This window comes from Vibrio sp. TRT 1302 (assembly GCF_050113875.1).
In the GTDB taxonomy this organism is placed as follows: Bacteria; Pseudomonadota; Gammaproteobacteria; order Enterobacterales; family Vibrionaceae; genus Vibrio.
Genome location: NZ_JBNJOF010000017.1, coordinates 1 through 57,671 on the forward strand (window position 1 = coordinate 1; position 57,671 = coordinate 57,671).

The 57,671-nt window shown below is 45.9% G+C and carries 52 protein-coding genes (1 of these 52 running past the window's edge); 42 read left to right on the forward strand and 10 right to left on the reverse strand.

All coding sequences use genetic code 11. The annotated features are described in order from the left end of the window. The 7 genes from ACQEXP_RS16415 to purF form a co-directional block, all read left to right on the forward strand. The coding region (locus tag ACQEXP_RS16415) for a FimV/HubP family polar landmark protein (RefSeq protein ID WP_426970969.1) at positions 1–2,336 on the forward strand (2,336 nt) is incomplete at its 5' end. Positions 2,337–2,433: 97 nt separating this feature from the next. Beyond that, positions 2,434–3,228 carry a tRNA pseudouridine(38-40) synthase TruA gene (gene truA / locus ACQEXP_RS16420; protein WP_426970970.1) on the forward strand — a complete coding sequence of 265 codons (795 nt, stop codon included), beginning with the start codon at positions 2,434–2,436 and terminating at the stop codon, positions 3,226–3,228. Positions 3,229–3,403: 175 nt separating this feature from the next. After that, positions 3,404–4,330, forward strand: a complete 927-nt coding sequence (accD, locus tag ACQEXP_RS16425) for an acetyl-CoA carboxylase, carboxyltransferase subunit beta (RefSeq protein WP_138973769.1) — start codon at positions 3,404–3,406, stop codon at positions 4,328–4,330. A 44-nt stretch (positions 4,331–4,374) separates the two neighbouring features. Beyond that, positions 4,375–5,640 (forward strand): bifunctional tetrahydrofolate synthase/dihydrofolate synthase, encoded by a 1,266-nt coding sequence (folC, locus tag ACQEXP_RS16430; protein ID WP_426970971.1) that lies wholly within the window; start codon positions 4,375–4,377, stop codon positions 5,638–5,640. Beyond that, the gene (locus tag ACQEXP_RS16435) at positions 5,641–6,180 is read left to right on the forward strand and encodes an SPOR domain-containing protein (protein WP_138973771.1); all 540 of its coding nucleotides are present in this window, start codon (positions 5,641–5,643) and stop codon (positions 6,178–6,180) included. Between the two features lie 63 nt (positions 6,181–6,243). Next, positions 6,244–6,735, forward strand: a complete 492-nt coding sequence (locus tag ACQEXP_RS16440) for a CvpA family protein (RefSeq protein WP_269377841.1) — start codon at positions 6,244–6,246, stop codon at positions 6,733–6,735. Between the two features lie 35 nt (positions 6,736–6,770). Next, a complete protein-coding gene (purF, locus tag ACQEXP_RS16445; RefSeq protein ID WP_269377840.1) occupies positions 6,771–8,285 on the forward strand; it encodes an amidophosphoribosyltransferase in 1,515 nt (504 codons plus the stop codon). A 129-nt stretch (positions 8,286–8,414) separates the two neighbouring features. Here purF and znuB read toward each other — a convergent pair whose 3' ends face one another. Together znuB and znuC are read right to left on the reverse strand one after the other, a co-directional pair. Continuing rightward, a complete protein-coding gene (znuB, locus tag ACQEXP_RS16450) occupies positions 8,415–9,200 on the reverse strand; it encodes a zinc ABC transporter permease subunit ZnuB (RefSeq protein ID WP_138973774.1) in 786 nt (261 codons plus the stop codon). Beyond that, positions 9,193–9,978 (reverse strand): zinc ABC transporter ATP-binding protein ZnuC, encoded by a 786-nt coding sequence (znuC, locus tag ACQEXP_RS16455; protein WP_426970972.1) that lies wholly within the window; start codon positions 9,976–9,978, stop codon positions 9,193–9,195. The genes znuB and znuC overlap by 8 nt, the downstream gene beginning before the upstream one ends. 81 nt (positions 9,979–10,059) lie before the next feature. Here znuC and znuA point away from each other — a divergent pair, with 81 nt between their 5' ends. The 5 genes from znuA (at position 10,060) to ACQEXP_RS16480 (ending at position 17,702) form a co-directional block, all read left to right on the forward strand. Continuing rightward, a complete protein-coding gene (gene znuA / locus ACQEXP_RS16460) occupies positions 10,060–10,938 on the forward strand; it encodes a zinc ABC transporter substrate-binding protein ZnuA (protein ID WP_426970973.1) in 879 nt (292 codons plus the stop codon). Positions 10,939–11,143: 205 nt separating this feature from the next. Continuing rightward, positions 11,144–14,458 (forward strand): helix-turn-helix domain-containing protein, encoded by a 3,315-nt coding sequence (locus tag ACQEXP_RS16465; protein ID WP_426970974.1) that lies wholly within the window; start codon positions 11,144–11,146, stop codon positions 14,456–14,458. Between the two features lie 513 nt (positions 14,459–14,971). After that, the gene (locus tag ACQEXP_RS16470) at positions 14,972–15,199 is read left to right on the forward strand and encodes a FeoA family protein (RefSeq protein ID WP_269377836.1); all 228 of its coding nucleotides are present in this window, start codon (positions 14,972–14,974) and stop codon (positions 15,197–15,199) included. Further along, positions 15,199–17,475: a Fe(2+) transporter permease subunit FeoB gene (feoB, locus tag ACQEXP_RS16475; protein ID WP_426971002.1), complete on the forward strand. Its 2,277-nt coding sequence runs from the start codon at positions 15,199–15,201 to the stop codon at positions 17,473–17,475. The genes ACQEXP_RS16470 and feoB overlap by 1 nt, the downstream gene beginning before the upstream one ends. Further along, complete coding sequence (locus ACQEXP_RS16480; protein ID WP_426970975.1) at positions 17,472–17,702, forward strand: FeoC-like transcriptional regulator; 231 nt, start codon at positions 17,472–17,474, stop codon at positions 17,700–17,702. Before feoB ends, ACQEXP_RS16480 begins: the two co-directional genes overlap by 4 nt. A 69-nt stretch (positions 17,703–17,771) precedes the next feature. Here the strand turns inward: ACQEXP_RS16480 and ACQEXP_RS16485 are convergent, their stop codons facing one another. Together ACQEXP_RS16485 and argS are read right to left on the reverse strand one after the other, a co-directional pair. Beyond that, positions 17,772–18,200, reverse strand: a complete 429-nt coding sequence (locus ACQEXP_RS16485) for an HIT family protein (RefSeq protein ID WP_426970976.1) — start codon at positions 18,198–18,200, stop codon at positions 17,772–17,774. Between the two features lie 104 nt (positions 18,201–18,304). Continuing rightward, on the reverse strand, positions 18,305–20,038 hold the full coding sequence (gene argS / locus ACQEXP_RS16490) for an arginine--tRNA ligase (RefSeq protein WP_269377833.1): 1,734 nt from the start codon (positions 20,036–20,038) through the stop codon (positions 18,305–18,307). 245 nt (positions 20,039–20,283) lie between these two features. On the opposite strand from argS, the gene ACQEXP_RS16495 reads away from it, so the two are divergent. Continuing rightward, the gene (locus ACQEXP_RS16495) at positions 20,284–20,883 is read left to right on the forward strand and encodes a VOC family protein (RefSeq protein ID WP_269377832.1); all 600 of its coding nucleotides are present in this window, start codon (positions 20,284–20,286) and stop codon (positions 20,881–20,883) included. On the opposite strand, the gene ACQEXP_RS16500 is transcribed toward ACQEXP_RS16495, so the two are convergent. Beyond that, positions 20,875–23,649, reverse strand: a complete 2,775-nt coding sequence (locus tag ACQEXP_RS16500) for an insulinase family protein (RefSeq protein WP_426970977.1) — start codon at positions 23,647–23,649, stop codon at positions 20,875–20,877. The two genes, ACQEXP_RS16495 and ACQEXP_RS16500, sit on opposite strands and share 9 nt — an antisense overlap. A 312-nt stretch (positions 23,650–23,961) precedes the next feature. Here ACQEXP_RS16500 and sixA point away from each other — a divergent pair, with 312 nt between their 5' ends. From sixA to ACQEXP_RS16615, 23 genes are all read left to right on the forward strand, one after another. Then, positions 23,962–24,426: a phosphohistidine phosphatase SixA gene (gene sixA / locus ACQEXP_RS16505; RefSeq protein WP_426970978.1), complete on the forward strand. Its 465-nt coding sequence runs from the start codon at positions 23,962–23,964 to the stop codon at positions 24,424–24,426. A gap of 191 nt (positions 24,427–24,617) precedes the next feature. Then, a complete protein-coding gene (gene flhA, locus ACQEXP_RS16510; protein WP_269377829.1) occupies positions 24,618–26,711 on the forward strand; it encodes a flagellar biosynthesis protein FlhA in 2,094 nt (697 codons plus the stop codon). A 29-nt stretch (positions 26,712–26,740) separates the two neighbouring features. Next, positions 26,741–28,216 (forward strand): flagellar biosynthesis protein FlhF, encoded by a 1,476-nt coding sequence (gene flhF / locus ACQEXP_RS16515; protein WP_269377828.1) that lies wholly within the window; start codon positions 26,741–26,743, stop codon positions 28,214–28,216. A 13-nt stretch (positions 28,217–28,229) separates the two neighbouring features. Next, on the forward strand, positions 28,230–29,117 hold the full coding sequence (locus tag ACQEXP_RS16520) for a MinD/ParA family protein (protein WP_269377827.1): 888 nt from the start codon (positions 28,230–28,232) through the stop codon (positions 29,115–29,117). Next, on the forward strand, positions 29,110–29,844 hold the full coding sequence (locus ACQEXP_RS16525; protein ID WP_269377826.1) for an RNA polymerase sigma factor FliA: 735 nt from the start codon (positions 29,110–29,112) through the stop codon (positions 29,842–29,844). The genes ACQEXP_RS16520 and ACQEXP_RS16525 overlap by 8 nt, the downstream gene beginning before the upstream one ends. A 45-nt stretch (positions 29,845–29,889) precedes the next feature. Beyond that, positions 29,890–30,258: a chemotaxis response regulator CheY gene (gene cheY / locus ACQEXP_RS16530; protein ID WP_006879571.1), complete on the forward strand. Its 369-nt coding sequence runs from the start codon at positions 29,890–29,892 to the stop codon at positions 30,256–30,258. Positions 30,259–30,297: 39 nt separating this feature from the next. Then, positions 30,298–31,017 carry a protein phosphatase CheZ gene (locus ACQEXP_RS16535; protein ID WP_269377825.1) on the forward strand — a complete coding sequence of 240 codons (720 nt, stop codon included), beginning with the start codon at positions 30,298–30,300 and terminating at the stop codon, positions 31,015–31,017. Between the two features lie 9 nt (positions 31,018–31,026). Next, positions 31,027–33,228, forward strand: coding sequence for a chemotaxis protein CheA (locus ACQEXP_RS16540; RefSeq protein WP_269377824.1), 2,202 nt, complete (start codon positions 31,027–31,029; stop codon positions 33,226–33,228). Positions 33,229–33,252: 24 nt separating this feature from the next. Then, positions 33,253–34,371, forward strand: coding sequence for a protein-glutamate methylesterase/protein-glutamine glutaminase (locus ACQEXP_RS16545; RefSeq protein ID WP_269377823.1), 1,119 nt, complete (start codon positions 33,253–33,255; stop codon positions 34,369–34,371). Between the two features lie 9 nt (positions 34,372–34,380). Further along, positions 34,381–35,157: a ParA family protein gene (locus ACQEXP_RS16550; RefSeq protein ID WP_269377822.1), complete on the forward strand. Its 777-nt coding sequence runs from the start codon at positions 34,381–34,383 to the stop codon at positions 35,155–35,157. Continuing rightward, positions 35,150–36,157, forward strand: coding sequence for a chemotaxis protein CheW (locus ACQEXP_RS16555; RefSeq protein ID WP_426970979.1), 1,008 nt, complete (start codon positions 35,150–35,152; stop codon positions 36,155–36,157). The genes ACQEXP_RS16550 and ACQEXP_RS16555 overlap by 8 nt, the downstream gene beginning before the upstream one ends. A 37-nt stretch (positions 36,158–36,194) precedes the next feature. After that, entirely contained in the window at positions 36,195–36,689 is a 495-nt protein-coding gene (locus ACQEXP_RS16560; protein WP_004413313.1) for a chemotaxis protein CheW, read from the forward strand. After that, positions 36,689–37,183, forward strand: a complete 495-nt coding sequence (locus tag ACQEXP_RS16565) for a DUF2802 domain-containing protein (protein ID WP_426970980.1) — start codon at positions 36,689–36,691, stop codon at positions 37,181–37,183. The genes ACQEXP_RS16560 and ACQEXP_RS16565 overlap by 1 nt, the downstream gene beginning before the upstream one ends. Positions 37,184–37,376: 193 nt before the next feature. Beyond that, the gene (gene ccmA, locus ACQEXP_RS16570; protein WP_269377817.1) at positions 37,377–37,997 is read left to right on the forward strand and encodes a cytochrome c biogenesis heme-transporting ATPase CcmA; all 621 of its coding nucleotides are present in this window, start codon (positions 37,377–37,379) and stop codon (positions 37,995–37,997) included. Between the two features lie 2 nt (positions 37,998–37,999). Then, the gene (gene ccmB, locus ACQEXP_RS16575; RefSeq protein ID WP_269377815.1) at positions 38,000–38,668 is read left to right on the forward strand and encodes a heme exporter protein CcmB; all 669 of its coding nucleotides are present in this window, start codon (positions 38,000–38,002) and stop codon (positions 38,666–38,668) included. Between the two features lie 102 nt (positions 38,669–38,770). After that, complete coding sequence (locus ACQEXP_RS16580) at positions 38,771–39,523, forward strand: heme ABC transporter permease (protein ID WP_426970981.1); 753 nt, start codon at positions 38,771–38,773, stop codon at positions 39,521–39,523. 2 nt (positions 39,524–39,525) lie between these two features. Next, complete coding sequence (ccmD, locus tag ACQEXP_RS16585) at positions 39,526–39,732, forward strand: heme exporter protein CcmD (protein WP_269377813.1); 207 nt, start codon at positions 39,526–39,528, stop codon at positions 39,730–39,732. After that, positions 39,729–40,214 carry a cytochrome c maturation protein CcmE gene (gene ccmE / locus ACQEXP_RS16590; protein ID WP_269377811.1) on the forward strand — a complete coding sequence of 162 codons (486 nt, stop codon included), beginning with the start codon at positions 39,729–39,731 and terminating at the stop codon, positions 40,212–40,214. The genes ccmD and ccmE overlap by 4 nt, the downstream gene beginning before the upstream one ends. Beyond that, entirely contained in the window at positions 40,211–42,169 is a 1,959-nt protein-coding gene (locus ACQEXP_RS16595) for a heme lyase CcmF/NrfE family subunit (RefSeq protein WP_269377809.1), read from the forward strand. The genes ccmE and ACQEXP_RS16595 overlap by 4 nt, the downstream gene beginning before the upstream one ends. Then, the gene (locus ACQEXP_RS16600; protein ID WP_269377807.1) at positions 42,169–42,720 is read left to right on the forward strand and encodes a DsbE family thiol:disulfide interchange protein; all 552 of its coding nucleotides are present in this window, start codon (positions 42,169–42,171) and stop codon (positions 42,718–42,720) included. Before ACQEXP_RS16595 ends, ACQEXP_RS16600 begins: the two co-directional genes overlap by 1 nt. Next, positions 42,720–43,202 (forward strand): cytochrome c-type biogenesis protein, encoded by a 483-nt coding sequence (locus ACQEXP_RS16605; protein ID WP_269377806.1) that lies wholly within the window; start codon positions 42,720–42,722, stop codon positions 43,200–43,202. The genes ACQEXP_RS16600 and ACQEXP_RS16605 overlap by 1 nt, the downstream gene beginning before the upstream one ends. Beyond that, positions 43,202–44,419, forward strand: coding sequence for a c-type cytochrome biogenesis protein CcmI (ccmI, locus tag ACQEXP_RS16610; RefSeq protein ID WP_426970982.1), 1,218 nt, complete (start codon positions 43,202–43,204; stop codon positions 44,417–44,419). Before ACQEXP_RS16605 ends, ccmI begins: the two co-directional genes overlap by 1 nt. 66 nt (positions 44,420–44,485) lie before the next feature. Further along, complete coding sequence (locus ACQEXP_RS16615; protein ID WP_426970983.1) at positions 44,486–45,247, forward strand: MlaA family lipoprotein; 762 nt, start codon at positions 44,486–44,488, stop codon at positions 45,245–45,247. 71 nt (positions 45,248–45,318) lie between these two features. Here the strand turns inward: ACQEXP_RS16615 and ACQEXP_RS16620 are convergent, their stop codons facing one another. The 4 genes from ACQEXP_RS16620 to ACQEXP_RS16635 form a co-directional block, all read right to left on the reverse strand. Then, complete coding sequence (locus tag ACQEXP_RS16620) at positions 45,319–46,566, reverse strand: outer membrane protein transport protein (RefSeq protein ID WP_426970984.1); 1,248 nt, start codon at positions 46,564–46,566, stop codon at positions 45,319–45,321. A gap of 318 nt (positions 46,567–46,884) precedes the next feature. Beyond that, entirely contained in the window at positions 46,885–48,165 is a 1,281-nt protein-coding gene (locus tag ACQEXP_RS16625; protein WP_426970985.1) for an outer membrane protein transport protein, read from the reverse strand. 265 nt (positions 48,166–48,430) lie between these two features. Continuing rightward, positions 48,431–49,159 carry a DUF3379 domain-containing protein gene (locus ACQEXP_RS16630; protein ID WP_269377796.1) on the reverse strand — a complete coding sequence of 243 codons (729 nt, stop codon included), beginning with the start codon at positions 49,157–49,159 and terminating at the stop codon, positions 48,431–48,433. Beyond that, positions 49,152–49,727: a sigma-70 family RNA polymerase sigma factor gene (locus ACQEXP_RS16635; protein WP_269377902.1), complete on the reverse strand. Its 576-nt coding sequence runs from the start codon at positions 49,725–49,727 to the stop codon at positions 49,152–49,154. Before ACQEXP_RS16635 ends, ACQEXP_RS16630 begins: the two co-directional genes overlap by 8 nt. A gap of 597 nt (positions 49,728–50,324) precedes the next feature. On the opposite strand from ACQEXP_RS16635, the gene fadI reads away from it, so the two are divergent. The 3 genes from fadI to ACQEXP_RS16650 all read left to right on the forward strand — a co-directional run bounded on the left by fadI (position 50,325) and on the right by ACQEXP_RS16650 (position 54,402). After that, positions 50,325–51,632: an acetyl-CoA C-acyltransferase FadI gene (gene fadI, locus ACQEXP_RS16640; RefSeq protein ID WP_269377794.1), complete on the forward strand. Its 1,308-nt coding sequence runs from the start codon at positions 50,325–50,327 to the stop codon at positions 51,630–51,632. Beyond that, a complete protein-coding gene (gene fadJ, locus ACQEXP_RS16645) occupies positions 51,632–53,752 on the forward strand; it encodes a fatty acid oxidation complex subunit alpha FadJ (protein WP_269377792.1) in 2,121 nt (706 codons plus the stop codon). The genes fadI and fadJ overlap by 1 nt, the downstream gene beginning before the upstream one ends. A gap of 101 nt (positions 53,753–53,853) precedes the next feature. Continuing rightward, a complete protein-coding gene (locus ACQEXP_RS16650; RefSeq protein ID WP_269377790.1) occupies positions 53,854–54,402 on the forward strand; it encodes an NAD(P)H nitroreductase in 549 nt (182 codons plus the stop codon). A gap of 42 nt (positions 54,403–54,444) precedes the next feature. Here ACQEXP_RS16650 and ACQEXP_RS16655 read toward each other — a convergent pair whose 3' ends face one another. Then, positions 54,445–55,320, reverse strand: a complete 876-nt coding sequence (locus ACQEXP_RS16655) for a LysR family transcriptional regulator (protein WP_426970986.1) — start codon at positions 55,318–55,320, stop codon at positions 54,445–54,447. Between the two features lie 245 nt (positions 55,321–55,565). Here ACQEXP_RS16655 and ACQEXP_RS16660 point away from each other — a divergent pair, with 245 nt between their 5' ends. The 3 genes from ACQEXP_RS16660 to apt form a co-directional block, all read left to right on the forward strand. After that, on the forward strand, positions 55,566–56,666 hold the full coding sequence (locus ACQEXP_RS16660) for a response regulator (RefSeq protein ID WP_426970987.1): 1,101 nt from the start codon (positions 55,566–55,568) through the stop codon (positions 56,664–56,666). Between the two features lie 346 nt (positions 56,667–57,012). Continuing rightward, positions 57,013–57,369, forward strand: coding sequence for a YbaN family protein (locus tag ACQEXP_RS16665; protein WP_269377785.1), 357 nt, complete (start codon positions 57,013–57,015; stop codon positions 57,367–57,369). A gap of 175 nt (positions 57,370–57,544) precedes the next feature. Next, positions 57,545–57,671, forward strand: the 5' portion of a protein-coding gene (apt, locus tag ACQEXP_RS16670; protein WP_138971004.1) for an adenine phosphoribosyltransferase. The gene runs 419 nt beyond the window's last position; 127 of the gene's 546 nt are visible here — the first part of the coding sequence; it begins with the start codon at positions 57,545–57,547; the stop codon falls past the right edge of the window.

The following is a 57,671-nucleotide window of genomic DNA, read 5'->3' on the forward strand; positions in this document are numbered from 1 at the left end:
CTCCAGAGACTCCAGAGACTCCAGAGACTCCAGAGACTCCAGAGACTCCAGAGACTCCAGAGACTCCAGAGACTCCAGAGACTCCAAAAGAGTCCAGCGTACCAATGCCAGAAGCTATCGAGAATGAATTTGGCATTCCACAAGATGACGACTGGTTAATTGATGATGAGCAGCCAGAAACTATCCAGTCGGAAGATGTGCTGGCTTCACTTTCTGCGGATGAAAATATCAAGCGGGAAGAGTTAGAGCTACCCGATATTGCGCAGCATGATGAGCTGGAAACAGAACAAAATGCACTAGCCGATGCAGAACCTGTGCAAGAGTTCGCAGAGCCACAAGCAGAAGATGAAGCGTTCGAGTTGGATGACCTAGATTTACCAGAGTTTGGTGAGGAAGAGGCATTAGCTGATGAGGCAGAAGTCCCAGCGCTTGAACCTGAAGCGGTTGTTCCTGAGTCTGTTGAAGAGCCAGCCATGGCGTTCGATGAGCTTGAGCTGCCGGAATACAGTGAAGAAGACGCACTAGCGGATGCAGAGCTTGAACCTGTGCAAGAGCTCGCAGAGCCACAAGCAGAAGACGAAGCATTCGAGTTGGATGACCTAGACTTTCCAGAATTTGGTGAGGAAGAGGCGTTAGCTGATGTGGCAGAGGCCCCAGCGCTTGAAGCTGAAGCGGTTGTTCCTGAGACTGTTGAAGAGCAGTCTGTGGAAGAACCAGCCATGGCGTTCGATGAGCTTGAGCTGCCGGAATACGGTGAAGAAGACGCACTAGCCGATGCAGAGCTTGAACCTGTGCAAGAGCTCGCAGAGCCGCAAGCAGAAGATGAAGCATTCGAGTTGGATGACCTAGACTTGCCAGAATTTGGTGAGGAAGAGGCGTTAGCTGATGTGGCAGAAGCCTCAGCGCTCGAACCTGAAGCGGTTGTTCCTGAGTCAGTTGAAGAGCAGTCAGTGGAAGAGCCTGCCATGGCGTTCGATGAGCTTGAGCTGCCGGAATACAGTGAAGAAGACGCACTAGCGGATGCGGAGCTTGAACCTGTGCAAGAGCTCGCAGAGCCGCAAGCAGAAGACGAAGCATTCGAGTTGGATGACCTAGATTTACCAGAGTTTGGTGAGGAAGAGGCATTAGCGGACTCAGAACTGGCATCAGAGAAACTTTATCAATCACCACAAGTGGATGATGAAAACATCGAACTGGACGACTTCGAATTGCCAGAATTTGGCGAGGAAGAAGCGTTAGCTGAGATGAGTGAATCGGACGACCTGGCAAGCGAAGAACGGCTTCAACAATCTGCCCAAGAGCAAGAGATTGAGTTTGATTCCCTTGAGCGACCAGAACTCGGTGAAGAAGAAGTCACTGCTGATGTTGAACTAGAATCGGAAAGTGTTCATCAAGCTCCGCAAGTGGATGATGAAAACATTGAGCTGGATGATTTCGATTTACCTCAGTTTGGCGAGGAAGAAGCGCTTGCTGAGCTGAATGTATCGGAAACATCAGTGAGTGAGCCGCCACTTGAAGAGCCTGTTGGCGAGCAGGCCATTGAGTTTGATGAACTTGATTTGCCTGAGTATGGTGAAGAAGAGGCGTTAGCGGATCTAGATTCATCGGCTGAAGATCTCTCTGAGCAGCAGGATGACTTTGCACTTGAACCCGTTGAGCTGCCAGATCTCGAAGAAATACCAGCAGAAAGCGCTGCACGTCTCGATGCACTGGATATGGCACATCAGGAGTTTGATGAAAAAGCCTTTGATGAGCTGTTGGCGGAAGATGACCAGCCACATAGTGGATTCTCATTTGACAAGCCGATTGATGCGGTGACTTCTGACAGTGCAGGCATGGATATCGACGCGATGCTTGAAATTGGTGAAGACTGGAATGGTTTTAGTCTTTCTCCAGAGCAGCAGGCTACGATTTCGGACGAAATCCCTGATGATGAAAAAGATATCTGGTCTGTCGACAATACCCTTGAGCAGGCACTGGACGAGGATTGGGAAGATCAACCGGACCTTGACGAGTTTAACCCTCAGGAGCATAAATTCCGTACCATCGACGAGTTGATGGCGGAAGTCGAGTCAGAAGAGCAGCAAGAGATTGATGACGAACTCAAACTTGACGTTGGTCTACATGATTTTCCTGATGTTATTGGTGATATCGGCGATCACACTGATGTTGATGCAAACTCCGAGGCTGCGGGTAAACTAGATTTAGCCAAAATCTACATCGAAATGAGTGATTCACAAGGCGCGATTAAATTGCTTGAAGAAGCAATAGTTGACGGAAGTGATGAAATTCGACGTGAAGCGAAGAATTTGATTGATGCGATAAACAATCGCTAATTGGTGAAATGACTAAGGGGGCAGTTTAGCCCCCTTATTTTTTGGTATATACTTCCCGCCCCATTCTTAGGTCAATCAATCCTGTGAGAACATCCCGATGAGAATTGCTTTAGGCATCGAATACAATGGTACTCAATACTATGGCTGGCAACGCCAAAGAGAAGTGAATAGTGTTCAAGAGAAGTTAGAACACGCATTAAGCATTGTTGCCAACCATCCAATTGAAGTCCAGTGTGCAGGACGGACCGATGCGGGTGTTCATGGGACAGGTCAAGTTGTCCATTTTGATACAACTGCAACACGTAAAATGGTGGCTTGGACAATGGGAGCCAACGCTAACTTACCCGATGATATCGCAGTACGTTGGGCTAAAGAGGTGCCGGACGAATTTCATGCCCGTTTTTCTGCTACAGCACGCCGCTACCGCTATATCATTTTCAACAGTGCACTTCGTCCGGGTATCTTGTCTTCGGGTGTGAGTCACTATCACGGTGAGCTTGATGAACAGAAAATGCATCAAGCCGCACAGTATCTGTTAGGCGAAAACGACTTTACCTCCTTTAGAGCGACACATTGCCAATCTCGCAGCCCATGGCGCAATATGATGCACATTAATGTATCGCGTCATGGTCAGTATGTTGTTATCGACATCAAAGCGAACGCATTTGTTCATCATATGGTGCGCAATATCACTGGTAGTTTGATTTGTGTTGGTCGAGGAGAGCAGGAGCCGCAGTGGATCGAATGGTTGCTTGCAGCCAAAGATCGCAAGTTGGCGGGCGCGACGGCGAAGGCAGAAGGTCTGTACCTCGTTGACGTTGATTACCCTGATGAGTTTGAATTACCAAGAGTGCCGATTGGGCCACTATTTTTGCCTGATAATCTGAACTAATTCGTGATAAATTGTCGAATGAATCAGGTCTTTAGTGTGTGAGAAATTGAGTCAGGAAATAGGTACAACCAGTTTTTTGTCTACACTTGGCATTTAATATGCTTTAATCCTCACGCGTAAATTCAGAATTTGTATCCTTCGCATTGAGCGCAGGAGTAGAGAGAAAAGGTCTTCCATGAGTTGGCTTGAAAAGATTTTAGAAAAAAGCAACATTGTTAGTTCACGTAAAGCGTCTATTCCTGAAGGGGTTTGGACCAAATGTACTTCATGTGAGCAGGTGCTTTACCACGCTGAACTAGAGCGTAACCTAGAAGTATGTCCGAAATGTGATCATCACATGCGTATGAGAGCACGTCGTCGCCTTGAAACATTCCTAGACGAAAACAATCGTGTAGAGATTGCTGACGAGCTTGAGCCGCAAGATAAACTGAAGTTCAAAGACTCGAAAAAGTATAAAGACCGCATCTCAGCAGCTCAGAAGAGCAGCGGTGAGAAAGACGCGCTGGTTGTAATGAAAGGCGAACTACTAGGTCAGCCTATCGTAGCTTGTGCATTTGACTTCTCATTCATGGGCGGTTCAATGGGCTCAGTAGTTGGTGCTCGTTTTGTTCGTGCAGCTGAAGCAGCAATGGAGAACAACTGTGGTTTAGTTTGTTTTTCTGCCAGTGGCGGCGCGCGCATGCAAGAGGCATTGATGTCTCTAATGCAAATGGCGAAAACCAGTGCTGCGCTAGAGCGTCTGTCTGCGAAAGGTCTTCCATTCGTTTCGGTAATGACTGACCCAACTATGGGTGGTGTTTCGGCAAGTTTAGCAATGCTTGGTGATATCAATATTGGTGAGCCAAAAGCATTGATCGGTTTTGCTGGCCGTCGAGTTATTGAGCAAACGGTACGTGAAGACCTACCAGAAGGTTTCCAGCGTAGTGAGTTCCTGCTTGATCACGGTGCAATTGATATGATCGTTGATCGCCGCGAAATGCGTCAGCGTATCGGTGGCTTAATGGCGAAGATGAACAATAAACCATCACCATTGGTGGTTTCTGTTAACGATTCACCAAATGAAGCTGCTTATTCTGTACCAGAAGCGGACGAAAAAGGGTAAAGTAACTCACTAACAAGCAACCACAATTTATTGGTTAAAGTTAGATGAGTCAAAGCCAAATTCCTCAAGCCACATCTCCACTATCGATGTGGCTTGATTATTTATCAAACATTCATACCTCTGCTATCGACCTCGGTCTGGACCGTGTCCAAACTGTTGCTAAAGCAGCAAATCTTACCAAACCTGCACCGACCGTGATTACGGTTGCCGGAACTAACGGCAAGGGATCAACCTGCGCGTTGATGGAAGCCATTCTACTAGATGCGGGTTATTCTGTTGGCGTGTATAGCTCTCCACATCTAATTCGTTACAACGAACGCGTTCGTATCAATGGTCAGGATCTATCCGATGAAAAACATGCTCAAGCATTTGATTTCATCGAGAAGCAGCGTGGCGAAGTCAGCTTAAGCCTATTTGAGTATGGGACGCTTGCAGCTTTGCGTCTGTTTCAAACTGAGAAAGTCGATATTGTGCTACTTGAAGTAGGGCTAGGCGGGCGCTTAGACGCTACCAACGTAGTTGATCATGATGTATCGATTATCACCAGTTTGGCGATTGACCATGTAGATTGGCTGGGTGATGACATCAATGTTATCGGTTACGAAAAAGCAGGTATCTATCGTAGCGGAAAACCCGCTATCTGTGGGCAACCAAAAGCACCTTCAACCGTCGCTGCGCATGCAGATGATATCGGCGCTGAGCTGTATCAGGTTGGAATTCAGTATGATTACCAGTTGACGGATCTCAACACATGGCGCTGGGTACATGGCTCTTATCAGCTAGATGATCTACCAGTACCGGGTTTGCCACTGCAAAACGCTGCTACAGCACTAATGGCACTTGCAACAGCAAATCTTGAGCTAAGTGATGTAAACATCGTCAATGGTCTGCAAAACGCCCAATTGCCTGGGCGAATGCAAATTCTAAGTGATGAACCAACCATACTGCTTGATGTGGCGCATAACCCTCATTCGGCAGAATATCTCGTTTCTCGTGTTGCAGAGCAATATCCGAATAAGACGATTCACACTGTGGTAGCGATGCTGCATGATAAGGATATTAAAGCGACTCTAGAAGCGTTGATGCCGGTTGCCTCTCATTGGTACCCTGCGTCACTGACGGGGCCTCGCGCTGCATCGGCGCAGGAGCTATGCCAGTACCTACCAAAGGGGATCGCCTATTTTGATGCGCCAGTTGCAGCATTTGAATCTGCACTGACAAAGGCAAAGGCGCAAGATGTCATCCTAGTCGTTGGCTCTTTCCATACGGTCGGAGAAGTCCTCGAGCATTGGCAGAACAAAGGAGAATAAATGGCAAGCAAGTTTCAAAATCGTCTAGTCGGTACCATCATCTTAGTGGCTGTTGGTGTCATCGTTTTGCCGGATGTACTAGACGGAAAGAAAACCCATTACAAGGAAGAGATCGCGAGTATTCCTCTCAAGCCCGAGTTGGACAGTGAGCTAGAAAGCTTCGAAATCCTTGATCCTGTTGATGATTCGCAAAGCCTTCCTCAAACCCCCGTCGAGGTCGTCGAAACGGGCTCTGATGGTGTCGCTGAAGATAAGCCATTACCCGTTGTCGTGAAAGAAATACCTGAGCGCAATGAGTATCAAGATACTGCATGGATTGTTCAGCTTATGGCACTCAAAAATGCCGACAATGCGAACAACTTGGTTAAGGACCTACAGAAGCGAGGCTACCAAGCGCATACCAAGCCGGAAAATGGTTTTACACGAATTATTATCGGCCCAGATGTGTCTAAGAGTAAATTGGAGCGTCAGATCCTAGAACTGGAAAAAATTACCGGTTCAAAAGGTCAATTGCTCAAATTTAAACCGCTAAACCCATAAGAAAACGTTTGCGTCAGCGTTTTTTCTGTTAAAATGCGCGCGAACTTAAGATGTAAGTACAAAATGAATCCGTTAGATATTGTCATTTTAGGTGTGATCGGCCTGTCGGCTTTGATCAGTTTAGTGCGTGGTTTCGCTAAAGAAGCACTCTCATTGGTTATTTGGTTTGGCGCTTTTTTTATCGCCAGTCAGTATTACGCCAAGTTGGCGGTGTACTTCACCAATATTCAAGATGAGATGATTCGAAATGGAGCCGCAATTGCAGCCTTGTTTATTGCTACGCTTGTGGTTGGTGCAATCGTTAACTATGTGATTGCTCAGCTAGTACAGAAAACAGGCTTGTCGGGTACAGACAGAGTGTTAGGTGTCGTTTTTGGCGGTCTACGTGGCGTTCTGATTGTGTCAGCAGCACTATTTTTTATGGATGCGTTTACATCGTTTCCAGACTCTGAGTGGTGGAAAGGATCGCAATTGGTGCCGGAATTTAGCCGCGTCATTGCCCCTTTCTTTGAACACTTGCAAGCAACGTCTAGTTTCTTATCTGGCGCGGTATAACGCGCCAGCCATTGTCGAAAATCGAGGGTTAAGACATGTGTGGTATTGTTGGAATCGTGGGCACTACGCCTGTAAACCAGTCTATCTATGATGCATTGACGGTATTGCAGCACCGTGGCCAAGATGCCGCGGGCATTTGTACCATAGAAAGCAATCGTTTTCGTCTGCGTAAGGCGAACGGTTTAGTTAAGGATGTGTTTGAAGCCAAACATATGCAAAGACTGCAAGGTAGCGTGGGTATTGGCCATGTTCGTTATCCAACTGCGGGTAGTTCGAGCGCGTCAGAAGCACAGCCTTTCTACGTGAACTCGCCATTTGGTATTACTCTGGCACACAATGGTAACTTGACCAATGCAGCAGAAGTGCGTGAGAAATTGTTTGAGAAAGATCGTCGTCATGTGAACACGACTTCCGACTCAGAAGTGTTGCTCAACGTGCTTGCACACGAGATTGATACCGTAAAAGGAAATGTTGCAGCGGAAGATGTGTTCCGTGCAGTGACCAATGTGCACCGTACTATTCGTGGTGCGTACGCGGTAACAGCAATGATTATCGGTCATGGCATGGTGGCATTTCGTGATCCAAACGGCATTCGCCCTCTATGCCTTGGAAAACGTGAAATCGGTGGTAGTACAGAATACATGGTTGCCTCTGAGTCAGTGGCGTTGGATGCGGTTGGGTTTGACTTCATTCGCGATATCGCACCGGGTGAAGCAATCTATGTGACTTTCGATGGTCAACTTCATACTAAGCAATGTGCTGACAACCCAGTCCTTAACCCATGTATTTTTGAATTTGTTTACTTTGCTCGACCAGATTCGTTTATCGATAAAATCTCGGTATATAGCGCGCGCGTTGAAATGGGTAAGAAATTGGGCGAGCGTATTCGCGATGAATACAGCCATCTGGATATTGATGTGGTTATCCCTATTCCAGAAACTTCTTGTGATATCGCGCTGCAAATCGCACAAGCGATCGACATTCCTTACCGCCAAGGCTTTGTGAAGAACCGTTACGTCGGCCGTACCTTTATCATGCCTGGTCAACAGCAGCGTAAGAAATCTGTGCGTCGTAAGCTCAACGCAATCCGCTCAGAGTTTAAAGATAAGAACGTATTGCTGGTTGATGACTCTATCGTACGTGGTACCACATCAGAGCAGATCATCGAGATGGCGCGTGATTCCGGTGCGAAGAAAGTCTTTATGGTTTCAGCGGCACCAGAAATCCGTTTCCCGAATGTTTACGGCATCGATATGCCGAGTGCAAGCGAACTCATCGCACATGGTCGTGACAACGATTCAATCTGTAAACAGATTGGTGCTGATGAACTGATTTTCCAAACACTGGAGGATCTTGTTGCGGCAGTTGGTATGGGCAACAGCGACATCGCTAAGTTTGAAACGTCAGTATTCAATGGTGAATACGTGACGGGTGATATCGATCAGAACTACCTAGATTTCCTTGAATCACTACGTGGTGATGATGCAAAGACTCAGCGTGAGATTCAGCTAGATTTAGCGAACCTAGAACTGCATAACGAAGGCGCTTAAGAGGGCGCTACGCCCTATGGGAGCGCTTGAATGCTGCGAGAGCAATTCAAGTTCTCTCATCCTTTACTCTAAATAAAAAGGGTTGGCGCCAAGCGCCAACCCTTTTTAGTTCTTGAATTCTTCAAGCGTTCAACTTCTCACACGCATTAGTTGGCTTAACATAAACATTGCGGTAGCGCTGATTACTACAGAAGGGCCTGCTGGAGTGTCGTAGTGCCATGATAGAGTCAGACCAAGTAAAACAGCAATAGAGCCAATCAGTGATGCGAACAACGCCATCTGTTCCGGTGCTTTCGCAAATCGACGAGCCGTTGCCGCTGGGATGATCAACAGTGAAGTCATGATCAGGGCGCCAACAAACTTCATACCAATTGCGATCACTAAACCGACCATTAACATCAGAATCAAACGCATTAGATCAACGTTGTGTCCCTCGACGGCGGCGAGGTCCTCATTGACGGTGGTTGAGAGTAACGAGCGCCAGAAAAAGCCCAATACGGTGGCTACGACAATAACGCCGAGATAAATATATGCGAGGTCTTGCGCTGTTACCGCTAACAGATCACCAAAGAGATAGCTCATTAAATCAATTCGGACATTATCCAAGAAGCTTACAGCAACCAGACCAAGTGATAACGAACTGTGGGCGAGTATGCCCAACAAAGTGTCAGTAGCGACTTGCTGCTGACGCTGAAGTGTCACCAACAGGATTGCCAAGGCAAGGCAGCAAACCGTTAAGGCTAAGTAGAGATTTACGTCCAGTAAAAAGCCCAAAGCAAGCCCCATCAAGGAGGCGTGAGCGAGCGTGTCACCGAAATAAGCCATGCGACGCCAAACAACAAATGAACCTAGCGGGCCTGCGATCGCTGCGATCCCTAAGCCTGCAAGTATGGAAGGTAGCAAAAACTCAATCATGATGATGACCGTGTGTATGATGGGAACATTGAGCGCCTTCACCGGCTACGGGTTGACCTGCCAAGTCATGATGATGGTGGTCATGCTGATGGTGATAGAACGCAAGAGATTGTTGCTGGGTATGTCCGAACAGCGCAATATAGCTTGGATGCTGAGCGATGTCTGCGGGTGCGCCAGAACAGCAAATATGATGATGTAAACAGATAACATCATCGGTTTTTGCCATGACCAGGTGCAGGTCATGGGAGACCATAAACACGGCACAGTTAAAGCGGTGGCGAATAGTATCGATCAAATCATACAAATCGATCTGGCCCTGAACATCAACACCTTGAGCTGGTTCGTCGAGAACCAACAAATCAGGTCTCTGTAGTAACGCTCGCGCAAGCAAGACGCGTTGATTCTCGCCGCCAGACAACGAATGCATATTACTCTTGGCCAAATGCTCAGCGCCGACCAACTTAAGGGCATCATTGAGCTCTTGTTGGCTGTACTTGCCGGCCAAACGCAGAAAGCGTTCTACAGTAAGTGGCAGGGTGTCATTGAGTTTAAGTTTTTGTGGTACGTAGCCAATTTTGATGCCCTTGGCTTTAGACAAAGTACCGCTATATCGGCGCTGTAGTCCGAGTAAGACTTTTACCAGTGTCGACTTTCCCGCGCCATTAGGTCCGATAAGTGTAGTGATTTCGCCCCTGTTGAGGCGTAGACTTACCTTGTCGAGGACGGTTCGGTCGTCGAATTGAACGCAGATATCAGTAAGTTCGACCAATGTCGGCATGAATGGAACTCATTTGCAATTGTTTATTGTTATAATGTAACATTTGTCATTCCTTTAAACCAGTCTGTAATCTCGCTAGCTATGAAACGTTTTCTAATCGCCTGTACACTTTGGTTTGCAAGCCACTCTGTGGCTAACGCAACACAAGTGTTAACTAGTATTAAACCCATTCAACTGATTGCCATTGAAATCATGCAAAATACCTCATCTCCAGAGGTTATCTTGGCGTCTAATACTTCACCACACGACTATGCTCTGCGTCCGTCAGACGTGAAGCGCATTCGCAATGCTGATGTGATTATTTGGTTCGGAAAGGATCTAGAACCCTTTCTAAGCAAGGTGGTAGAAGGGCAGAGCAATGTCCTCACACTAAGCAAAATTGAAGGTCTAGAACTGAGAGAATACCAAGGTGATCATCATGATCATGATGGCCACGACCACGGCAGTCATGACCCACATTTTTGGCTGGGTTATAAACCCACTATTCAAGTGGCAAAGGCTATTGCGGACAAGTTAGCAAGCGTGGATGCTGCTAACGCCCAAGTCTACGCTGATAATCTAAACGTATTTGAAGACAAACTGGCTTCTCAGCAGCAAGCGATCGAAAAGCAACTTACTCCAATTAAACAGGATGGGTATTTTGTTTTCCACGATGCCTATGGTTACTTTGAACAAGATTTTGGCCTCAATCAGCTGGGTTTTTTCACGGTCAGTCCTGATCGCAAACCGGGTGCCAAAACGTTGATCTCAATTCGTAAAGCATTAGCCAGTGAGCAGGCGAAATGTGTATTTTCTGAACCTCAGTTTACACCCGCAGTGGTGGAGTCTGTGACCAGAGGCAGCAACGCAAAAGTTGGTGTCCTTGATCCCATTGGCAGCGATGTTCAAGCCGTTTCTGGTGGCTACTTTGTCTTAAAACAGAACTTGGCGGATAGCTTCAGCCACTGCTTGCAGCGTTAACTTTACCGAAAGCCAAAGAGAGCGATTCTCTTTGGCTTTGTTGGCATCTGTGAACTGATTGGAAAAGTCACGAGTTTTTTGCCATACGCGCTTGTTAATCTTGATAAATTTCCGATAATTATTGGCACAAAATAAATCAAAGTTCGTGCCTTGCACTGAACGTCCAATGTTAGCCTATTGATTCTTGCTGCTAGGGATAAGCCAATTGAATAAACTCTCGTCGATACTGTTGCTACTACTACTGTTTTCGGGAGTTTCGCTAGCATCCAATCTCTCTCCCACGGTTTTCTATCCGTTGCCTACGCAAACTCAGGGAAAAGTGTTTGCAGCGAAACAGCTATTCACTGCTCAAGGCGGTGGGATATGGCTGCAAGATGTGCGCAATCAAATCTTATTTTTTGATGGTCAGGCGATTACCCCTGAGATGGGCTCGGCACTTGACGAGGATGCAGAGCAGGTCGCTTTCGTTGACAATGCCTTCTGGACCTTTTTTCAAAATGAAATCTATCGCACCGTACCCAATCGAGAAAAAGAGCTGGTTTTCAGCTTAACCCCAGGAACCGAAATACTTCGAATTGGTGCCACAAAACGCTACATCTGGTTAGCTGATGAGAGCCACTTTTACACCTACCATGTTGATAGCGGTGAGTTTCAAACCTTTTCGTTGATGCAGCTGTACCAATACAACCAGTCAGCGAAGATCACGATTAATGATGCGGCGTTTATTAAGTCTCGTTGGGTGATCGCAACCAATGCGGGGGTTTACTTGTCGAATGGAGACGTTTACGAACACGTATCAAGCTCTGCTAGCTATTACGTAGAGAAGCTGCACTATTCAGAAGTACGCGATGAGCTGGTGATCGGCTCGCTAGACGGTATTTTGATTTTTGATACTGATCAGCCCCAGCAGCCGATCCAGCGGATTGCAGGGAATCACGTATTAAGTATCACAGAGACGGCACAAGAGTACTGGATAGGTACCGAAAAAGGGCTGTTCGTTTATGATTTTGTCACGGGTGAGATTCGTCGTTTCGAGCAGGGAGTGTGGGCAGGAAATGGGTTAGCAGGGGAAAAAATTTATTCTCTTCTTAATGACAATGCTGGTGGTATTTGGATTGCTACCGATAGGGGAGTCCGTTATTTCTCCCAATTTTCGGACAATTTTGAGCGTTACTCAAACCAATATCTATCGTTCAGTAACAGCAAAGAAAAGGTAACCAAGCTCCTACGTAGTAAGAGCCGTGATGGTTACTGGATGTTAACCAATAAGAACGTCTATCGTGTTGAGCTTTCTAGCGCAGGAACACGCGAATTACTCTATCAAGGCGTCGTCTATGATCTCGAAGAGAGAAATGGCGTCTTATGGCTGGCGACGGAGAAAGGCATTGTTTGTATCGATGCAGGAAGTGGTGAGGTCATTGTTGACAACTTACCTCTGTTCCTAAAACAAACGAGTGTTCGCTTCATTGAAATGGGTCGAGACAATACCGTTTGGGGAGCAAGCAGTAACCAGTTGTGGAGCTATAACACCGCTAGTGGGCAATTGATCCAGTTTGGTTCTGAGTGGATGATCGAAAAATTCCTTCCTGCTCAGCTCACACACATCTATGTGACTTCTCAAGGTTATCTGAGCTTAGGTACTGAGCATGGCATCTACCTTCTAAAAGATGGTCAGGTTCGCTTTGTTGGGGAAAGTATTCCCTATGGCGAGGTCATTGATGTAGAGCAAGTCGAGGAGAATCAATTATGGGTAGCGGGCCGATATGGCCTGTATCGCTTGAACTTATATAAAGAGCAAGTTCAGCCAATTACAATGGTTGATGGCCATATAACTCCCAAGTGTTTGTTAAAAACCGAGCAAGGTATTTGGCTCACTTCATCGGGCGGATTATCAAGATACGCGAACAATGGCAGCTTATTGCAGCATTACGGTGAGCCGTTTGGCTTAATCAGCAATGAGTTTCTTCCTGGATTTTGTAGCTACAGCACGGATAGTGAGCGTGTACTTCTGCTTGGCTCACGAACCAGTCTGGTCAAAGTGGACACCAACCAGCTTATCGCCAGCAAGCTGCCGGACATTCAGGTGGTATTTAGCCAAATTAAGCGCAATCAAAAACTCTATTCGTTGGCGAATACGGAGAGTGTTCCGCTCCAGTTGGGTTACAGTGAGTCGGTGTTTTTCCAATTTGGTGTGATGCCGAGAGCCAATGACGTAACGCTTGAATATCGTCTCAATGATGATTCAGATTGGCAGATGCTTGATGGTAGTACCTTAACCATGGAACATATGATGCCGGGAAGCTACCAGTTGGAGGTCAGGGCATTACATAACGGCACATTACAAAGCCGCGGCGCCCGCTACCAGTTTACCGTTGAACCTCCATGGTTTTTGAGCGTGTATGCCATCGTAGGCTATATAATGCTCGGCATTCTATTGTTGGCATCAACCGCATATTGGCGTTCAAGAGTGATGTCAAAAGCAAACCGAGCACTAAAAGCTCAGGTCGCTCTCAAAACCAATCAAATGCGCCATCAAAGTCGTATCTTGCTCAGTAACAACCAACAGCTACGTAAGCAGTTGCAGGTAAGAAAACTGATTTTTACTCAATCAGTGAGTACGTTAAAAGATAGACTCGAAGCTCAGGCAAAAAACGAGAACAGCGATCCTCGATTGCTTGCTTATTTGAATAGAGAATTAGAACTGCTGGTCAATGTGCGCTCGACTAATGGCCAAGCGCTTCCAGTTTATAACCTTACACTCATCGTTGAGTCGGTACTGCGCGGCTGGCAAGACGAGTTGCTCAAGGCGGGAGTTACCGTTCAGATTGAGGCGGATAAAGATCTGTACGTTAGCGTCGATACTTTTAATCTTGATGAAATCTTTAACTTGTTGTTCGACGGTATTGTTCAGCGTTGCTACCGAAACCAAACCGTGATGATTCAGTTAATGTTGAGGAAAGGTCAGGTGGCATTCTCTATGCTAGACCAAGGTAAAGCGATAGAGGGCAGTAATACCACTTCGACAATGATGCAGAATATTCACTCTCTGGTCGAAAAGAGCGGCGGTCAGTTGGTTATCCACTCTTCTGAGGAGCGCAATTTGCTTGAAATGACGTGGAACTCCAGTGAAGCCTTTGCAGAAAACTCAATCGTTACTGATGATGACAGTGATGATGATATCGAATTTCAGGATAACGATCCTTGGTTTGAAAAGGTCATTCTCCTGGTGAGTACCCACTATGCTGATCCTGATTTCAGCACTTCATCAGCAGCTAAAATGCTGTTCGTATCCGAGCGTAGCCTACAGAGACGCTTTAAATCCACTTTAGAAAAAACGTTTACAGAATATCTGACCGAAGTTCGATTGGACAATGCATGCCGTCGTTTACTTGCTGGTGAAAAGGTATCTGACGTCGCTTTTGAATGTGGTTTTAATGACCCTTCTTACTTTAGCCAAAGATTTAAGCATCGATTTGGCATGTCTCCAACTCAGTTTATTGAAGAGCAAGAAAGCTTTTAAACCATCAGATTAAGATCGGTGAAAGTGCGGGTAGCTGGTATTGGTGAAATGCGGGCTAGAAGAAGCCGTAGAAAAAAATATCGTGGCATAGCCGGGGGACTATACCACGGGTGTCAATGACACCTTCGCTTGCTGCCGGAGTGACGCTTGATGCGCCACCTCTGGAATTCAATGTTGTCTTTGGGATGGCCCCTCGACATGAGTAACTATATCCACTCCGACTTATTTTACTTATAAAATTAACGCCATCTTCCATGATAAAAACGACAGGTTTGTTAAGTGTTTGTTTGTAAAGATTTTATATGCCATTCGGTATATGTGAGAGGAATGGTTTAAGTCGTGGCGGTGTAGGAAATGGTGAGTTTTTGACGAAATTAACGTTAGGCTTTTTGACGTTTTGAACATCGCTATACCTGAAAACATTGATTTCAGACAAGATCTGTTACATGTATGAGAGATAGTATTGAGATCGGTAATAAAAATATTTCTCATTTATATATAGACGGCCTGTTTATGAAACTCTCACAATTACAACAAGGGCAAAAAGCAACCATCAAAGGTTTTTCTGAGCTTTCCAACGACGTAAGAAAAAAGCTGATGGTTATGGGGTTACTTCCTAATACAGAGATTACCTTAATACGTAAGGCGCCAATGGGTGACCCACTTCAAGTGGAAGTCCGTGGTGTCTCTCTCGCAGTACGCACCAAGATTGCAGACGCAATCGCAGTGGAGGTGGAATGATGGAGTATAAAATCCTAACGGTCGGTAACCCAAATAGCGGAAAAACCACCCTGTTTAATGGATTGACTGGTGCCAAGCAGCAAGTCGGTAACTGGGCGGGTGTGACTGTCGAGAAAAAAACAGGTAAGTATTCCCACTCTAGCGACGATTTTCTTCTCACGGACTTGCCAGGTATATATGCGCTTGATAGTGGTAATGATGGCAACAGTATTGATGAGTCAATTGCGTCTCGCGCGGTTCTAACTCACCCAGCCGACCTGATTATTAACGTCGTTGATGCGACTAGCCTCGAACGTAGTCTTTATATGACTTTGCAGCTGCGTGAATTGGGTCGCCCGATGATTGTTGTGCTAAATAAAATGGATGCGTTAAAGCGTGAACGACAAACGATAGACTTGAAAGCGCTAGAAAAAGTGCTCGGTTGTCCGGTGTTTGCGATTTCTGCCAACAATAAATCACAAGTTCAGTCTCTCAAAGAACGTCTTCACAAAGCGCTTATTCAGGGCGTCGCGCTTGACGAACTTCGTCTTAACTACGGCGAAGCATTCGAAGCGTCCATTGCGAGTCTAGAGCCAATGTTTGCAGACCAAACAGAAGTCTCTCCTCGAGCGTTGGCTATTCGAGCGCTTGAAAACGATCTGTTGGTGCTCAACTCATTACCACAACTTAGCCGCGAAACCATCGTTGCAGAGCAGCGCAAAGCTGAACTGGATATCGACTTGTTGGTGGCGGACGTAAAATATACGTTTCTTCATCAGCAATGTCAGAAGGTGCGCCGCAGTGAAGGTAAATTAAGTCATAGCTTCACTGAGCGAGTCGACAAGGTTATTTTGAATAAATGGATCGGCGTTCCTTTCTTCTTTGTTGTTATGTACTTAATGTTCATGTTCTCTATCAACATTGGTAGTGCTTTCATTGATTTCTTTGATATTGGCGTCGGCGCACTACTGGTTGATGGTGGGCATTACTTGCTTGATGATCACTTGCCGGTTTGGTTAGTGACGTTGATTGCTGACGGCGTGGGTGGCGGTGTGCAAACTGTAGCGACCTTTATCCCAGTGATCGCTTGTCTCTATTTGTTCCTCGCTGTGCTAGAGAGCTCGGGCTATATGTCTCGAGCAGCATTCGTACTTGATAAAGTGATGCAAAAAATAGGGTTGCCGGGTAAGGCATTTGTGCCTTTGGTGCTCGGCTTCGGCTGTAATGTACCGTCTATTATGGCAACCCGTACCCTTGATCAGGAACGTGAGCGTAAGCTAGCGGCATCAATGGCTCCGTTTATGTCATGTGGTGCTCGTCTACCCGTATATGCACTTTTTGCCGCTGCATTCTTCCCTGAAAGCGGTCAAAACGTGGTGTTTTCACTATATCTATTAGGTATTGTCGCGGCAGTTATCACTGGGCTTGTGCTTAAAAACACCCTCTATCCAGGTTCGAGTGACAGCTTAGTGATGGAAATGCCTGACTACGAATTGCCAACAATGCGTAATGTGGTGATTAAAACGTGGCAGAAGTTGAAGCGTTTCGTTATGGGAGCGGGGAAAACGATAGTGGTTGTTGTCACCATTCTAAGCTTCCTAAACTCAGTTGGTACGGACGGCAGCTTCGGCAACCAAGACAGTGAGAATTCGGTGCTATCTACCGTATCAAAAGTCGTCACGCCAGTCTTTGCGCCAATTGGTATCGAACAAGACAACTGGCCAGCAACTGTTGGTATCATTACTGGCATTTTTGCAAAAGAGGCCGTGGTCGGTACGCTGAACAGCCTATATGCGCCAAGCGATGAAGAAGCGGGTGAATACGATTTAATGGCTAGCCTTGAGGAAGCCGTGATGTCGATTCCCGAAAATCTTGCTGGCCTGAGCTTCTCAGACCCATTAGGTATTGAAGTTGGCGATTTGTCTGACAGCAATGCAGTTGCAGAAGAACAAGAGGTCGATGCGTCTATCTTTGGTAACTTAAAAGGGCATTTTGTGTCCGGTAATGCAGCGTTTGCTTATCTTATCTTTATCCTGCTTTACACTCCATGTGTTGCTGCCATGGGCGCATACGTTCGTGAGTTTGGCGTGAAGTATGCTCGTTTTATCGCTGTTTGGACCATGGGACTGGCTTATGGTAGTGCTGCTGTTTATTACCAAGCGACACACTTTGGCGATCATCCGGTCATGAGCGCAGCATGGATCTCAGCGATTATTTTGGCTGGCTTTGTTACCTACCGAGCGTTAAAAGTGGTGGGTAAGAAGCAAGTACAACAGTTAGAGGTGCAAATTGCATGATACTGGCAGAGTTAAAGCAGTTTATTGATCAGCAGGGCAGTGTCTCCCAACGCGAACTTGCCAAAAAGTTCGGATTAAGTGAAGACGGTGTTGACGCCATGCTATCCGTTTGGATTCGTAAAGGGGTGATTTCTCGCCTTGTTGATACCAACGCCGCGAACCATGTTATGAGGGTTAGGTATACGAAAGTGGATCCTAATGCGCTCGCTTTGACTGTGACAATGTAGACGATACTGAGTGACAATAAAAAACCGTTCTAGCGAACGGTTTTTTTGTATTCGAAACGATTTGAATGTTTAGTCGCGCTGGAACAAGCTACTTAGTGATAATACATTGCCGATGCGTGTTTGCAGATCCGCTTGCTCTTCTTCGCTTCGGAACTGACCAGAAGTGTTGCCCCAAAGCGGGCCAGGCCAAGCAACATCCTCTTTAAAACGGGCGATATGATGGATATGCAACTGAGGTACCATATTTCCCAATGCACCCAAGTTGAGTTTATCCGGCTGAAACGTTGCCTCCAAAGCTTGGCTAACGGCTTGAGATTCTAATAGAAACTGCTGTTGTTCTTGCATAGGGAGGTGATGCAGTTCTTTGAGATTGGCGCGTTTAGGCACCAAAATGACCCAAGGTACGGCATTGTCGCGATGTAAAAGTGCCACACACAGAGGAAAGTGACCAATGACTGTGGTGTCCTTTGCCAGTTGAGGATGAAGTTCGAAGCTCATTGTTGTTGTCCGATATTGTGTTAACGACATCAGTATACGTCAGATAAAACAAAAGGTTGACGCTTTCACGTCAACCTTTCAAATTTATTGGTTTCTCGATTCTCTTACATACGTTCTAGAGTTTCGATACCTAGTAGCGACAGACCTTGCTTAATTGTCTTAGCTGTTAATGCAGCTAGCTTCAGACGGCTCTGTTTAACAGATTCGTCTTCAGTGTTAAGAATTGGACATGCCTCGTAGAAACTAGAGAACTGACCCGCTAGTTCGAACAGGTAGCTACACATGATATGTGGTTGACCTTCACGAGCAACTGACTGCACCGCTTCATCAAACTGAAGAAGTTTCGCGATCAGGGCTTTCTCTTTCTCGTCGGTCACTTTGATTTCGCCGCCTAGGTCATCCATAGAGATGCCTGCCTTAGCGAAGATCGAAGATACACGAGTGTAAGCGTACTGCATGTAAGGCGCAGTGTTGCCTTCAAACGCGAGCATGTTATCCCAGTCAAACACGTAGTCTGTAGTACGGTGCTTAGAAAGGTCTGCATACTTAACAGCCGCCATCGCAACAGTGGTAGAGATTTTTTGCTTCTCTTCTGCTGCCAGATCAGGGTTTTTCGATTCAATCAGTTTCGCTGCACGCTCTTCTGCTTCATCAAGGAGGTCAGCAAGGCGAACAGTACCACCTGCACGAGTCTTAAATGGCTTACCATCTTTACCTAGCATCATGCCAAACGCGTGGTGCTCTAGAGTGACCTCTTCAGGTACGTAGCCGGCTTTGCGAACGATCGTCCAAGCTTGCATTAGGTGCTGATGCTGACGAGAGTCGATGAAGTAAAGCACGCGGTCTGCACCAAGCTCTTCGTAACGGTATTTAGCACATGCAATGTCGGTAGTGGTGTATAGGAAGCCGCCATCGCGTTTTTGGATGATAACGCCCATTGGATCGCCATCTTTGTTCTTGTACTCTTCTAGGAATACAACTTGTGCGCCGTCATCTTCGACAGCCAAACCTTTTTCTTTTAGGTCTGCAACGATGCCAGGAAGCATGTCGTTGTACATACTTTCACCCATTACGTCATCACGAGTCAGTGATACGTTTAGGCGGTCGTAGTTACGCTGGTTCTGAATCATTGTGATATCAACCAGTTTCTTCCACATTTCACCGCAGAACTCATCACCACTTTGTAGTTTAACTACGTAGTTACGAGCCTTAACAGCGAACTCTTCGTCTTCATCGTACAGTTTCTTAGATTCACGGTAGAACGCTTCTAGGTCAGCAAGTTCCATTGACACTTCGCCCGCGTCTTTCTGAACACGCTCAAGGTTAGCGATAAGCATACCGAACTGAGTACCCCAGTCACCGATATGGTTAGCACGAATAACTTTGTGACCTAGGAATTCTAGTGTACGAACAACAGCATCACCGATGATGGTTGAACGTAGGTGGCCAACGTGCATCTCTTTAGCAACGTTAGGAGCTGAGTAGTCAGCAACAATAGTCTGTTGCGCTTCAGCAGCAACACCAAGACGGCTATCCGCTAGTGCAGCGTCAGCTTGCTTAGCCAGAAAATCTTCGCTTAGGAAAATGTTAATAAAACCAGGACCAGCGATTTCAGTCTTGCTCGCGATACCTTCAAGATCCAGAACATCCAATACTTTCTGTGCAAACTCGCGTGGGTTAGTACCAAGTTTTTTTGCAACGCCCATTACGCCGTTTGCTTGGTAATCACCAAACTGAGGTTTTGCAGATTGGCGAACAGCCGCAGGACTTCCTGCAGGTGCGCCAGCGGCTTCAAGAGCCTGAGATACTTTGTCATTAATAAGTGCTTGGATATTCACACGCGCTTCCTTCAATTCTGGGAATTGGTTGGCTATGCATTCTTAGTTATCCGGATGCTTAACGCACGATCACTGGATAATATCCACTGAGTGGAATGAATGCATATCTCGATCTAGTTCATAAATTTGGCGCACATAATACCAACTTTATTGCTGCGCTTATAGGGAGTGAACTGGGAAATTTTCTACTTTTCCTGACGATCTTGTTAGTATTGGGGGAAAATCAACGCATTGGATACCAAAAAATGTCACAGCAGCTGAAAAACGCGCAATTAATGCCTTCGCAGATGAAACTGAACCTCGAACAATTTATGCATAAAATTCAGAGTTTAAGCGATATCTTGCATATAAATCTTGCGCCTTTCCAAGCGGATCATATCGCATTACGTATTAACGACCGCGAGTTGGCCGAATTAGCACATCAAGAGTGGCAAAAAGAGGGAAAAGTTATCTCTGAAGCTGAGATTAATGGTCGTCCGATCATCGTGATTCAGTTTGATACACCTGTGAAAGGTTTAGATTGGACGATTGAGTGCTTGGAACTGCCATATCCTGCTGAGGGTAAGACGTATCCTGAGCAGAGCTGGGAACATGTAGAGTTTGTGATCCCGTCACAAGCAACGACAGCGGAAGAGTACTTAGCTGATATTCAGCAACAATTTCCTCAGCTAGGTCATGCTTGGGACAGTCTTGCAGACAAGGGTGTGAAAGTGAAACTCTCAAGCCCGAAAGGTGAGGGGGAGCGCTTAAATAACCCAACAGTCGCATTCAAATATAAAGGGGTGTGCATCAAGCTACACCCGCATTCATTAAAGAACATTGTTGAGTCTGAACAATCAGCCTAACTCGACATCTTTAGGTCTGAGTTGAAACTCTTCGATCGAACCAATCTCTAGGCCTAAGTCTAGTTTCTCGGACTCATGATGCGCATTACCTTGTGTGTGCATTATGAGTCGATTTGCGGTTCGTGGTTTGAGTTCATTGACCACGAATCGAATCATGTCTGTTCTGGTTAGTCTCTTCAACTCATCAAGGACTAAATCTCTTTGATTGAATTCAATATCCTTGTTGCCAATCGCTACCCACAGTCGCTGAGCTCGACCGCGCAGTGTTGTGTCAGGTGTGGCTATTTGGTTCCAAAGACCTCGTTTACTGCTATGCCATTGATATTCATTGAGTTCTAACAACACCATGTAAAATGCATTGAGGAACTCATCAATGGAACGAATCAGTTCCGCCGGTGCTGCATTGGGTGATTGCACATACAGCGCGATACCGGGATGGCGATTCAGTGGCAGGTTGCCCGTCCCAACCATATATCCTAACTGTTGCTTGGTGCGAATTTCATGGAAGAAGGTCGCAGACATCAAGTGATTCGCAAGCGAGTAAAGCGCAATGCTGCGAGGACTGGTGTCATCGCATTGGTAGTAAAGAACGGTGGCTGAATCCTCTTGGTCACAAAACACTTCTCGTTGGAATGATCCATTCTTGCCTAACATGACCAATGGTCTCAGCGCTTCTTCATACTGCTGGTTCTGCACTCTCAAAGCATCTTTTAGCGTCGTACCGAGAGACAAAGCGTCTGCCTTGGTCCAATCCCCATAGACAAACATTTCAACATGCAGCTCCGCCAGAATCGAATCTACGAAACTAGAGAGCTCATCGACCTTGATGGTTTCCAACGCTTCTACCAGCACAGCATAGGGAGGATTGTTTGGCTGCAAGATGCCAGTTAATGCGTTGAATAGTTGCGATATAGGGCGATCTTGAGCCGAATTTAACCAGTTTCTTAAAAGCTGTTGCTTTATGTTATCAAAGCGAGTTTCGCTAAAGTCCCGTTGAGCAAAGCGACTGAGGATCAATCTCATTAATTCAGGCTGCTTTTGACTAAAGCCAGAAATGGTGAGGGTTACGCCACCTTGATGGGCATACATGTTGTACCCCATACCCGCGATCTCAGCTTGGTATGTGTTGGTTGCTAGGCTATCGAGGAACATCTCGACACAAAGACGAGTTTTAACAATGTTGCGTGGATTGGCGACCGCATGAGGGCTGTCAATCGCAATGTAGATAACCCCTTTAGGCACACGAAACTCAGTGTCTTGCAGATGCCACAGTTTAAATCCGGGTAGCTCTTCTAGCACCTGCGGTGTTTCGTGCGGAGTTTCTAACGGCTTCGGATCTAAATCAAAGCAGATAAATGGGTTTTTATCCGGTAGAGCAAAGGTAAGGTTACTGCTTTCTGTGAAAAACGCTTTTTGTTCGGCTGAGAGTGGCGTAACACCGTAGGGCGTAAAATACCATTTAGCTTTATTTGGGTAGTCATAACCCTTTGCGACGAGAGTTGCTCGGAGATTCTCAGGAGTAAAGTAGTCAAACAGTGAGGTAAGAAGCTCGGGATCATAGTGGTTCATCATGAAGTCACCATAGATCACATCCTGCTCACGATAGTGCTGCATGTTTATCACTAAATGGCTGACTAAATCGAGCGGTCGAGTCGGTTCTTGGAAACGGAAGGCGGACTCAAGAACGGCCTGTTTCTCAAGGTAGCGCCACTCTGCCATCCCATGTTCCTTGATCAGTGCTAGGTAACTGAATACCGCTTGGATGATGTCGTCGGTATGATCGAGTCCATTTGGCGTTAACGCACAGCTCACTGAAAACTCGCGATAGTTACTACCACTGGTACCGCCTCCGGCAGATAAAGAGGTAATCCAGCCTTGCTCTTTGAGAGCCATCATTAGGCTACCACTGCCTTCGTAACCCAATAAATGGGCGAAATAGGAGAGGGGTTTAGATTGGTAATACTGATCCATGCTTGGCATTGGGAACGTCAGTATGAGTTTGCGTATCTCTTTTATCGGTTCAATGTTAACCAAGATGCCCGTCGAATCCTCTTGGCAATAAGGAGCGGTAATCTCTTTGTTGACGAGTTTATGATTCGGAATGGCAGTGAACTTCTCAATACACCAAGATTCGAGTTGGTCGAGATCTTGAGGCCCGGTGATTGCTAGCGTCATCAAATCGGCTGAATACTGCTCGAAATGAAAAGCGACGATCTCATCACGAATCGATTTGCCTTCTCTATCCCCCAATGTTTCTAGGTTGCCCACCGAAAATTTACTAAAGGGATGCTCGGGATTGACCAGCTCCTTGTGCACTTGATAAAGACGGCGAGAATCGTCATTTAACTTGAGTTTGTACTCTGACTCAACGGCTTGGCGCTCTTTGTCCAGCGCTTCAGGGTTAAATAGCGGGGCGGTAAAAAATTGACTGAATCTATCGAGACCGGCTTCAAAGGCATTGGGTGAAACGTCAAAAAAGAAACACGTATGTTCCGTTCCCGTCCAAGCATTGTTGCTGCCGCCATGCTGGTTAATATAACTTTGGAATTCGCCAACTTTCGGGTATTTTTCTGTGCCGAGAAATAGCATGTGTTCGAGATAATGCGCCAACCCTTCTCGTTCGACGGGGTCGTCGAAGTGACCAACATTGACTGCTAATGCCGCTGCGGATTTCTGCGCACTGTTATCGTGGATCAATAATACTCGAATGCCGTTAGTCAGAGTTAAGTAACGGTATTGATTGGTATCATTTGGACTAATGTGCACGATACATTCTCCGAAAGTTAAGCGAGGCTACCATGAGCGATAGGGTAATTATGACTCGGATACCGCTGACTGCAAACTATCTGTTTGAGAAATATGAGCAAAATGAGTGATAGAAATAGAATGATCTGACTTTAAAGAGTGTTAAGAAAGTCAGAGTCTTTCATCTTGGAGTTGATATAATTATTCATAGCTCAACAAACTATCGTGGCTAAGAAACATCGTCACACAATAATAAATCAAGCTGCCATACAAGCAGCCACATAACAATAACCGCATCGATGTGTAATGCGGGGATAGCATTAGGAATAAGCCATGAAAATTTTCATTATGCGTCATGGAGAAGCGGAACATTTTGCTGACAGTGATGAGCAACGAGAGCTGACGGATCGCGGCAGAAGTGCATCTCTAGCGGTAGCCCGAGTCTGTGCGGATAAAGGTTTTGCTCACTTTGATCGAGTACTTGTAAGCCCTTACATTAGAGCGCAGCAAACTTGGCAAGAAATCTCAGCTTGCTTCACCACTGATCATGTAGAAACGTGCCCAGATATCACCCCTTACGGTGATTCAGAACAGGTAGCCGATTACGTTGCTGCATTGGTCGACCTACACAAATTGGAGAGCGTTCTGATTGTTTCGCACCTTCCTCTCGTTGGTTATCTAACCGCTGAGTTTGTTACGGATATGATTCCGCCAATGTTTCCAACATCGGGTCTCGTGTCGATTGACTACTCGCCGCAAAAGTTAACTGGCGAGTTGATGTTTAATATCCACCCATAGTTCGTTTGTGGCGTACTACAGCCCAGTTTTTTTTGAGTTTGGTCGCTGTGTATGCCTAACGTCTCTTCGCGTGAACCTTGTAGGTGTTTCGTTGCCCATTCCTCAGCCATAAATTTGACAGGATTAATGGACTGGATATTGCATAGCCAAACCAAGTTGTTCTTTTTATCCAATATTGTAGCTACCTAACTATGAAGTTTTCCCTGCCGTTTGCTGACAAGCTGCCTTCGATTCCACAACGTGCTATGCCAGCGATTGGCGCACCAGTCATGGTTTTGGCTACGTTGGCGATGGTTATATTGCCAATTCCTGCCTTCCTACTCGACTTGTTTTTCACCTTCAACATCGCGTTGGCCATGGTGGTATTACTGGTAACGGTTTACACCCGCAGACCGCTTGATTTTGCTGCCTTTCCTACCGTGCTGCTGATCGCAACCCTATTGAGGCTAGCTCTTAACGTTGCTTCAACCCGTGTTGTTTTACTCTATGGTCACGAAGGCGCTGGCGCCGCAGGTAGCGTTATTGAAGCGTTTGGTAGTGTCGTTATTGGTGGTAACTATGCGGTTGGTTTAGTGGTGTTCCTCATTTTGATGATCATTAACTTTATGGTTGTTACTAAAGGTGCGGGACGTATTTCAGAAGTTAGTGCTCGCTTTACCTTGGACGCGTTACCGGGTAAACAAATGGCAATCGATGCCGATCTTAATGCCGGCCTGATTGACCAAGACCAAGCAAGAACAAGACGTCAGGAAGTCACCAAAGAAGCAGACTTCTATGGTTCGATGGACGGTGCGTCAAAATTTGTTAAAGGTGATGCGATAGCGGGTATCTTGATCTTATTCATCAACATCATCGGCGGTTTGTCGATCGGTATGGTGCAATACGACCTTGGTTTTGGTGAAGCGATAGAAATCTATACGCTATTGACGATCGGTGATGGTTTGGTTGCTCAAATTCCGTCGTTATTGCTCTCTATCGGAGCGGCGATTATGGTGACGCGCCAAAATACCGATGAAGACATGGGCCAACAGGTCGTGTTCCAGATGTTCGACAACCCTAAAGCACTGATGATCACCGCTGGTATTCTTGGTGTGATGGGGATCGTACCGGGCATGCCGCACTTTGCTTTCCTGTTATTGGCATCGTTGGCTGCGGGCGGCGCATACTGGATTAATCGCAAGCAGAAACGCGCTGCGGAAAAAACATCACTTCCAGCGACGACCGAACAAGACTCGCCAACGCCTAAGGAACTGTCATGGGATGACGTTCAACCCGTCGATATTGTTGGGCTTGAAGTTGGCTATCGTTTGATCCCGCTTGTTGACAGAGACCAAGGTGGTGAGCTGTTAGAACGAGTTAAAGGGGTAAGAAAAAAACTCTCTCAGGATTTTGGTTTCTTAATCCCAGCGGTCCATATTCGTGACAACCTAGAACTCACACCGAACAGCTATCGAATTACTCTTATGGGGGTCGCGGTAGGTGAAGCAGAAATCAGACCGGATATGGAATTGGCAATCAACCCTGGCCAAGTCTATGGAATGATTGACGGTGAGCCGACGATTGACCCAGCGTTCGGCCTTGAAGCGGTTTGGATTCGTGAAGAGCAACGAGAGCATGCACAGGCGCTCGGATATACCGTTGTTGATTCGTCAACCGTACTGGCGACTCACTTGAGTCAATTACTTACCAATAATGCATCTCAGCTCATTGGTCATGAAGAAGTGCAGAATCTTCTCGAAATGCTCGGACGCAGCACGCCTAAGCTGGTGGAGAGTTTTGTACCAGACCAGCTTCAATTGGGTGTTGTCGTAAAAGTGCTGCAAAATCTACTCAACGAGGCGGTCCCGATCAGGGACATTCGAACCATAGTTCAAACCTTGTCCGAATACTCCAGTAAGAGTCAAGAACCTGACATTCTGACCGCGGCTGTTCGCATTGCGCTTAAACGACTAATTGTTCAGGAAATCAATGGTATAGAGCCAGAATTGCCCGTTATTACCCTTATTCCTGAGCTGGAACAAATCTTGCATCAGACCATGCAGGCGTCTGGAGGAGAATCCGCAGGAATTGAGCCAGGTCTCGCAGAACGACTACAATCTTCTTTAAGCCATGCAACACAAGAGCAAGAACTTAAAGGCGAGCCAGCAGTCCTTCTGACATCAGGTGTACTACGCTCTACATTAGCCAAATTTGTCAAAAATACGATTCCTTCGTTAAGAGTACTCTCTTATCAAGAAATCCCTGACGAGAAACAAATTCGCATTGTTCAAGCTGTCGGCAACTAGTTCTAATGCGTTGATATACGGAACATAATTTGAAAATTAAACGATTTTTTGCCAAAGACATGCGCACAGCCTTGCTCCAAGTCAAAGGAGAACTTGGTGATGATGCGGTAATCATGTCGAACAAAAAAGTCGCGGGTGGAGTAGAAATCGTCGCCGCGGTTGATGGCGATGGAGCGAATCGTTCTAGTAACAGCTACAACTCGAATCCACGACATGCACCCGTTCGTCAGGCTCCGGCGAGTTTGCCTGCATCGAATCGAACTTTGGATGAAGACCGAGTCAGCCTCCAATCGCAAGCAGATTCTGGGCGATCCATGACCAAGCGTTTTGCCAGCATGCTCAAACAATACAGCAATGGTAAATCGGCAACGGATGGTCGTGATGAAGAGAGCAATCCAGATTCCCTATCGGCGCTGTTACAACGTCAAAATGCAGCGCGTTATGGTGACCGCGAAAATGTTCAAATTCAGCAAGATTCACCTTTAGCAAGATTGATTGCTGAAGACCGAAGAATTCAAAAGCCGGCGGCAAAGCTCGATCCAACTCGTTACGAGCGTTCCCGACAGCCTGAAAGTGTCGTCGCCAACGAAGATCTAGAAGAGATGAAAGAAGAGATGACCTCTATCCGTCGTCTTTTGGAACATCAGGTTTCGGGACTTATGTGGCAAGAGGTCGAACGCAGAGAACCTTTGCGTGCTATGTTGATCAAACGTCTTGAGCGCATGGGCGTGTCCTCTGATCTTGCAGACCAGTTAGCTTGCTACATCCCAGAAGATACGCCACCAACCAAGGCATGGAAGGCGTTACTGGGGCTAGTGTCCGATCAAATTCCTATTGCTAAGCAAGATATCCTTAAACGAGGAGGCGTTGTTGCTCTGTTAGGTCCAACGGGTGTGGGCAAAACAACCACAGTGGCCAAGCTAGCAGCGCGAGCCGCGATGGAATACGGCGCAGATAACGTTGCGTTGGTTTCAACCGATACTTACCGTATTGGTGCCCATGAGCAACTTGCGATTTATGGACGAATTATGGGATGTCCTGTAAAAGTCGCTAAAGATTCCAAAGAGTTAGCCGATGTAATATATCAGTTAAGAAATCGTCGCCTAATTCTTGTTGATACGGCGGGTATGGGTCAGCGTGATGTAAGACTGTCGGAACAATTAGACACGTTGATGCATGAGAGTGGAGAGATGATCCACAGCTACCTAGTTTTACCTGCTACTGCACAGCGAAAAGTACTGCAGGAAACGATTGATCACTTTAAACGTATCCCGTTGTCTGGATGCATTATGACTAAGCTAGATGAGTCACTGAGTTTAGGTGAGTTTGTCAGTGTCACAGTGCAAAACGCGCTGCCAGTGGCTTATATCGCGAATGGACAACGAGTTCCTGAAGACATTGTTATAGCGCAGCCAAAATATATGGTCGCTAAAGCAAATGAATTACTTGAGAAGTCGACAGATGATGAACCTCACTACTGGAATAGTGAAGCGGAGAGGTTCTAGGCGGCGGACGATTATGACGAAGAATATGATACAAGACCAAGCTAGCGGATTGCGCCGCTTAACGCAGCCTTCTTTAACAAAGGTCATTTCAGTGACGGGTGGTAAAGGCGGTGTTGGTAAATCAAATGTAACGTTGGGAATGGCTATTTCGATGGCTCGCCAAGGTAAGAAAGTCATGGTACTCGATGCGGACCTTGGTCTGGCTAATGTCGACGTAATGCTTGGCATTCGACCTAAGAAAAACCTTGGCCACGTTCTTGCTGGTGAATGCGAACTCAAAGATGCGATTGTAGAAGGACCGCATGGAATTAAAATTATTCCAGCAACCTCCGGTACACAATCGATGACAGAGTTGTCGCACGCACAACATATTGGACTGATCCGAGCATTTGGTAGCTTGGAAGATGAAATGGACGTGCTGCTAATCGATACTGCAGCAGGTATTTCCGATATGGTTGTCAGCTTTTCTCGTGCAGCGCAAGACGTGGTTGTGGTTGTTTGTGATGAACCTACATCGATCACTGATGCGTATGCTTTAATTAAACTATTGAGCAAAGACCATCAGGTTCAACGATTTAAAATTGTTGCAAATATGGTCAGAAGCTACCGAGAAGGAAGAGAATTGTTCGCAAAGTTGACCTTGGTCACAGAGCGATTCTTGAATGTGAGCCTTGAGCTCGTAGCATGTATTCCGTTGGATGATAAAGTTAGACAAGCAGTGAAAAAGCAAAAGATTGTTGTCGACGCATTTCCAAGATCTCCAGCGGCATTGGCAATCGGCTCATTGGCAAGCAAAGCACTAACTTGGCCAATTCCGAAAACACCGAGTGGACATCTTGAGTTTTTTGTCGAACGCTTACTGAATAGACCAGAGATGTTAGAGGAACCATTTGGTGAATAAGGCGTTGACCTATGAACAATACGCAAACCAAAACAGTCAGCGGGTATTTTTAGAGAAATACTCGGTGTTGGTGAAACGTATTGCTCATCATTTGCTAGGGCGATTACCGCCAAGTGTGCAGGTAGAAGACCTTATTCAAGCGGGCATGATCGGGTTGCTCGAAGCCCAGAAAAACTACGATGGTAGTAAAGGGGCGAGCTTTGAAACTTATGCGGGTATCCGAATTCGCGGTGCGATGCTCGACGATATTCGCCGTGGAGACTGGGTTCCTCGGTCAGTGCATAAGCACAACCGAGAAGTAAGCCAAGCCATTTCAGAGTTAGAAGGGCAATTAAACCGTGACCCCAGCGATACAGAAGTCGCTCAGCACATGGGCATTAGCCTAGAGCAGTACCATACGATATTAACGGATATTAACTGTTCACGTTTGGTCGGGATTGAAGACCTCGGAGTTTCAGAGGACGTAATTACTTCCGATGATAGTGACGAAGAGAATGTACCTTTTCAGGGTGTCGCTGATGAATATTTCCGCAAGGCCTTGATAGACTCAATTAAATCTCTACCAGAGAGAGAAGCTTTAGTACTTTCGCTTTATTACGATGAAGAGTTAAACTTAAAAGAAATCGGTGAAGTAATTGGTGTTAGCGAGTCACGCGTTAGCCAAATACTAAGCCAATCAATGCAGCGTCTACGCACAAAGTTGAGTGCATGGACAAATAATGAGTAAAAATCACTGATCTCGAACTCAGTGGAGGCAATTTTGAATAAAAACATGAAGATCCTTATTGTTGATGACTTCTCAACAATGCGCCGTATCGTTAAGAACCTACTTCGTGATTTGGGTTTCAATAATACCCAAGAAGCGGATGACGGCTTAACGGCGTTACCTATGTTAAAAAAAGGTGAGTTCGACTTTGTCGTGACAGACTGGAATATGCCAGGTATGCAAGGTATTGACCTTCTAAAGCATATTCGAGCTGACGATGAGCTAAAACACTTACCAGTGTTGATGATCACGGCGGAAGCTAAACGTGAGCAAATCATCGAAGCTGCTCAAGCGGGCGTTAACGGCTACATCGTTAAACCGTTTACTGCTGCTACATTAAAAGAAAAACTAGATAAGATTTTTGAGCGCTTATAGTCAAGGTATTGACTGAATAGCGTGAAAGGCCAATTCAGAATGATTTCATTAGAACAGGCAAAGCAGCTCGTCGAGCTATTAGAAGATGGTCAACAACAAGAAGCGGATCTTCTTGTTAAAGACATATACGAAAACATCTCAAATCCGATGCTACAAGAAATTGGGGAATTGACTCGTGACTTACATGAGTCAATTAAACACTTTAGCGTTGACGAGCGAATGAGCGAGATCGCCAATGACGAAATCCCAGATGCAAGGGATCGCCTCCAATACGTCATTGACAAGACCGAAGTTGCCGCGAATAAAACCATGGATGCAGTAGACCGTTGTCTACCCATCGCGGACAACCTGCATAATGGGCTTCTGCAAGTTCGTCCTCAATGGAATGAACTTATGCATGGTCGAATAGAGCTCGCCGAATTTAAAGCTCTGTGTCACCGAATCGACGACCTGTTAGGGGAAGTGGAAGGTGATAGCTCTGAACTTAGGGGACAGCTAACAGAGATTCTAATGGCTCAAGACTTTCAAGATCTAACCGGGCAGATCATTCGACGTGTGATTACCTTAGTCAACGAAGTTGAAGGTAGATTAGTCGAAATCCTGACCGCGTTTGGTTCTAGTCAGTTGGAACAAAGTGCACATAACAAGAACAAAGCATCGACGGACCCTGAGGGACCTATCCTTAATCCTCAAGAAAGGGATGATGCGGTTTCATCACAAGACGAAGTCGACGACTTACTCTCAAGTCTTGGGTTTTAGAGGTAACATATGAGCTACGATTTAGACGAAGACATTCTTCAGGACTTTTTAGTCGAAGCGGGAGAAATTCTAGAACTACTCTCAGAGCAGCTGGTTGAACTAGAAAATAATCCTGAAGATAAAGATCTATTAAATGCCATTTTCCGTGGTTTCCATACTGTTAAAGGTGGTGCAGGGTTCCTGTCGTTGACTGAACTGGTTGATACTTGTCACGGTGCAGAAAACGTGTTCGATATCCTGCGAAATGGCCAGCGTCACGTTGATGCTAGCCTTATGGATACAATGCTTAAAGCGCTGGATACGGTCAATGAACAGTTCCGAGCTGTGCAGGATCGAGAACCATTGCCACGTGCAGAACAAGATCTGTTGGATGAATTGCATCGCTTAAGCAAGCCTGCATCCGCTGACGAAGCAGTCTCCGCTCCCCCTGTTATTGAAGAACCCGTTCAAGCCGAGCCTGTTATCCCTGAACCTGTCGTTGAAACGCCAGCACCTAAAGCTGACGTCTCCGCGGGATCTATCGATGAAATTACTCAAGACGAATTCGAAAGACTGTTAGATGAGCTTCACGGTGCAGGAAGTGCACCAGGCGCATCTGCCAGCAAACCAGCCGCACCAGCGACACCACCTCCTGCGGTGAGTGCAGACATGAGTGGCGATATCACCGATGATGAATTTGAGAAACTGCTCGATGAATTACACGGTGTAGGTAAAGCGCCAGGAGAGAGCGATGCTCCTGCTCCGACCCCGCCGCCTGCACCAGCAGCCCCATCTATGGCTGGCGATAGCGATCTTATGACCGATGAAGAGTTTGAGAGACTTCTTGACGATCTTCATGGTTCAGGCAAAGGCCCGTCAGTTGAAGAGTTGGATGCGGCGACTAAGCCTGCTGCTGCTAACCCTGCACCGGCTGCCCCAGTCAAACCAGCTGCAGCGCCACAGCCAGCGGTAGCGACTGCGCCAAAAGAACAACCTAAACCGCCAGCGAAGAAAGAAGCCGCAGTTCCGGCGACTCAAGCTAAAAAGCCTCAGGCAGAAGCGACCGTTCGTGTTGATACCTCGACACTAGACATCATTATGAACATGGTGGGTGAATTGGTATTGGTACGTAACCGACTGCTCAGCTTAGGTTTGAATAGCAACGACGAAGAGATGTCTAAAGCGGTAGCAAACCTAGACGTAGTGACTGCTGACCTACAGGGCGCAGTCATGAAAACGCGTATGCAGCCAATCAAAAAAGTATTTGGCCGTTTCCCACGCGTTGTCCGCGACTTAGCACGTAGCTTGAACAAAGACATCACGTTAGAGATGCGTGGAGAAGAGACAGATCTTGATAAAAACCTCGTTGAAGCACTAGCGGATCCATTGATTCACTTGGTTAGAAACTCGGTTGACCACGGTATTGAAATGCCAGAAGCGCGCGTCGCTTCAGGAAAACCAAGAACAGGTAAAGTGATCCTATCTGCATCTCAAGAAGGTGACCATATTGAACTGGCTATCGTTGACGATGGTAGTGGTATGGACCCTGATAAACTTCGTGGCATCGCCGTTAAACGCGGAATGATGGACGAAGACGCCGCATCACGATTGACGGATAAAGAGTGTTTCAACCTCATCTTTATGCCTGGTTTCTCGAGCAAAGAGCAAATCTCCGATATCTCGGGTCGTGGTGTAGGTATGGACGTAGTAAAAACGGCGATCAATACCCTTAATGGCTCTATCGATATTGACTCAGAAATGGGCAAAGGCACCAAGATCACCATCAAGGTACCGCTAACACTCGCGATTCTACCAACCCTAATGGTCGGCGTTGCGGGTCACCCGTTTGCACTGCCGTTAGCGAGTGTGAATGAAATTTTCCATCTAGATCTGAGTCGTACAAACGTCGTTGATGGTCAGTTGACAATCATCGTTCGTGAAAAATCTATTCCACTGTTCTATCTACAAAATTGGCTGGCACCTCGAGCGGGCAAAGTTGAACTGCGTAAAGGCCATGGTCATGTGGTTATTGTTCAAATTGGTAGCCAACGTGTTGGTTTTGTCGTCGACACCTTGATAGGTCAAGAAGAAGTCGTGATTAAACCTCTAGATAATCTTCTCCAAGGAACGCCGGGTATGGCGGGTGCGACAATCACTAGTGACGGTCACATTGCACTTATTCTAGATGTACCAGATTTGCTTAAGCAGTATGCCGCTGCTTCGCGAATCTAAATCGCGAGATATAGAAGGACAAATATGGCGATCAAAGTATTAGTAGTTGATGATTCGAGTTTCTTCCGTCGTCGCGTGAGTGAAATAATTAACTCTGAGGCAAGGTTGGAGGTCATCGATGTTGCCACTAATGGTAAGGAAGCGGTTGAAAAAGCGTTAACTATCAAGCCAGATGTCATAACGATGGATATAGAGATGCCGGTCATGGACGGCATCACCGCCGTTCGAGAGATTATGGCTAAGTGTCCTGTACCTATCTTAATGTTTTCATCGCTGACTCATGACGGTGCGAAGGCAACGTTAGATGCGCTTGAAGCGGGTGCGTTAGACTTTTTACCTAAAAAGTTTGAAGACATTGCGCGTAACCGTGACGAAGCCGTCGCCTTGTTACAACAGCGCGTCATTCAGATTGCTTCTAAACGCGCTTCAATGCGACGTGCGGTTGTTAGACCAGCGGTAACGAAGCCAACAACTCCGGCTCCGGCGACAGGACGTACACCACTTCGTCCAGCTCCGACGCCAGCGGCAAGACCATCGGTTGCGACACGATTTAAAGCGAGCGGTAAGAAGTATCAATTGACTGCGATAGGTACATCCACGGGTGGCCCTGTCGCGCTACAAAAAATATTGACGCAATTACCTGTCAATTATCCTCATCCCATTGTTCTCATTCAGCATATGCCAGCGACATTTACTGCCGCTTTTGCTAGCCGATTGAACTCGCTATGTAAGATTCAAGTGAAAGAAGCAGAAGATGGCGATGTATTAAAACCGGGCGTCGCTTATTTGGCGCCAGGTGGTAAGCAGATGATGATTGAAGGTCGTCCAGGATCTGCCAAGTTACGTGTCATTGATGGTGGTGACCGCATGAACTACAAACCATGTGTGGACGTCACCTTTGGTAGCGCAGCTAAGATTTACTCCAACCAAGTTCTGTCAATGGTATTGACTGGAATGGGTGCGGATGGTCGAGAAGGTGCACGAATGCTGAAAAGTGCAGGCGCTACCATCTGGGCTCAAGATGAAGAAAGCTGTGTTGTTTATGGCATGCCACAAGCCGTTGCAAAAGCGGGGATCTCTACCGAAGATTTACCGCTGGATCGAATTGCTGAGCGTATGTTAGTCGAAGTCGGTCTAGCATAGAGGTCATTCATGATTGTATGGAGCATAGCAAACCAAAAAGGCGGGGTTGGTAAAACGACAACCACCATTACGCTGGCTGGTTTGCTAAGTAAACAAGGCAAGCGAGTTCTCTTAGTTGATACAGACCCTCATGGGTCTTTGACCACTTACCTTGGTTACGATTCAGACACCGTTGCCTCAAGCTTGTTTGATCTGTTTCAGCTAAAAGAGTACACCGAGCAAAGTGTGATGCCGTTAGTGATGAGATCAGATATTGAAGGTATCGATTTGATCCCTGCGCACATGTCATTGGCGACATTGGATCGTGTAATGGGCAACAGAAGTGGTATGGGATTGATTCTCAAGCGCGCGTTGTTGGCAATCAGAGGGCACTATGACTATGTGCTGATAGATTGCCCACCGATTCTTGGCGTTATGATGGTCAATGCGCTTGCGGCAAGTGATCGTATTTTGATTCCGGTGCAAACTGAATTCCTAGCGATGAAAGGGCTAGAGCGCATGGTACGCACGCTGGCTATTATGCAAAAGTCACGCAATAAGTCATTCAAGGTCACCATAGTACCGACCATGTATGACAAACGTACCCGCGCTTCACTTCAGACGCTACAGCAGTTAAAGAAAGATTACCCAAGTCAGGTTTGGTCGTCGGCAGTACCGATAGACACTAAGTTTAGAGATGCCAGTTTGAAACACTTGCCGGTGTCACACTTTGCTTCAGGTAGCCGTGGCGTGTTTGCTTACAAGCAGTTACTCATTTATCTAGAGAGGTTGGCCATCGATGACTAACCACTCATCGCTCTCAAGCGAACAAGCGCTAGATGATTACTTCTCTGCTCTTCTTGAAGAGAGTATGGAAGGCGACGAGCAACAAATTGATACGCAGGAATCAATACTATCCGTTGTCCCTGAACCTGAATTAGAGGCAATAGAGCTAGAACCTTTAGTTCAGTCTGTGGAAGAAAAGAGTTACTACCGTCTTCCAACAGAGGAAATTGAAGTACCAAAATTAGATGATGTTGAGCGTTTGCTTAAACAGCTTGAATCGACCAACCCTGTCGCTGAGTTAGAACTTGAAGAAGTGATGGAGCAAAATACGCTCAACATCGCTCAAGTACAAACCAAGCCACAGATCGAAGAAGTTCAAGAATGGGACATCGAAGAGGTCGCGGTTGAAACTGTCGCCGAGCCCGAAGTGGTTGTTGAGCAAGAGTTTGACGTTCCTCAAGTGGAAATTGAACAGCCACAAGTGGATGTTGAAACCGTCGTTGACGTTGAGCCTCAACTTGAGACACAGTCAGGCAATCGTGGAATAGGTACTTGGCATTCGACTCAGCGTGAAAGCGATTTTCAGGTTCTTTATTTTGACGTGAATAATGTCACTTTTGCCGTTCCACTTGATGAACTTGGCGGTATCCACCGCATTGCTGAACTGAACCACCTTATCGGTCGCCCGGACTGGTATTTAGGCCTTCAGACCAGTCGTGAAGCTCAGCTTGATGTTGTGGATACAGCAAAATGGGTGATGGCTGAAAAGCTGAAAGACGATAGTCACAAAGAAAAGTATCAGTACATAGTCATGCTCGGTGAGAGCATGTGGGGCTTGGCATCCACTGAGTTGATGGGTACCGAGTCATTGAACCCTGAAATGGTACGCTGGCGAGAAACGGCGGGTAAACGCCCATGGCTTGCTGGAATGGTTAAAGAAAAAATGTGTGCTTTGGTCCATGTTGAAGCATTGATAGCTATGCTTAATGCAGGGCTTGATGTCAAAGCACTAGATAGTTAGAACATTTATGCCGATTTAGGCTTAGAGAGGATAAGGTATGTCTCAAACTAATGAAGTAGAAGTAAGAAAAGAGCAGTCTAACGACGAAGTGCTTCAGTGGGTGACGTTCCAACTAGAAGAAGAAACCTACGGCATCAATGTAATGCAAGTACGTGAAGTACTGCGTTACACTGAAATCGCGCCAGTACCAGGTGCACCTGATTACGTGTTAGGTATTATTAATCTACGTGGTAACGTTGTTACAGTTATTGATACCCGTTCACGCTTCGGTTTGATGGAAGGCGAGATCACGGATAATACTCGTATTATCGTTATCGAGTCTGAGCATCAAGTTATCGGTATTCTGGTTGATAGCGTGGCTGAAGTTGTTTACTTACGTTCATCTGAAATTGACACCACGCCAAGCGTTGGTACAGATGAAAGTGCTAAATTCATCCAAGGTGTCAGCAACCGTGATGGCAAGCTGCTTATCCTAGTAGACCTTAACAAGCTACTGACCGATGAAGAATGGGATGAGATGGCTCACCTATAATGGATACGAGTTGGATGACCAGTGCTCCGGTGATTGCCGGAGCGATAGCCTTAATATTGTTGTTTTTAGGCTTAGCGTTATTACGACTAAAGCGTGGACAAACGCGCTCGTCTGAGCATCTTCGTCAACGAAACCGCCATTTAGATAAAGAGCTGCAAAAAACCAATAAACAGTTGTTGGAAGTGCGATCCGTTGTGGTAGGACTTGGGCAACGAGTCAGTGAGCAGCAGGATATCATTCAGCATTTGAACGAGCGTATTACCGAACTAGAGCAAGCGGACAATGATGGTCGCCTGTATTCTCGGGCGAGTAAGATGGTTCAACTGGGTGCTGACGTCAACGAGTTGATTGAAGAGTGTGAACTGCCAAAAGCCGAAGCGGAACTTATGATGTCGCTACAAAATAAAATCGCCGGCAAGGAAAAGGTCCCACCGTTAGAAAGCAGTCCCGAAAGACGAAAAATAGCGGAACGAAAGCGTAGTAACAGACGATAACAAAAAACGAAAAAGTGCCTAAGGGCACTTTTTTTATGTGTGTTTGTAACCATTTAGTGGTGTTTACTAAGAGTTATGCTTAATTATTAACAGATTCTTACTTAGTTTCGTGATTCGTATAGGTCTAATTCTGTTTTGAGATGAAAAGGGTGTGGTAAGATACACCTTCGTAGTTTATCTAGTGATCCCACAAATGTTAGAAGTATCTCAATTGACAGCGATAAGAGACGAAAGAGTTCTCTTTGAATCTTTGTCTTTTACGATTAATTCCGGAGAGTTAGTTCAAGTTGAAGGAAGAAATGGTACAGGCAAAACCACGCTGCTTCGTATTATTACCGGACTTGGTGATCGCGATAACGGCAGCATAAGCTGGAATGGTGAAGAGATTGAATCGAGTCGGGATCTATTTCATCAGGATTTACTCTTTCTCGGTCACCAGACTGGGGTGAAACGCGAGCTTACTGCTTACGAAAATCTACGTTTTTATCTAAGCATTCATTCACGTCAACCTTATGACAAAAACACAATTTATAACGCGTTAACAAAAGTGGGTCTGGCTGGGCGTGAAGATGTTCCTGTCGGTCAGCTTTCTGCCGGACAACAACGACGCGTGGCGTTAGCAAGATTGTGGTTAAGCGATCATAAACTTTGGATTCTGGATGAACCGCTCACCGCAATAGACAAGCAGGGCGTAAAGGTGCTTGAATCGCTGTTTTTGCAGCATGCTGAAAGTGGCGGCATTGTTATGCTCACGACACACCAAGACATGTTCGCAGACAACCCAAAACTTAGAAAAATTAAACTGGGTGATTAACCATGTTTGGCACTATTAATAGCATTATCAGACGTGAGCTTCTTATCGCTTTTCGCCGACAAGCCGATATTTTTAACCCGCTGTGGTTTTTTATTATCGTGATTACTCTATTCCCTCTCAGCATCGGTCCTGAGCCAAATTTATTAGCCCGAATAGCCGCAGGTATTGTTTGGGTTGCAGCCTTACTTTCTGCTCTTCTTTCACTCGAACGATTATTCCGTGATGATTTCCAAGACGGTGCATTGGAACAAATGATGTTAATGCCTGTCCCATTACCTATCGTAGTGATATCTAAAGTGATCGCGCATTGGCTGTTGACTGGGTTACCACTGATATTGATCAGCCCGTTGTTGTCTGTTCTCTTGTCGTTGGATTTCAACACTTGGTCAGCGGTTGTTTTAACCTTGTTAGTCGGTACACCAACATTGAGCTTTATCGGCGCGATTGGTGTGGCGTTAACGGTAGGTTTGCAAAAAGGAGGGGTTTTGTTGAGCTTATTGGTTCTTCCTCTCTATATTCCGATCCTTATTTTTGCGACATCAGCGATTGATGCCGCTTCATTGGGAATGGCGTACAACGGTCAATTAGCAATATTAGGCGCGATGTTTATGGGAGCAATGACACTAACCCCGTTTGCAATCAGTGCCGCACTTCGAGTAAGTGTAAATTAGATGATTTCGATCAAGCACGAGTTTTCCCCTTTATATAAATTACAAAACTAATAATTGTTTAACAAATAGTTAGACAAACCTGAAGTAAGAGTGAGATCAACAATGTGGAAATGGCTCCATCCTTATGCCAAGCCTGAGTCAGCTTATCAGCTATGCGGTAAGCTCTTGCCATGGTTCTCTGTACTAGCACTGCTATGTTTATCTGTCGGTACTGTATGGGGGCTTGCCTACGCACCTTCTGATTACCAGCAAGGTGATAGCTTCCGAATTATCTACATTCACGTACCAGCCGCAATTTGGTCTATGGGTGTCTACATGTCGATGGCGATAGCCGCATTCATCGGCATTGTTTGGCAAGTACGTTTATCGGATATGGCAGCATCGGCCATGGCACCAATCGGCGCTGTGTATACCTTCATTGCCCTGATTACTGGCGCAATTTGGGGTAAGCCGATGTGGGGTACTTGGTGGGTGTGGGATGCACGACTTACCGCTGAACTGATCCTGCTATTTTTGTACCTAGGTGTGATTGCGCTTTACCATGCATTTGATGACCAGAAAACGGCGGCTAAGGCTGCGGGCATTCTCGCCATCGTTGGTGTCGTCAATCTGCCTATCATTCACTTCTCAGTAGAATGGTGGAACACGCTTCACCAAGGCGCAACGATTACAAAATTTGAAAAGCCATCGATTTCTAACGATATGCTTTGGCCGCTATTACTGAACATTTTCGGTTTTGCCTTCTTCTTTGGTTCACTGGTTATGATCCGCTTACGCAACGAGATCATAAGCAAAGAGAGCCACCGTCCTTGGGTGGTGAAGCTGGCGGCGGATAAATCTCAGAGAGGGAGTTAAACATGCATTTTGAATCTTTGAGTGACTTCTTTGCTATGGGTGGCTATGCAGGATATGTGTGGACAGCGTTTGGTGTGACGTTTGGTGCCATGCTGATTTTACTGTTTGTCAGCCTGCGTCGTGGCCGTTCGCTACTTAATGAAGTTCAAGCAAAAGTGGATAGACAAGCTCGTATAGATGCAGCTAAAAATTTGGAGAACACACTATGAACCCAAGACGTAAAAAGAGACTCGGCATTGTTGTCGCGATCTTTGTTGGTATCAGTGCAACCATAGGTTTGATGCTGTACGCACTTAATCAGAATATGGATCTTTTCTATACACCGACTGAACTTGTTAATGGTAAACCTGACGGCACTAAACCTGAAGTCGGCCAGCGTCTCCGTATTGGTGGCATGGTGGTCGTAGGGTCAGTGAAACGTGATGCCGAATCTCTGCGCGTTTCATTCGATTTGCATGATGTAGGCCCTAAGGTAACGATTTTGTACGACGGTATCCTGCCAGATCTATTCCGTGAAGGGCAGGGCATTGTTGCACAAGGTGTACTGAAAGATGCAACGACTATCGAAGCATTTGAAGTTCTCGCTAAGCACGACGAAGAGTACATGCCACCTGAAATTGCGGAAGCAATGAAGAAAACGCATGAGCCACTTCAATACACTGAACAACAAAAACAAGGAAGCGATCAATGATTGCTGAAATTGGACATTTTGCCCTAATTGTCTCGTTGGCATTAGCTGTCTTGCTAAGTATTTTGCCATTGGTTGGGGCATCACGTAACAACATTCTATTGATGAACAGCGCCAGACCTCTGTCTTGGGGTATGTTCTTACTTCTCTCCGTTTCATTTGGTGTATTGCTGTGGGCATTTTATACCAATGACTTTACGCTTAACTATGTAGCCAGCAACTCTAACAGCCAGCTACCTTGGTACTACCGTCTGACGGCAGTATGGGGTGCTCATGAAGGCTCGCTTCTACTTTGGGTATTAATTCAAGCTGGTTGGACAGTCGCAGTGGCTTCGTTCAGTCGCGGGATGCCTCAAGAGTCAGTGGCGCGCGTTTTAGCGGTGATGGGAATGATTACTGTGGGTTTCCTACTGTTTATTATTCTGACGTCTAACCCGTTCTTACGTACATTGCCATTCTTCCCTGTGGATGGCCGTGACTTGAATCCACTTCTTCAAGACCCTGGCTTAATCATTCACCCACCAATGCTGTACATGGGTTATGTAGGCTTCTCGGTTGCCTTCTCATTTGCAATTGCATCGTTAATGACAGGTCGTCTCGACACGGCTTGGGCACGTTGGTCTCGTCCTTGGACTACAGCGGCATGGCTATTTTTAACGCTAGGCATCGCACTAGGTTCTTGGTGGGCGTACTACGAACTTGGCTGGGGCGGCTGGTGGTTCTGGGATCCAGTAGAAAATGCTTCATTTATGCCATGGCTAGCGGGTACGGCGTTAATGCACTCACTAGCAGTGACAGAGAAGCGCGGTACCTTTAAAGCGTGGACTGTGCTGCTTGCAATCTCAGCATTTTCATTGAGTCTGCTTGGTACCTTCTTAGTTCGTTCGGGCATCTTGGTTTCGGTCCATGCGTTTGCATCTGATCCCGCTCGCGGTATGTTTATTCTAGGCTTCTTAGTGTTTGTGATTGGCGGCTCGCTGCTACTGTTCGCAGTGAAGGGGGCATCAGTGCGTGTCCGTGGTAACTTTGAACTGGTATCTCGCGAGAACGCTCTGCTTGCGAACAATGTGCTGCTTATTGCGGCGCTAGTTGTCGTACTTGTTGGTACGTTACTGCCACTCGTTCACAAACAGCTTGGTTTAGGTTCAGTATCGATCGGTGCGCCATTCTTTGACATGTTGTTTGCTTGGTTAATGATTCCATTTGCGTTCCTGTTAGGTATCGGTCCTCTGATCCGCTGGAAGCGTGACAACCTGTCTGGGCTAGTTAAACCGATGCTCGTGTCGGGTGTGGTATCACTGGTCTTGGCTGGCGTGTTTGTTGTCCTGCTATCAGAGCGTTTCCAGTTTATGGCTTACCTAGGTTGGGTCATGTCTTTGTGGATCCTGTGTCTACATGGTTATGAACTTCACCAACGCGCGACACATCGTCATTCGTTTGTCGAAGGGGTGAAGAAACTGCAACGCAGCCACTGGGCGATGATGCTTGGTCACGTTGGCTTAGCCGTTACTGTGATTGGTATTGCGATGGTGCAAAACTACAGCATCGAGCGTGACGTTAGACTTGCACCAGGCGAACACTTTGAAATCCAAGGTTATGACTTCTACTTCCAAGGTCTACGCGACAAAGATGGTCCTAACTACGATGGCTACATTGCTGACTTTGAAATTACTCGTGAAGGCAAGTACATCAACACCTTACATGCTGAGAAACGATTCTACACCACCGCTCGCTCTATGATGACTGAAGCGGCGATTGATCGTGGAATCACGCGAGATCTTTACATCGCGATGGGTGAACGCTTAGACGATAACAAGTCTTGGGCGGTACGTATTTACTACAAACCGTTTGTTCGTTGGATTTGGGCTGGTTCGTTATTGATGGCTCTTGGTGGAGCAATTGCGATCAGTGATAAACGTTACCGCTTTAGAAAGAGTGCGAAGAAGCAGGAGGCATAATGAATAAGAAGTTTCTGTTTATTCCCCTAGTGGCGTTCTTGGGCTTGGTGGCAGTCTTTGCCACCCAGCTAGTAAAAAACCAACATGGTGATGACCCAACCAAACTGGAATCTGTGTTAGTTGGCAAAGAGGTGCCTAAGTTCAAGTTAGAAGACCTAGCTGAGCCGGGTAAACTCTATGATCAGGCAATCTTTAAAGGTGAGCCGCTACTACTCAACGTATGGGCGACTTGGTGCCCTACTTGTTATGCAGAGCACCAATACCTAAATGAACTGGCGTCTCAAGGCGTCAAGATTATTGGTATGAACTATAAAGATGACCGAGAAAAAGCGGTTGGTTGGCTGAATGATTTAGGCAATCCGTATTTGATCAGCTTGTTTGATGGTAACGGTATGCTTGGGTTAGATCTTGGTGTTTACGGTGCTCCTGAAACATTCCTAATTGATGCGAATGGCATTATTCGCTACCGCCATGTTGGCGATGTGAATACGCGAAACTGGAATGAGAAGCTTAAGCCAATGTATGAAGCAATGTTGGCGGAGGCGAAGTAATGAAAAAGTGGATACTCGCCATCGCGACCAGTTTATTGTTTGCACTGACTGCTCATGCTGCAATTGAAGTGTATGAGTTTGATACATTGGAACAAGAGCAGCAATTTAAAGAGCTTGGAGGCACGCTTCGTTGTCCTAAATGCCAAAACAATACCATTGCGGATTCGAATGCCGAATTGGCTGTCGATTTACGTCAAAAAGTCTATGAAATGACCAAAGAAGGTAAATCAAAGCAAGACATCATCGATTATATGATTGCTCGCTATGGTAATTTCGTCACGTACAACCCGCCGTTTACAATCGCGACTTCAATCTTGTGGTTAGGTCCAATTGCCGTGGTAATGTTTGGTTTTGGTTTTATTCTTATCAGAAGCCGCAAAACCAAGACCAACACAAAAGCCGACAGCCAGCAGTGGGATGCCGATAAAGAAGCACGCCTAAAGGCTCTGCTTAATGAAAAGAATGATGGAGACAAGCAGTAATGACACTATTTTGGATAGCTTCAGTCATTCTTATTGCAATCAGTATTGTCATGATTGCCATGCCTTTCATTAAAAGAAAGAACAACAACGATGCTGAGCTGCGTGATGAACTCAACAAAGCGTTTTATAAAGATCGTCTTGAAGAGCTGGAAGAAGAAACCGATGAAGGTTTGGTCGATAACCAGCAAGACTTGATTGAAGATCTTAAGCAGTCATTGTTGGATGATATTCCAGCAGATAACGTCAAACAGCAGGAGAGTAACACCTCTGCGCTTGCCGTTATTGTGCCTTCAGCCTTATTGGTTATTGGTCTCTCTTATGGCCTTTACTTTAAGTTCGGCGCATCGCAAGACGTTATTCAATGGCAGCAAGTTAGTGCTAACTTACCAGCCTTGTCTAAAAAACTGATGTCTCCTGAAGGCGCAGCGTTAAGCGATGACGAGATGGCCGATTTGACGTTAGCATTGCGTACCCGCTTACATTACCAACCAGATGATTCTACTGGCTGGCTACTGTTAGGACGTATCGCATTGGCGAACCGAGATATCGATACGGCGATTGGCGCGATGAAAAAAGCGTACAACCTAGAAGCTCAGAATACCGACATCATGCTCGGTTACGCGCAAGCGTTGATGCTTTCACAGGATGATGTCGATCAGGATAAAGCACGCAATATACTCGGCAAGCTTGTTCAGCAAGATTACGTGGATTTGCGCGTCTTCTCCTTATTGGCGTTTGACTCATTCGAGCGTAAAGATTTTGCTGCTGCGGTTCGTTACTGGAGCATTATGCAACAGATGATTGGTCCTGAAGACAGCCGTTACGAAATGCTAAGCAGAAGTATCGAAAATGCACAAAAGCAGATGGGTCAACAAGTTGGTACTGGCAAGTCTGTTGCGGTCAGCATTTCGCTTGGTGCGGGTGTGAACGCTGATCCGAACTCATCATTGATTGTGTCGGTCCATTCTGCCGATGGTTCACCAATGCCGGTCGCCGCTGCTCGTTACCCATTAGGCACTTTCCCGAGAACGGTCGTGCTGGACGATGGTAACAGTATGCTCCAAGACAGAAAGCTCTCTTCCCTTGATTCTTTAATGGTTCGCGTGCGCATCGATAGTGATGGAAACGTTGCAACGAAAGAAGGGGACTGGTTTGGTGAGAGCGAAGCCGTTAAAATGGGCGAACCAGTTGAAGTTATGATTAATAATCAGTATTAATAACTGTAGGTTATTCATTGCAGTAGGCCGGTGTTTTCACCGGCCTTTTTTATGGAAATTATAATAATGAAGAGTATCAACTCGCGGTTAGGGATTTTGCTATGCGCAGTGTTAGCATTATCAGGATGTGCCAGCGCGCCTCCTGATGATGAGCAAGGCTTAAACCAGCAACAAGTCTATGATCCTATTGAAGGTTTCAACCGTTCAATGTGGACCATTAACTATGATTATCTAGACCCATATTTCGTACGACCTGTCTCTTTGGCCTACGTAAATTACGTGCCAACTCCGATTCGCAGTGGCATCCGTAACTTTTTAGGCAACCTCGATGAACCCTCTAGCATGATTAACAATCTGTTGATGGGGAACGGCAGTAAAGCGCTTGACCACTTTAACCGCTTTTGGATTAACACCACGTTTGGCTTAGCGGGTTTAATCGATATCGCATCAGAGGCGGGCATTACTGACCATAATGAAAAAGCGTTCAGTGACGCTGTAGGTCATTACGGGGTAGGGAATGGCCCTTACGTCATGGTTCCGGGTTACGGCCCATGGACTGTTCGTGAAGCGACAGATGTTGTCGACGGTATGTATGTACCTTTGTCCTTTCTTAACATCTGGGCAGGGCTAGGTAAATGGGCGTTAGAAGGAATGGAGACTCGTGCAGTGCTAGTTAACCAAGAAGTGCTGCTTGATAACTCGCCTGACCCGTATGCCTTGACTCGCGATGCTTATATCCAGCGTCAGAACTTCAAAGCTGAAGTCGTGACAGATGACTACGATGAGGATCAAGAAGCGTTTTTGGATGAGTATCTCGAAGAATACTAAAACGCTGGATATTGTTGATAAAAAAGGGCTTGGTCATAGACCAAGCCCTTTTTACTAAATATTTCGAATGTTTAGAACGTGTAGTTCGCTTGTACACCGATTAGCCAGATGCTACCAGTGACTTCGCCTTCGAAGCTGCCGCCAGCGGCATTAGCTAAAACATCAGACTCGTGCATACGTGCATCTTTAGCAAAGATATAGGTAAAACCCGCATCTAGGCTAAGTTGCTCAGACCACTGGTAACCAGCACCTAAACTTAACCATAGGCGGTCAGTCTCTGGGATAGTTGCCGTGCGGTGTTCCTCACTCACTGCTGATTCGTCGTACGCAATACCTGTGCGTAGAGTAAGCTTAGAGTCCATTTGGTAAGTCGCACCCACTGCATATCGGAAGTTGTCTTCCCAGTTCTCGTGTTTGATCGTGTTTGATGATTCACCCGGGAAGTCAGCAACCAGCTTTTCAAAGCTACTCCAATCAGTCCAGTTAATGCTAGTGTGGATTGCTAACGCTTCGTTCACTTGATGGAATGCCGCCAATTCAGCAGTAGCTGGTAACGCTAGGTTCATAGAACCAGGTTTGTAGTTTGAAGCAAAGCCGATACCTTTAGCATAGCCTTCTAATGTTAGGTCAACTTCAGACTTATAAGTAAAGCCAAGACGGCTGCTCTCATTCACTTGCCAAACCGAGCCTGCTTGCCAAGCCCAAGCGGTGTCTTTACCTTCCATGTATTTAAGTGTAAGGCCGTTTGCTGGAGCAGCTTGAGGTGGAGTGATTGCGCCAAAACTACCTTCTGCATCGATATAGCGAAGACCTGCGCCGATACTGATAGATTCAGTTAGCTGGTACGCGGCATTTAGGTTTGCTTCAACAGAGTAAACACTTGCTTCATTACCGTGGTTTGCACCAGCGAAACTAGTTCCTAGATTGGTTTCCATACCGTAGTTAGTGCCTAGTGCAAAACCCAATGCAAATTTATCATTGTATTTATGTGACACATAGAAGTTTGGAATAACCGCATCGTGAGCAAAGTCTGATGAGCTTGTTGAGATAACGCCTGCGCTAGTACCGTTGATATCTACATTAGGGTCAACATAAATAGCACCAATAGAAATCTGAGTACCTTCTAGATACGTCAGCATGGCTGGGTTACGCCACTGAGCACTTGCGTTGTCAGCCATTGCAGCTTCGCCTGCGTAAGCGCGACCAAGGCCTGTCGCTGAGTATTCTGCTAACTGGAAGCCTGCTGCGTTTACTGCCGCTGATGTTGATAATAGGCTACCCGCCACTGCGATAGATAGGAGAGTCTTATTCATTTTCATTGTAATGTTCGCTGAGTTGATTTGATATCAGTCGAGCGATCATAGGGTTAGAGTTATTACTTTAAAAATTAAAAACAATGTACAGATGGATTTTAGAGTTAAATGCTAACTATATCCCTCAGATAGATGAAAATGCTGGATGTTAAGAGTGTGTATCCAAAACTCAGCGAACACATGTGTTGTAGACAAACGTTTTTCGGATACAGGTGTAAGCTTAAATCGGCGTGGTTAATTGATAAAGTATTGTTGGAAAGGGAATTTAACTTAATAAAAAGGGCCAGTAATTACTGACCCTTGATATTAGTGCGTTAGCTTAAATTAGAAGCTGCGGCTGTACTGTAGACCCATTAGGATTGCATCTGCGTGAGTTGTACCAGAGATAGAAGATACTGTCGATCCTGCGGCTTCTGTAGACTCGTTAACTTTTACGTCATCGCCCATTAGGTATGTAAAGCCGAAATCTACGTTTGACTTATCATCGATTTGGTACGTAAAGCCTGCTGATAACCAGTTACGATCGGAATCTGGTACAGAAATTGACGTAACTTGATCTTGTGCACTTGTATCATGCATGTAACCAGCGCGCAGTGTCCAATCGCTGTTTAGGTAATAAGTTCCGCCGATTGAGTAGTGCATACCATCTTGCCATTTGTACTCTTTTTCCGAGATAGGAGCATTTTCAAATGTGATTTTGTCGAAGGTACCCCACCCAATCCACTGAACAGAGTAATGTACTGCAAATTTGGTGTCTTCGATGCGGTGGTAACCAGAAAACTCAGCCATGTCTGGAAGAGGAAGTTTGATCTTCTGTCCTTTATCATCTTCAGCTGTGATGTCTGGGCTGTAACGGTAAGAAAGACCAAAACGGTTGTTTTCATCTAACTCGTATACAGTACCAACGTTAAAGCCTACGCCCCAACCGTCAGCACCGTCAATATTCATAATTTGAGTGCCGTTAATAGCACTTAGGATGCCAGTAGCTTGGTTTACAACAGGGCCAGTATATAGCTGATTGCTGAAACTGCGTTGTAAAGTACCTTGTCCGTAGATCAGATCAAGACCTGCACCAATACTCCACTGTTCGTTTACGCGGTATGAACCGGCTAGGCCAAGGTTCATGCTCATGATTTCCGTTTTACCACCATATTCTGCGCCAACAAATGAGCCATCAAACTCAGTTTTTGTACCAAAGTTGGAGTACGCATTCACACCCCATGCAAACTGCTCGTTTACTGGAACTATAAGGTGAATGTTCGGCACAAAAGAAGTGTCACCGGCATCATCATAGTTGGAGTCTACGCCTGCGAAACCGTTATTTGGGCTAGAGTATTTAGCATCTTTTACTTCAATCATTGAAGTAATAGAAACTAGGCCTAGTGAAAGCTCCATCTCATCAAATAGAGCCATTGCAGCTGGGTTACGAGCCATTACTGACGCGTTATCAGCGATAACTGCGTCACCAGCAAAAGCACGGCCTAGACCAGTAGCTGATTGAGCATTAAGTTGGAAGCCTGCAGCGAGAGCGTGTTGCGAAGCTAGAGTTGCGGTTGTGATAGTCACTGCTAAAAGTGATTTTTTAAACAGACGCGTCTTGTTCATTTTTGCTTTTCCTTTTTGGTTCGTCTCTAGTGGACGATATTATTTGAGCAAAAGCTCAGTGGTGGCTGATACTAGACCCAAGTATATGATATAGAAATCCGACCATTAGGTACTTTGGCAATAAAATTGTGTAAATGATGGCTATCTGGCAGGAAAATGCTGACAAATGCATCTTTTTAGAGTTTGTACTCTACTTTTATGCTAAAAAAATGGCCTGAGCGCGTTGCTCAAGCCATGATGTAGGTCACAAATTGTTACTAATTTGTTAATTTTGGGGTTTGATGATATTTGACAGACTTTCAGCGATCTTAGCCACGTTTTCACCCTCTTCACCGACGAGGATTAAACTGTTATTTCCCATAGGTTCGACAACCCCAGCCATGCCATCTTTTTCAAAGTTGATTGCTTTATCTGATGCGATGCCTGTTAAGAACATCGTGACTTTGCCTTTTTCACCTTGAAATACCATGTGTACCGCGTTTGATTTACCGAACCCACAATGGTTAAGGTAATAAACGTGATAAGGGAAGGTGTCAGACAGTTGATGGTCAAAAGGCATCATCTTGGCGTTGATCTGTGAGGACTCGACGCGTTCATCCAGCTTAGCGACAAACGGCTGTTCGTCGATCACGTGTTTAATCGCTGTATTAGCCAGACTAGCTTGTGCTGGCGTGATGATAAGATTACCCCAGTTTAGTTGTCCCACAAGCAGGCCCGCGACAAAGGCGACTGAAGCGGCCATTGCCATCGCTTTACGAGCGAAATTCGGTCTAACAACCTTGTCTTCCAGTGCAGAACTTTGGTTGAACAAAATTCTATCAGCCAAATCTTCAGGAACTTCAACTGCCATTGCTTTTGCAATGCGTTTATCAAGATCAAGAATCTCATCAGCAAACTGTCGATTTTGCTCGCTTGCTGAGATCGCCGCATTAATCGACTCATCTCGCTGTTTAGGGTCGGACATAATGCGTCGACGGAATTCGAGTTCATCCATTTTGCTGCCCCCTTTGTGTATTGTCTGAATCTAACAACTCTTTCAGTTGATTACGTGCCCTGAATAGACGTGTCATAACAGTATTCTTATTAAGGCCAAGAATGTCGCCGATTTCTTCGCCACTAAATCCACCAACAACTTGAAGAAACAGTGGTTCACGGTACTCTTCTTCAAGCTTCATTATCTGTGCTTGAACCCATTGAGTTTGATGATGGGGATCATCAGAGGTCTTGGCATCATTACCATGATCTTCGATATCAACCAGATCAAATTGTTTACGTTCGAAGCGGCGCGCATTCTCTCGTCTCAAAATCGTAATGAGCCAAGACTTAGCGGCTTTTTCATCTTGTAAGCTATCGAGTGACTTCCAGGCTCTTAAACAAGTCTCCTGAACCAAATCTTCAGAAATGGTGGGATCTTTACACAGCCAATATGCGTATCGATATAAGTCACGGTGATAGGCTCTTACAAGAGCTTCATATTTTCTTTGCTTGTCCATATCCGAGTTGACCGGATCCTTGGACTTTTTCTTTCCAAAAAATTGAATAATTGACACATGTGCCTCCATTGTTGCCATGTGATTTCTTATTTTTGTTTTATCAATGCCACAATCATGTCCAATGAGCGGTTACTGGCCACTGCGTTTTTACCGTAATTGCGCATGTTTTGTGTTATTCATCGCCGGATTAGACGTGACCTCACAATTATATTGAGAGATATATAAGTCCAACGACATAGAAATCGAACTAAAATTGATCTACTTCAAAATCTAGCTAACTCTAACGGTTATAGTAACACCTGTCATCTAGTCGGTGTTTACATCGACAAGTTGAGCAAGATGACACTTCCTTTTGAAGGCTGACTTTACTTTCTCCTAATCAGGAAACTGATTATTTCAATTGGCGTAAGTTAATTGCTTTATATATTCCAACCACACAGTTTTGTGTGGTTTTTTTTTGCCTAAAATCTAAGCCAGAGAGGGCTGTTGGCTTTGATTTCACTTGGCCCTGACTTACCGACCTACCTATGCTGTATTAATTGTCCCATCTAAACACGGTGAATGTGGAATCTGGCTTGAGTCACGTTTATTCAAACGAGCGTTTGATTGAATTAACAATCTCGTTACAATGATTCTGGTCAGACCTCTATCTATTAAGGAGCAACAATGGGCAAGCAGGAAGTGAAAACTCGCTCAGGAGAACGCGTGGCGATTGTCGCAGGATTGCGAACGCCTTTTGCACGTCAAAGTACAGAATTTAGCCAAGTTCCCGCGGTGGACCTAGGCAAAATGGTGGTGAGCGAAATGCTGGCCCGCACTGAAATCGATCCTAAGCTGATTGAGCAAGTGGTGTTTGGCCAAGTGGTGCAAATGCCAGAAGCGCCAAATATCGCTCGTGAAATTGTATTGGGTACTGGTATGCACATCCATACCGATGCTTACAGTGTCACTCGAGCATGTGCGACAAGCTTTCAGTCTGCGGTGAATGTTGCCGAAAGCATTATGGCTGGCACAATCGATGTAGGTATTGCTGGTGGTGCCGACTCTTCATCTGTCTTGCCAATTGGTGTGTCTAAGAAGCTAGCAGCAAATTTACTTGCTCTGAGCAAAACCAAAACTCTTAGCCAGAAGCTCAATATCCTAAAAACGCTTTCTCTTAAAGACTTGATGCCAGTACCGCCTGCCGTTGCTGAATATTCGACGGGTCTGTCTATGGGGCAGACTGCCGAACAAATGGCAAAATCTCATGGTATTACACGTCAGGCTCAGGATGAGCTTGCCCATCGCTCTCATACCTTAGCTGCGCAAGCTTGGAATGAAGGAAAAATTGCTGGTGAAGTGATGACCGCTTTCCCTGAACCTTATAAAAAGTGGATCGCGAAAGACAATAATATTCGTGAAGATTCTACGATTGAAGGTTACGCGAAGCTTCGTCCTGCTTTTGACCGCCAATACGGTAGTGTGACTGCGGCGAACAGTACCCCTCTAACGGACGGTGCTGCGGCCATCATGCTAATGCGTGAAGGCAAAGCGAAGGAGCTTGGCTTAGACATCATGGGTTACATTCGCTCATATGCTTTCTCTGCAATTGGAGTCGAAAGCGACATGCTGATGGGACCATCATATGCGACGCCAATGGCACTCGATAGAGCTGGAATTCAGCTTTCTGATCTCACCCTAATTGATATGCATGAAGCATTTGCAGCTCAAGCGCTCTCCAATGTGAAGATGTTTGCCAGCGATAAATTTGCTCAAGAAAAGCTAGGTCGCTCTAAAGCAATCGGTGAGATTGATATGGATAAGTTCAACGTACTTGGTGGTTCAATCGCTTATGGTCACCCATTTGCTGCAACAGGAGCACGTATGATTACTCAAACTTTGAGAGAACTGCAACGTCGTGGTGGAGGTCTTGCTCTTAACACCGCTTGTGCTGCAGGTGGTTTGGGCGCGGCAATGGTATTGGAGGTAGAATAATGAGTGAACAAACCGCATTTAACTTATCAATTGATGAACAAAACATTGCTTGGTTAGCTATCGACGTACCGGGCGAAAAAATGAATACACTTCAAGCAGCGTTTGCTGAAGAAATGGAGTCAATATTCACGCAGTTGGCTGAAAAACAGTCGTCACTGAAAGGTCTGATTGTTCACTCTCTCAAGCCAGACAACTTTATCGCGGGTGCTGATGTTCGCATGTTGGACGCGTGCACCAGTGCGGGCGAGGCGCAAGCGTTGGCTGAAAAAGGTCAGCAAATGTTTCAGCAGCTCGCTGATCTACCTTATCCGGTAGTGGCGGCGATTCATGGCCCGTGTTTGGGTGGTGGTTTGGAACTTGCGTTGGCGTGTGATTACCGCGTTTGTACCGATTCTGATAAAACGCGCCTTGGTCTACCAGAAGTCCAACTGGGCTTGCTACCAGGTTCTGGTGGTACCCAGCGTTTACCACGCCTGATTGGTTTACTGCCTTCATTAGACTTGATCTTAACAGGTAAGCAGTTAAGAGCGAAAAAGGCGAAGAAGCTAGGTGTCGCTGACGCCGTTGTGCCGAAGACGGTTCTTCTAGACGTTGCAAAAAGTTTTGTTGAGAAACATACAGGCAAAAGCAAGACAAAACGTAAAGCGTCAACCAAAGAGAAGTTAATGGCGAATACGGGTCTTGGCCGTAAAGTAATCTTTGAGCAGGCAGCAAAGAAAACACGCGAGAAAACTCGTGGCAACTACCCAGCTGCTGACGCCATCCTAGAAGTCATTCGTTTTGGCCTTGAAAACGGTTTTGAGAAAGGTCAGAAGAAAGAAGCTGAGCGTTTTGGTGAACTGGTTATGACTCCAGAGTCAAAAGCACTGCGCTCAATATTCTTTGCCACGACAGAGATGAAAAAAGAGCACGGTAGTGACGCTGAACCGAAAAAACTACAACGTGCGGCGGTACTGGGTGGTGGCTTGATGGGGGCTGGTATTAGCCACGTAAGCGTAGCCAAAGCAAAAGTACCAGTACGTATTAAAGATGTGTCTAACGACGGTGTATTGAACGCGCTAAAATACAACTACAACTTGTTTGAAAAGCAGAGAAAACGCAAGATTTTGTCGAAAGCTCAGCTTCAGGATAAGATGCTACAGTTGTCTGGTGGTACAGATTTCACCACATTCAACCATACTGACATCGTGATTGAAGCCGTATTCGAAGATTTGCAACTTAAACAGCAGATGGTTGCTGATGTGGAAGAAAACGCGAAAGATAGCACCATTTTCGCTACCAATACATCTTCTTTGCCTATCCATCAAATTGCTGAGAAGGCGGCGCGACCTGAAAATGTGGTTGGTCTCCACTACTTTAGCCCAGTAGAGAAGATGCCTTTGGTAGAGGTTATCCCTCATCAAGGGACGTCGGATGAAACCATCTCTAGTGTGGTTGAGTTCGCTCGTAAGCAAGGTAAAACGCCGATCGTTGTTAAGGACTGCGCTGGGTTCTATGTAAACCGCATTCTTGCTCCTTACATGAATGAAGCTGCGCAAGTTCTAATGGCTGGTGAGCCTATTGAACAGCTTGATACAGCACTGCTTAATTTTGGTTTCCCAGTTGGCCCAATCACTCTTCTTGACGAAGTTGGTGTCGATATTGGCGCTAAAATCATGCCTATATTGGTCAAAGAGCTGGGTGAGCGCTTCCAAGGACCAGATGTGTTTGACAAGCTACTGAATGATGGTCGTAAAGGACGTAAGAGTGGTAAAGGCTTCTACACCTACAAGGGTAAGAAGAAAGAAGTCGATAAATCTGTGTATAAATTGCTCGCACTTAAGCCAGAATCCAAACTGGCTGAAAGAGAGATGGCTCTGCGCTGCGTGCTACCAATGCTCAATGAAGCGGTGCGTTGTCTTGATGAAGGCATCATCCGTAGTCCAAGAGATGGCGACATCGGCGCGATCTTCGGTATTGGTTTCCCTCCATTCTTAGGTGGTCCATTCCGTTACATGGATCAAATCGGCATTAAGAAGCTGGTTGAAATCATGAACGAACACGCGCAGAAATATGGCGATCGTTTTGCGCCGTGTGATGGGCTACTCACTCGAGCGGGTCTTGACCAAGCATTCTACTGATTATCAAGAAATTTATGCTAGGCGAACCGAGAGGTTCGCCTTTTTTATTTGTGAGAGTTATTATCAAGAAGAAAAAACAAAAACGCTAAAAAGGATGTCAAATGGATGCTCTAGATTTACTGCTCAACCGTCGCTCAATTGCCAAGTTGTCAGAGCCCGCTCCAGAAGGTAAAGCACTAGAAAACATTATTCGCGCTGGTTTACGTGCCCCAGATCATGCAGGGTTGACACCGTGGCGCTTTGTTATTGCCCAAGGTGAAGGGCTTGGAAAACTGTCCGAAATTTTGCTTAAAGCGGCGCAAGCAGAGCAAAGCGAGCAAGCGGTGATCGATAAAGTAAAGAACGCACCTTTTCGCGCACCTATGGTGATCACTGTTATTGCGAAAGTCACAGAGCATGACAAAGTCCCAGCTTTTGAACAGCATCTATCAGCGGGTTGTGCAGTGCAGGCGATGCAAATGGCGGCAGTCGCGCAAGGTTTCCAAGGTTTCTGGCGCTCTGGCAAATGGATGTTCCACCAAGAGGTGCGTAGTGCGTTTGCTCTTGAGGGTGAAGACCAAATAGTCGGATTCCTGTATCTAGGAACAGCAGGCTGCACACCAATGAAGGTGCCTGACAGGGATCTGAGTAAGTTTGTTGAATACCTTTAACCGATAAAGAGAGAGCTTGGTTTACGCCAAGCTCTCTTCTTTTTAATGGATGTTGTAAGCAATTACAAAGTCGATAAACAGACGTACTTTCTCAGGGAGGTGATCTTTGTGGTTGTACAACATATAGATGTCGCGAGGGTTCGCACTCCAATCTTGAAGCACTCGAACCAAGCTCCCATCTTCAATATATTCACGCAGCATAACGTCTGGCATCAGAGTGATGCCTAAGCCTTCCGAACAAGCACTTCTGACCACATTCAGCGTGTTGGCTTGAAAACGTCCTTTATCGTTATTGATGACGGTTTCGCCACTGTTGTTCGACAATTGCCATTTGAGCAGTGGTGACCCTTTTAGTAGCGAGTGCTGATGAAGTTCCTCCGCATGCTTCGGCGCAGGATGGGCTTTGAGATATTCGGGACTCGCCACCAAAATATCCGCCACAGAGCTAATTTTACGCGCGATAAGGCTTGAGTCACGCTGAGGGCCGACTCGGAAAATAACGTCCCACTCGGTTGGGTCAAGTTGCTCTGAGTGATTGCTGGTGGTGAGCTCGATGTTAATGTCCGGGTACTGGCACATAAACGCGTTAAACATCGGCATCATCATTCGTTTGGTCAGATTCGACGGTGCAGTGATGCGAATTTTACCTGCGGCACCGCGGCACTCATCGGTGATTTCTTCCGCAGCGAGTGTTAGACGGTTGAGTAGAGGTGAACACTCTGCATAAAATCGTTCGCCAGCTTCTGTCAACGAGAGTTTACGCGCGTGGCGGTTAAGCAAACGAAGGTTTAAAGATTCTTCTAATGCCTGAATACGTCGCGTAATTGTTGCAACAGGAATCATTGTTTTACGCGAAGTTGCTGTATAGCTCCCATTTTCGACTACTAGTCTAAACAGGTTTAGGTCATCTAATTTCATTGTACCAGACACATATTTTTACGAATTCGATTAATTTATATCTATATCAAATGCTAAAGCTTGAGTCATATCAACAACTACAGCGAAATTTGATATCCCATACATATAGTATGCAACTCAGGTCAAAAGTGGAAGATTTGTATAAACAGCCTTTCGCGACTACTTTTTAAAGAGTGTTTGAAACAACTGACAACAATAAAAATAACGAAACGTTGTACCCCATGCAGTTTGTGAGGCGAAGGTTTATGCATAAGACAATCGAAGTTGGGACCAGTGCGACAGTACCAGTCTCCGGTGGACAAAAAGTGATTATGCTGGTGGATGACGACCCGATATTTCGTCGTATCACCTCAGGTTTTTTACTTGCCCAAGGATACAAGGTCATTGAAGCAGAAGATGGTCTAGATGGCTTACAAAAATTACGTACTGGTGAACCAGATTTAATACTCTGCGACCTCTCTATGCCGATTCTTGATGGAATAGAGTTCGTTGAAGAGGTGAGTTTGGAATATCCATCACTCCCTTTAATCGTCGTTTCTGCGACGGACGAGATATCGGATGTCGCCAAAGCGCTCCGATTTGGCATCAAAGATTTCCTCGCCAAGCCGATCAGTAATCACGCCCACCTTGCTTGTGCGATAGAGAACACGCTAGATGACTCAGACAACCATTTGAGCGACCAACGGGATTTTTCAAGCCAGTGGTTCAGAGTGGATAGTGGGGATATGCCGGAAGAACAAGAGTTACACTGGCATTTAGAGTATTTGGAAGACAACCCGAGTGCAGCGAAAGACCTGCTTCATGCCCTGTTGCCGGACAAAGATACTTCCCAAGGTGATTGGAAATGCAGCTACCGACTGCTTCAGTCCACAGATGTGATGCCGCTGGTTTTCGACTATGCGTGGTTGATGAACGGTCAGTTGGCCTTTTATCTAGTGGATTCTGACAGTGAAGGTCAGCATGGTGCGGCAACCACCTTAATGATCCGCGCTCTTTTCCATGACTATCTGCGTAATTTGAAGTGCTTTAATGCTGACTTGAAAGATATCGCATCTCTATTGGAGAAGGGCATTAAATGTACGGGGTGCAGCACACCAGTTCGGGCGCTATTTGGTATCGCTGACTTAGCTGAAGGGACACTCTCTTTGCTGCCTGCGGGTTTAGATGCCCAATGGTCAAATGGATACTTTAATCAGCATATTCCGGCTGGAGCTTTGTTGGGACAGAACTGTGGTAAGAACTTTATCACTTCAGATTTACCCATTCAGTCAGCCTGTCAGTTGACGTTAAATTGCCTCGGTTCAAGCAGTTTTAGTCTCGACATTTATCAAGGAGCGAAAGCGTAGCGCAGAGCATCACAGTTTCCAAAAACCCTAATTTTAGTCGGTGTTTGTCACCGTCTGATTAGGGTATAGTCCGCCATAAACAAAAATAGCCCATTTCCTTAACATTAAGTTAATGGTTTGGGTAATAAGTCGTCACCTACAATTTGAGAAGTGAGCTCATGGCAGACAAAGATTTTAAAGAACCATATAATATTTTTTACTTTCTAGGATTTATAGCAGTACTACTTATCCCGACGCTTCCAGCGACTCTTACCTGGATTCGCGTCTTAAATGGATACGCGGGCTTCTAAACCAGACTTCGGAGCATGCCATCAATATTCGTAAACTCTTTCTCAAATTTGTTGGTATGCTCAGCCTAGTTTTAGGCATCATCGGTATATTCCTTCCTCTATTACCTACCACCCCTTTTATTCTACTGGCTAGTGCGTGTTTTATGCGCAGCAGTCCACGTTTCCATTACTGGCTAAGGCACCATAAAACTTTTGGGCCGATGTTAACTAACTGGCACAAAAATCGCGCTGTCACCGCGAAAGTTAAAAAGCGTGGAGCGGTATGCATCTTGATGAGTTTTGCATTTTCAATCTGGGTAGTACCGCATTTCTGGTTAAAGATTATGCTAGTTTTGATGCTGATAGTTTTACTGAGTTGGTTTATTCGTTTGCCTGTGATGGAGCACCTTGCCGACAGCGAAGAAAATCACTAAGATTGCTAGGAAGTGTGCCCGCTTTTAGAGTGGGCGTTTGTTTTTTTAGGCACAATAAACTTGGTGACTGTTTCGGTTATAGCCTTAGTTTAGATTGTGCTGAGAACCATGCTAATCGTTGGTTATCGTTACCTGTAACTTGTTCAACCAACTTAGCCAATCTAAGTAAAGAGTTATGACAACTGAAACAATTGCGCAGATCAAATCTAGCATCAAGAGCATTGCTGACTACCCAAAACCAGGCATTCTTTTCCGTGATGTAACCAGTCTTATGGAAGACGCAAGTGCTTACCAAGCGACGA

Coding starts and splice junctions, on each gene's coding strand:
- znuC (WP_426970972.1), bottom strand. CDS start 9,978: ATGCCGACATTGGTCGAACTTACTGATATCTGCGTTCAATTCGACGAC.
- truA (WP_426970970.1), top strand. CDS start 2,434: ATGAGAATTGCTTTAGGCATCGAATACAATGGTACTCAATACTATGGC.
- ACQEXP_RS16535 (WP_269377825.1), top strand. CDS start 30,298: ATGATTTCATTAGAACAGGCAAAGCAGCTCGTCGAGCTATTAGAAGAT.
- cheY (WP_006879571.1), top strand. CDS start 29,890: ATGAAGATCCTTATTGTTGATGACTTCTCAACAATGCGCCGTATCGTT.
- ACQEXP_RS16615 (WP_426970983.1), top strand. CDS start 44,486: ATGAAGAGTATCAACTCGCGGTTAGGGATTTTGCTATGCGCAGTGTTA.
- ACQEXP_RS16630 (WP_269377796.1), bottom strand. CDS start 49,159: ATGGATGAACTCGAATTCCGTCGACGCATTATGTCCGACCCTAAACAG.
- ccmB (WP_269377815.1), top strand. CDS start 38,000: ATGTTTGGCACTATTAATAGCATTATCAGACGTGAGCTTCTTATCGCT.
- ccmA (WP_269377817.1), top strand. CDS start 37,377: ATGTTAGAAGTATCTCAATTGACAGCGATAAGAGACGAAAGAGTTCTC.
- ACQEXP_RS16495 (WP_269377832.1), top strand. CDS start 20,284: ATGTCACAGCAGCTGAAAAACGCGCAATTAATGCCTTCGCAGATGAAA.
- ACQEXP_RS16470 (WP_269377836.1), top strand. CDS start 14,972: ATGAAACTCTCACAATTACAACAAGGGCAAAAAGCAACCATCAAAGGT.
- ACQEXP_RS16485 (WP_426970976.1), bottom strand. CDS start 18,200: ATGAGCTTCGAACTTCATCCTCAACTGGCAAAGGACACCACAGTCATT.
- ACQEXP_RS16540 (WP_269377824.1), top strand. CDS start 31,027: ATGAGCTACGATTTAGACGAAGACATTCTTCAGGACTTTTTAGTCGAA.
- ACQEXP_RS16635 (WP_269377902.1), bottom strand. CDS start 49,727: ATGGAGGCACATGTGTCAATTATTCAATTTTTTGGAAAGAAAAAGTCC.
- ACQEXP_RS16580 (WP_426970981.1), top strand. CDS start 38,771: ATGTGGAAATGGCTCCATCCTTATGCCAAGCCTGAGTCAGCTTATCAG.
- ACQEXP_RS16555 (WP_426970979.1), top strand. CDS start 35,150: ATGACTAACCACTCATCGCTCTCAAGCGAACAAGCGCTAGATGATTAC.
- ACQEXP_RS16480 (WP_426970975.1), top strand. CDS start 17,472: ATGATACTGGCAGAGTTAAAGCAGTTTATTGATCAGCAGGGCAGTGTC.
- ccmI (WP_426970982.1), top strand. CDS start 43,202: ATGACACTATTTTGGATAGCTTCAGTCATTCTTATTGCAATCAGTATT.
- sixA (WP_426970978.1), top strand. CDS start 23,962: ATGAAAATTTTCATTATGCGTCATGGAGAAGCGGAACATTTTGCTGAC.
- fadJ (WP_269377792.1), top strand. CDS start 51,632: ATGAGTGAACAAACCGCATTTAACTTATCAATTGATGAACAAAACATT.
- ACQEXP_RS16595 (WP_269377809.1), top strand. CDS start 40,211: ATGATTGCTGAAATTGGACATTTTGCCCTAATTGTCTCGTTGGCATTA.
- ACQEXP_RS16565 (WP_426970980.1), top strand. CDS start 36,689: ATGGATACGAGTTGGATGACCAGTGCTCCGGTGATTGCCGGAGCGATA.
- ACQEXP_RS16440 (WP_269377841.1), top strand. CDS start 6,244: ATGAATCCGTTAGATATTGTCATTTTAGGTGTGATCGGCCTGTCGGCT.
- ACQEXP_RS16560 (WP_004413313.1), top strand. CDS start 36,195: ATGTCTCAAACTAATGAAGTAGAAGTAAGAAAAGAGCAGTCTAACGAC.
- ACQEXP_RS16545 (WP_269377823.1), top strand. CDS start 33,253: ATGGCGATCAAAGTATTAGTAGTTGATGATTCGAGTTTCTTCCGTCGT.
- feoB (WP_426971002.1), top strand. CDS start 15,199: ATGGAGTATAAAATCCTAACGGTCGGTAACCCAAATAGCGGAAAAACC.
- ACQEXP_RS16605 (WP_269377806.1), top strand. CDS start 42,720: ATGAAAAAGTGGATACTCGCCATCGCGACCAGTTTATTGTTTGCACTG.
- ACQEXP_RS16655 (WP_426970986.1), bottom strand. CDS start 55,320: ATGAAATTAGATGACCTAAACCTGTTTAGACTAGTAGTCGAAAATGGG.
- accD (WP_138973769.1), top strand. CDS start 3,404: ATGAGTTGGCTTGAAAAGATTTTAGAAAAAAGCAACATTGTTAGTTCA.
- ACQEXP_RS16520 (WP_269377827.1), top strand. CDS start 28,230: ATGACGAAGAATATGATACAAGACCAAGCTAGCGGATTGCGCCGCTTA.
- ACQEXP_RS16550 (WP_269377822.1), top strand. CDS start 34,381: ATGATTGTATGGAGCATAGCAAACCAAAAAGGCGGGGTTGGTAAAACG.
- znuB (WP_138973774.1), bottom strand. CDS start 9,200: ATGATTGAGTTTTTGCTACCTTCCATACTTGCAGGCTTAGGGATCGCA.
- ACQEXP_RS16650 (WP_269377790.1), top strand. CDS start 53,854: ATGGATGCTCTAGATTTACTGCTCAACCGTCGCTCAATTGCCAAGTTG.
- ccmD (WP_269377813.1), top strand. CDS start 39,526: ATGCATTTTGAATCTTTGAGTGACTTCTTTGCTATGGGTGGCTATGCA.
- folC (WP_426970971.1), top strand. CDS start 4,375: ATGAGTCAAAGCCAAATTCCTCAAGCCACATCTCCACTATCGATGTGG.
- fadI (WP_269377794.1), top strand. CDS start 50,325: ATGGGCAAGCAGGAAGTGAAAACTCGCTCAGGAGAACGCGTGGCGATT.
- purF (WP_269377840.1), top strand. CDS start 6,771: ATGTGTGGTATTGTTGGAATCGTGGGCACTACGCCTGTAAACCAGTCT.
- ccmE (WP_269377811.1), top strand. CDS start 39,729: ATGAACCCAAGACGTAAAAAGAGACTCGGCATTGTTGTCGCGATCTTT.
- ACQEXP_RS16620 (WP_426970984.1), bottom strand. CDS start 46,566: ATGAAAATGAATAAGACTCTCCTATCTATCGCAGTGGCGGGTAGCCTA.
- ACQEXP_RS16625 (WP_426970985.1), bottom strand. CDS start 48,165: ATGAACAAGACGCGTCTGTTTAAAAAATCACTTTTAGCAGTGACTATC.
- ACQEXP_RS16600 (WP_269377807.1), top strand. CDS start 42,169: ATGAATAAGAAGTTTCTGTTTATTCCCCTAGTGGCGTTCTTGGGCTTG.
- ACQEXP_RS16665 (WP_269377785.1), top strand. CDS start 57,013: ATGCTCAGCCTAGTTTTAGGCATCATCGGTATATTCCTTCCTCTATTA.
- ACQEXP_RS16435 (WP_138973771.1), top strand. CDS start 5,641: ATGGCAAGCAAGTTTCAAAATCGTCTAGTCGGTACCATCATCTTAGTG.
- znuA (WP_426970973.1), top strand. CDS start 10,060: ATGAAACGTTTTCTAATCGCCTGTACACTTTGGTTTGCAAGCCACTCT.
- flhA (WP_269377829.1), top strand. CDS start 24,618: ATGAAGTTTTCCCTGCCGTTTGCTGACAAGCTGCCTTCGATTCCACAA.
- ACQEXP_RS16660 (WP_426970987.1), top strand. CDS start 55,566: ATGCATAAGACAATCGAAGTTGGGACCAGTGCGACAGTACCAGTCTCC.